The sequence below is a fragment of the Blautia schinkii genome, from assembly GCF_013304825.1.
GTDB lineage: Bacteria > Bacillota > Clostridia > Lachnospirales > Lachnospiraceae > Blautia_A > Blautia_A schinkii_B.
In genome coordinates this window covers 57672-115342 of sequence record NZ_JAAWUO010000002.1, presented here as the reverse complement: position 1 = coordinate 115342, position 57671 = coordinate 57672, and the positions used below count along the sequence as shown (strand labels likewise).

Annotated in this window: 50 protein-coding genes, 1 tRNA gene and 1 pseudogene (2 of these 52 cut by a window edge); 49 read left to right on the top strand and 3 right to left on the bottom strand. The window is 44.5% G+C overall.

Annotated features, from left to right (window positions below):
- From HFM85_RS02005 to HFM85_RS01865, 29 genes are all read left to right on the top strand, one after another.
- On the top strand, nucleotides 1-707 hold the 3' portion of the coding sequence (locus tag HFM85_RS02005) for a bifunctional 3,4-dihydroxy-2-butanone-4-phosphate synthase/GTP cyclohydrolase II (protein ID WP_173737213.1). The gene continues 511 nt to the left of window position 1, outside the view; the window shows 707 of its 1218 coding nt (coding positions 512-1218); the start codon falls outside the window, past its left edge; the stop codon is at nucleotides 705-707.
- Nucleotides 708-736: 29 nt separating this feature from the next.
- Nucleotides 737-1210, top strand: coding sequence for a 6,7-dimethyl-8-ribityllumazine synthase (gene ribH / locus HFM85_RS02000; RefSeq protein ID WP_173737214.1), 474 nt, complete (start codon nucleotides 737-739; stop codon nucleotides 1208-1210).
- Between the two features lie 15 nt (nucleotides 1211-1225).
- The gene (locus tag HFM85_RS01995) at nucleotides 1226-1876 is read left to right on the top strand and encodes an HAD family hydrolase (RefSeq protein ID WP_243873783.1); all 651 of its coding nucleotides are present in this window, start codon (nucleotides 1226-1228) and stop codon (nucleotides 1874-1876) included.
- 155 nt (nucleotides 1877-2031) lie between these two features.
- A complete protein-coding gene (locus tag HFM85_RS01990; RefSeq protein ID WP_173737215.1) occupies nucleotides 2032-3336 on the top strand; it encodes a putative ABC transporter permease in 1305 nt (434 codons plus the stop codon).
- A gap of 140 nt (nucleotides 3337-3476) precedes the next feature.
- The gene (locus tag HFM85_RS01985) at nucleotides 3477-4556 is read left to right on the top strand and encodes a tetratricopeptide repeat-containing glycosyltransferase family 2 protein (RefSeq protein WP_173737216.1); all 1080 of its coding nucleotides are present in this window, start codon (nucleotides 3477-3479) and stop codon (nucleotides 4554-4556) included.
- Between the two features lie 117 nt (nucleotides 4557-4673).
- Entirely contained in the window at nucleotides 4674-5252 is a 579-nt protein-coding gene (locus tag HFM85_RS01980) for a collagen-like domain-containing protein (protein ID WP_173737217.1), read from the top strand.
- Between the two features lie 127 nt (nucleotides 5253-5379).
- Nucleotides 5380-6759, top strand: a complete 1380-nt coding sequence (locus tag HFM85_RS01975; RefSeq protein WP_334297439.1) for an MATE family efflux transporter — start codon at nucleotides 5380-5382, stop codon at nucleotides 6757-6759.
- 51 nt (nucleotides 6760-6810) lie between these two features.
- The gene (gene fliB, locus HFM85_RS01970; RefSeq protein WP_173737219.1) at nucleotides 6811-7959 is read left to right on the top strand and encodes a flagellin lysine-N-methylase; all 1149 of its coding nucleotides are present in this window, start codon (nucleotides 6811-6813) and stop codon (nucleotides 7957-7959) included.
- A gap of 152 nt (nucleotides 7960-8111) precedes the next feature.
- Complete coding sequence (locus HFM85_RS01965; RefSeq protein ID WP_021978214.1) at nucleotides 8112-8594, top strand: LeuD/DmdB family oxidoreductase small subunit; 483 nt, start codon at nucleotides 8112-8114, stop codon at nucleotides 8592-8594.
- A gap of 3 nt (nucleotides 8595-8597) precedes the next feature.
- Entirely contained in the window at nucleotides 8598-9848 is a 1251-nt protein-coding gene (locus HFM85_RS01960) for a 3-isopropylmalate dehydratase large subunit (protein WP_173737220.1), read from the top strand.
- 293 nt (nucleotides 9849-10141) lie between these two features.
- Nucleotides 10142-10633: a LeuD/DmdB family oxidoreductase small subunit gene (locus HFM85_RS01955; protein WP_119240947.1), complete on the top strand. Its 492-nt coding sequence runs from the start codon at nucleotides 10142-10144 to the stop codon at nucleotides 10631-10633.
- A gap of 21 nt (nucleotides 10634-10654) precedes the next feature.
- Nucleotides 10655-11899: a 3-isopropylmalate dehydratase large subunit gene (locus HFM85_RS01950; protein ID WP_173737221.1), complete on the top strand. Its 1245-nt coding sequence runs from the start codon at nucleotides 10655-10657 to the stop codon at nucleotides 11897-11899.
- Between the two features lie 216 nt (nucleotides 11900-12115).
- Nucleotides 12116-13555, top strand: coding sequence for a L,D-transpeptidase family protein (locus HFM85_RS01945; RefSeq protein ID WP_173737222.1), 1440 nt, complete (start codon nucleotides 12116-12118; stop codon nucleotides 13553-13555).
- Nucleotides 13556-13991: 436 nt separating this feature from the next.
- Entirely contained in the window at nucleotides 13992-14786 is a 795-nt protein-coding gene (locus tag HFM85_RS01940) for a CoB--CoM heterodisulfide reductase iron-sulfur subunit B family protein (protein WP_173737223.1), read from the top strand.
- Nucleotides 14783-15172, top strand: coding sequence for a 4Fe-4S dicluster domain-containing protein (locus HFM85_RS01935; RefSeq protein WP_015524685.1), 390 nt, complete (start codon nucleotides 14783-14785; stop codon nucleotides 15170-15172). Before HFM85_RS01940 ends, HFM85_RS01935 begins: the two co-directional genes overlap by 4 nt.
- Nucleotides 15173-15176: 4 nt before the next feature.
- Nucleotides 15177-17165, top strand: coding sequence for a 4Fe-4S binding protein (locus HFM85_RS01930; protein ID WP_173737224.1), 1989 nt, complete (start codon nucleotides 15177-15179; stop codon nucleotides 17163-17165).
- Nucleotides 17156-17599: a hydrogenase iron-sulfur subunit gene (locus HFM85_RS01925; RefSeq protein WP_015524686.1), complete on the top strand. Its 444-nt coding sequence runs from the start codon at nucleotides 17156-17158 to the stop codon at nucleotides 17597-17599. Before HFM85_RS01930 ends, HFM85_RS01925 begins: the two co-directional genes overlap by 10 nt.
- Nucleotides 17587-18561, top strand: a complete 975-nt coding sequence (locus HFM85_RS01920; RefSeq protein ID WP_173737225.1) for a 4Fe-4S dicluster domain-containing protein — start codon at nucleotides 17587-17589, stop codon at nucleotides 18559-18561. Before HFM85_RS01925 ends, HFM85_RS01920 begins: the two co-directional genes overlap by 13 nt.
- 3 nt (nucleotides 18562-18564) lie before the next feature.
- Complete coding sequence (locus tag HFM85_RS01915) at nucleotides 18565-19602, top strand: 4Fe-4S dicluster domain-containing protein (protein WP_173737226.1); 1038 nt, start codon at nucleotides 18565-18567, stop codon at nucleotides 19600-19602.
- Nucleotides 19595-20449, top strand: a complete 855-nt coding sequence (locus tag HFM85_RS01910; protein WP_015524689.1) for an FAD/NAD(P)-binding protein — start codon at nucleotides 19595-19597, stop codon at nucleotides 20447-20449. Before HFM85_RS01915 ends, HFM85_RS01910 begins: the two co-directional genes overlap by 8 nt.
- 241 nt (nucleotides 20450-20690) lie before the next feature.
- Entirely contained in the window at nucleotides 20691-21404 is a 714-nt protein-coding gene (locus tag HFM85_RS01905) for a 2Fe-2S iron-sulfur cluster-binding protein (protein WP_330383239.1), read from the top strand.
- Between the two features lie 13 nt (nucleotides 21405-21417).
- On the top strand, nucleotides 21418-23028 hold the full coding sequence (locus tag HFM85_RS01900) for an FAD-dependent oxidoreductase (protein ID WP_173737227.1): 1611 nt from the start codon (nucleotides 21418-21420) through the stop codon (nucleotides 23026-23028).
- A 55-nt stretch (nucleotides 23029-23083) separates the two neighbouring features.
- Nucleotides 23084-23926 (top strand): fumarate hydratase, encoded by an 843-nt coding sequence (locus HFM85_RS01895; protein WP_173737228.1) that lies wholly within the window; start codon nucleotides 23084-23086, stop codon nucleotides 23924-23926.
- A gap of 1 nt (nucleotide 23927) precedes the next feature.
- Nucleotides 23928-24491 (top strand): Fe-S-containing hydro-lyase, encoded by a 564-nt coding sequence (locus HFM85_RS01890; RefSeq protein WP_173737229.1) that lies wholly within the window; start codon nucleotides 23928-23930, stop codon nucleotides 24489-24491.
- 713 nt (nucleotides 24492-25204) lie between these two features.
- Nucleotides 25205-26599 (top strand): magnesium transporter, encoded by a 1395-nt coding sequence (gene mgtE / locus HFM85_RS01885; protein ID WP_173737230.1) that lies wholly within the window; start codon nucleotides 25205-25207, stop codon nucleotides 26597-26599.
- Between the two features lie 230 nt (nucleotides 26600-26829).
- Nucleotides 26830-28227 carry an alanine/glycine:cation symporter family protein gene (locus HFM85_RS01880; RefSeq protein WP_173737231.1) on the top strand — a complete coding sequence of 466 codons (1398 nt, stop codon included), beginning with the start codon at nucleotides 26830-26832 and terminating at the stop codon, nucleotides 28225-28227.
- Between the two features lie 174 nt (nucleotides 28228-28401).
- Nucleotides 28402-29004 (top strand): bifunctional phosphoserine phosphatase/homoserine phosphotransferase ThrH, encoded by a 603-nt coding sequence (thrH, locus tag HFM85_RS01875; protein WP_173737232.1) that lies wholly within the window; start codon nucleotides 28402-28404, stop codon nucleotides 29002-29004.
- 356 nt (nucleotides 29005-29360) lie between these two features.
- Nucleotides 29361-30203, top strand: a complete 843-nt coding sequence (locus HFM85_RS01870; RefSeq protein ID WP_173737233.1) for an alpha/beta hydrolase — start codon at nucleotides 29361-29363, stop codon at nucleotides 30201-30203.
- A gap of 36 nt (nucleotides 30204-30239) precedes the next feature.
- Nucleotides 30240-31340 carry a DUF362 domain-containing protein gene (locus tag HFM85_RS01865; protein ID WP_173737234.1) on the top strand — a complete coding sequence of 367 codons (1101 nt, stop codon included), beginning with the start codon at nucleotides 30240-30242 and terminating at the stop codon, nucleotides 31338-31340.
- A gap of 158 nt (nucleotides 31341-31498) precedes the next feature.
- On the opposite strand, the gene HFM85_RS01860 is transcribed toward HFM85_RS01865, so the two are convergent.
- Nucleotides 31499-32086: a cytidylate kinase-like family protein gene (locus HFM85_RS01860; protein ID WP_173737235.1), complete on the bottom strand. Its 588-nt coding sequence runs from the start codon at nucleotides 32084-32086 to the stop codon at nucleotides 31499-31501.
- A 523-nt stretch (nucleotides 32087-32609) separates the two neighbouring features.
- On the opposite strand from HFM85_RS01860, the gene HFM85_RS01855 reads away from it, so the two are divergent.
- The 10 genes from HFM85_RS01855 (at nucleotide 32610) to HFM85_RS01810 (ending at nucleotide 43792) form a co-directional block, all read left to right on the top strand.
- Complete coding sequence (locus HFM85_RS01855; RefSeq protein ID WP_173737300.1) at nucleotides 32610-34628, top strand: M28 family peptidase; 2019 nt, start codon at nucleotides 32610-32612, stop codon at nucleotides 34626-34628.
- Nucleotides 34601-35236: a GNAT family N-acetyltransferase gene (locus HFM85_RS01850; protein WP_173737236.1), complete on the top strand. Its 636-nt coding sequence runs from the start codon at nucleotides 34601-34603 to the stop codon at nucleotides 35234-35236. Before HFM85_RS01855 ends, HFM85_RS01850 begins: the two co-directional genes overlap by 28 nt.
- Nucleotides 35237-35247: 11 nt before the next feature.
- Nucleotides 35248-36915 carry a glycoside hydrolase family 13 protein gene (locus tag HFM85_RS01845; RefSeq protein WP_173737237.1) on the top strand — a complete coding sequence of 556 codons (1668 nt, stop codon included), beginning with the start codon at nucleotides 35248-35250 and terminating at the stop codon, nucleotides 36913-36915.
- 112 nt (nucleotides 36916-37027) lie between these two features.
- The gene (locus HFM85_RS01840; protein ID WP_173737238.1) at nucleotides 37028-37840 is read left to right on the top strand and encodes an FAD binding domain-containing protein; all 813 of its coding nucleotides are present in this window, start codon (nucleotides 37028-37030) and stop codon (nucleotides 37838-37840) included.
- Nucleotides 37837-38307 carry a (2Fe-2S)-binding protein gene (locus HFM85_RS01835; protein WP_119238917.1) on the top strand — a complete coding sequence of 157 codons (471 nt, stop codon included), beginning with the start codon at nucleotides 37837-37839 and terminating at the stop codon, nucleotides 38305-38307. The genes HFM85_RS01840 and HFM85_RS01835 overlap by 4 nt, the downstream gene beginning before the upstream one ends.
- Nucleotides 38304-40598: a xanthine dehydrogenase family protein molybdopterin-binding subunit gene (locus HFM85_RS01830; protein ID WP_173737239.1), complete on the top strand. Its 2295-nt coding sequence runs from the start codon at nucleotides 38304-38306 to the stop codon at nucleotides 40596-40598. The genes HFM85_RS01835 and HFM85_RS01830 overlap by 4 nt, the downstream gene beginning before the upstream one ends.
- Before the next feature lies 1 nt (nucleotide 40599).
- Entirely contained in the window at nucleotides 40600-41658 is a 1059-nt protein-coding gene (locus HFM85_RS01825) for a DUF6077 domain-containing protein (protein WP_173737240.1), read from the top strand.
- A 53-nt stretch (nucleotides 41659-41711) separates the two neighbouring features.
- Complete coding sequence (locus tag HFM85_RS01820) at nucleotides 41712-42545, top strand: hypothetical protein (protein ID WP_173737241.1); 834 nt, start codon at nucleotides 41712-41714, stop codon at nucleotides 42543-42545.
- 198 nt (nucleotides 42546-42743) lie between these two features.
- Nucleotides 42744-42815 (top strand) — tRNA-Arg (locus HFM85_RS01815).
- A 56-nt stretch (nucleotides 42816-42871) separates the two neighbouring features.
- Nucleotides 42872-43792, top strand: a complete 921-nt coding sequence (locus HFM85_RS01810; protein ID WP_243873782.1) for an SH3 domain-containing protein — start codon at nucleotides 42872-42874, stop codon at nucleotides 43790-43792.
- A gap of 53 nt (nucleotides 43793-43845) precedes the next feature.
- On the opposite strand, the gene HFM85_RS01805 is transcribed toward HFM85_RS01810, so the two are convergent.
- Nucleotides 43846-44361 carry an N-acetylmuramoyl-L-alanine amidase family protein gene (locus tag HFM85_RS01805; RefSeq protein WP_173737242.1) on the bottom strand — a complete coding sequence of 172 codons (516 nt, stop codon included), beginning with the start codon at nucleotides 44359-44361 and terminating at the stop codon, nucleotides 43846-43848.
- A gap of 111 nt (nucleotides 44362-44472) precedes the next feature.
- Here HFM85_RS01805 and HFM85_RS01800 point away from each other — a divergent pair.
- The 8 genes and pseudogenes from HFM85_RS01800 to ybaK all read left to right on the top strand — a co-directional run.
- A pseudogene (locus tag HFM85_RS01800) lies at nucleotides 44473-45126 on the top strand (pseudouridine synthase); the annotation flags it as partial.
- An 82-nt stretch (nucleotides 45127-45208) separates the two neighbouring features.
- On the top strand, nucleotides 45209-47167 hold the full coding sequence (gene ligA / locus HFM85_RS01795) for an NAD-dependent DNA ligase LigA (protein ID WP_173737243.1): 1959 nt from the start codon (nucleotides 45209-45211) through the stop codon (nucleotides 47165-47167).
- Nucleotides 47168-47259: 92 nt separating this feature from the next.
- Entirely contained in the window at nucleotides 47260-48192 is a 933-nt protein-coding gene (metA, locus tag HFM85_RS01790; protein WP_173737244.1) for a homoserine O-acetyltransferase MetA, read from the top strand.
- A gap of 363 nt (nucleotides 48193-48555) precedes the next feature.
- Entirely contained in the window at nucleotides 48556-49149 is a 594-nt protein-coding gene (locus HFM85_RS01785) for a zinc dependent phospholipase C family protein (protein WP_173737245.1), read from the top strand.
- A 256-nt stretch (nucleotides 49150-49405) separates the two neighbouring features.
- A complete protein-coding gene (locus HFM85_RS01780) occupies nucleotides 49406-51316 on the top strand; it encodes an NlpC/P60 family protein (protein ID WP_173737246.1) in 1911 nt (636 codons plus the stop codon).
- 75 nt (nucleotides 51317-51391) lie between these two features.
- Nucleotides 51392-52600, top strand: a complete 1209-nt coding sequence (locus tag HFM85_RS01775) for a transglutaminase domain-containing protein (protein ID WP_243873781.1) — start codon at nucleotides 51392-51394, stop codon at nucleotides 52598-52600.
- Nucleotides 52601-52613: 13 nt separating this feature from the next.
- On the top strand, nucleotides 52614-53912 hold the full coding sequence (locus HFM85_RS01770) for a TMEM198/TM7SF3 family protein (RefSeq protein ID WP_173737247.1): 1299 nt from the start codon (nucleotides 52614-52616) through the stop codon (nucleotides 53910-53912).
- A gap of 23 nt (nucleotides 53913-53935) precedes the next feature.
- Nucleotides 53936-54415, top strand: a complete 480-nt coding sequence (gene ybaK / locus HFM85_RS01765; RefSeq protein ID WP_173737248.1) for a Cys-tRNA(Pro) deacylase — start codon at nucleotides 53936-53938, stop codon at nucleotides 54413-54415.
- Nucleotides 54416-54518: 103 nt separating this feature from the next.
- Here the strand turns inward: ybaK and HFM85_RS01760 are convergent, their stop codons facing one another.
- The gene (locus tag HFM85_RS01760; protein WP_021650411.1) at nucleotides 54519-56159 is read right to left on the bottom strand and encodes an ABC-F family ATP-binding cassette domain-containing protein; all 1641 of its coding nucleotides are present in this window, start codon (nucleotides 56157-56159) and stop codon (nucleotides 54519-54521) included.
- A gap of 317 nt (nucleotides 56160-56476) precedes the next feature.
- Here HFM85_RS01760 and HFM85_RS01755 point away from each other — a divergent pair, with 317 nt between their 5' ends.
- On the top strand, nucleotides 56477-56890 hold the full coding sequence (locus HFM85_RS01755; RefSeq protein ID WP_173737249.1) for an RrF2 family transcriptional regulator: 414 nt from the start codon (nucleotides 56477-56479) through the stop codon (nucleotides 56888-56890).
- A gap of 277 nt (nucleotides 56891-57167) precedes the next feature.
- Nucleotides 57168-57671, top strand: the beginning of a protein-coding gene (gene nifJ / locus HFM85_RS01750) for a pyruvate:ferredoxin (flavodoxin) oxidoreductase (RefSeq protein WP_173737250.1). Its footprint extends 3042 nt past the window's final position; only the first 504 of its 3546 coding nucleotides appear in the window; its start codon is at nucleotides 57168-57170; its stop codon lies beyond the right edge, outside the window.

Here is a 57671-nt window from a genome sequence, read left to right as displayed (position 1 = left end):
AAGATGGCACGATGATGCGTACATCACAGCTATGGGAAATGGCAAAAGAGCATAACCTTACATTTATTACCATCCGTGATCTGCAGGATTATATAAGAATACATGAAAAGCATGTAAAGGAGGAAGCAGCTGCAAACCTCCCAACACAGTATGGTGATTTTAAAATGTATGGATATATCAATGACATTACAGGAGAGCACCATCTGGCACTGGTAAAAGGTGATATAGGAGATGGTGAGGATGTGCTTTGCCGGGTACATTCGGAGTGCCTGACAGGAGATGCATTCGGATCACTCAGATGTGACTGCGGCCTGCAGCTGCAGACAGCAATGCGCCAGGTAGAGGCGGAAGGCAGAGGAATCATTCTGTATATGAGACAGGAAGGCAGAGGAATCGGACTGATCAATAAGATCAAAGCATATGCGCTTCAGGAACAGGGATACGATACTGTGGAGGCTAATGTGAAGTTAGGATTTGCACCGGATCTCAGAGAGTACTGGGTCGGGGCACAGATACTGTCAGACCTTGGTGTGAAATCATTAAGATTACTGACAAATAACCCGGATAAAGTTTATGGACTTGGTGAATTCGGGCTGAAGATCAATGAGAGAGTACCTCTGGAGATTCCGGTACAAAAGTATGACCGGAAGTATATGAAGACGAAGCAGGAAAAGATGGGTCATATTTTTAAAGAAATAAATTTATAAAAAACAGCAAATATCAGGAGGAAGAAAAAATGAGACAGATCAATTTAGTAGAAGGAAAAGTAGTAGCACCGGAGGGAATGAGGGTTGGTATCGTGGCAGCGAGATTCAATGAGATCATTGTGAATAAATTATTGGGAGGGGCAGTCGACGGACTGGTAAGACATGGAGTAGAAGAAGAGAATATTACTGCAGCATGGGTACCGGGAGCATTTGAGATTCCGATTACAGCACAGAAAATGGCGCAGTCAGGAAAATATGATGCAATTATCTGCGTGGGAGCTGTCATCCGTGGAGATACTTCACATTATGATCTGGTATGCAATGAATCTGCTAAGGGAATCGCACAGGTTGAACTTGCAACAGGAATCCCGGTCTTATTCGGAGTGATCACAACTGAAAATATCGAGCAGGCTATTGCGCGTGCAGGAAGCAAAGCGGGAAATAAAGGTTATGACTGCGCGTTATCTGCAATCGAGATGGTCAATCTGATGAAGCAGCTCTAAAAGACAGGAAAATAAATGATGACAAAAACGATCATATTCGATTATGATGGAACGATCCATAATACCCTTGGAATCTATGAACCGGCATTTCGTGAAACCTATCAGTGGCTGACAAAACAGAAGGCTGTAGAAGAACGGGAGATAGGCTCGGCGGAAATTGCCGGCTGGCTGGGACTTAACAGTAAGGAGATGTGGAATACATTTTTGCCGGAGCTGGATCAGAGCTATAAAGAGCAGGCAAGCAGGATGGTAGGAGACCTGATGGTAAGACAGATCAGGAAACATAAGGCAGTGTGGTATCCGGGAGCAGAGGAGATGTTAACAGCTTTGAAGAACCGGGGATATCACCTTGTGATCTTAAGTAACTGTAAAGCTTCATATCGTGAGGCACATTGGAAGGAATTTGGGATGGAACGATGGTTTGACCGTTTTTATGACTGTGAATCATACGGATTCCGTCCAAAGACAGAAATTGTGCAGGGAATTATCCGGGAATATAGTGGCCCTTATCTGGTGGTCGGAGACAGGAGGCAGGATCTGGAATGTGCCAGAGCCTGCAAAAGCCCATTTATAGGATGTCTGTATGGATATGGTGAGAAAGGGGAACTGAATGGGGCAGATCATCTTGCAGAACATATAGAGGATATACTGCAGCTGGTGATATGATTTTTGTAATATAAAAATCTGAAGGAAAAAAGTTAAAATTAAGTACTTCTGTAAAATAAAAGAAAACGCCAGGGTATTGTTGAGAAAGTATATTGCTTTATGATATACTCTGATAAAAATGTTACAACAGAGAATGACAACAGGAGAAAGTACAAATGAGAGTTTTTTCAGGGTATGAATTGCTGTGGCTGTTTTTTTTATATTCATTCTTGGGATGGATTCTGGAGACAGTAACAGCCACACTGCGGCAGCGAAAGTTTTCAAACAGAGGTCTGGTAAACGGTCCATTCTGTGTGATGTATGGTATTACAGCAGTGCTGATCTCGGTGGGCTTACAGGAGTTGACAGGATTTTGGCTGTTTTTGTTTTCGATGGTTTATGCGACGGTGATCGAATGGATTGGCGGGCATCTGATCGAGAAGGCTTTTAAGGAGAGATGGTGGGATTATTCTGATGTAAAATGGAACCTGGATGGATATATCTGTTTTCCGGCATCTTTTTTATGGGGTATTCTCGGATTTGTGAGCGTGACATGGGGGAATGCCCTGACATGGAAACTGCTTTCTTTTCTGCCGACACTTTTGATGCATATTCTGCTGCTGGTGTTGATGGCAGTAATGGCGATAGATATCACAGCGTCATTTTTGCTTCTGATAAAAAAAGGTCCCAATCTGGAACAGTGGGCAGCAGCCAATGAACAGCTGGATAAAGTCAGCGATCATTTGAACTTCCTGATCACGCAGTGGATCGAAAAAAGAATTCGGAAAGCTTATCCGAAAGTAAAGAAGGTCCGGAAAGCAGAGAAATCTGAAGAGGAAGGTGTTTTTGCAGAGGGGTGCGGCTTTTATAAACTCATGCTTCTGTTTATCATCGGAGCTTTTCTGGGAGATATTGTAGAGACCATTTTCTGCCGTGCCACCATGGGATACTGGATGAGCCGGAGCAGTCTTGTCTGGGGGCCGTTCAGCATTGTGTGGGGACTGGCACTGGCTCTTGTAACATTGCTTCTTTATAAATATAAAGACCACAGTGACAGTTTTCTTTTTATGATGGGAACACTGCTTGGCGGTGGTTATGAGTATCTTTGCAGTGTGTTTACAGAGATTTTTTTTGGAAAAGTATTTTGGGACTACAGTGAGCTTCCGTTTAATCTGGGTGGCAGGATCAATCTTCTGTACTGCTTTTTCTGGGGAATTGCGGCTGTGATCTGGTTTAAAAAAGTGTATCCTGTTTTATCTGCATGGATCGAGAAGATTCCTGTTCTTCCTGGAAAGATCATTACATGGATGCTGACAGTTTTCATGTTTGTTAATATTATTGTTTCTTCCATGGCTCTTGTGCGTTACGATCAGAGGGCTAAAGGAATTGTAACGGAGAATACAGTCCTGGAATGGGTAGATACACATTTTGATGATGACAGGATGAAGCAGATTTATCCGAAGGCTAAGGCAACGGATTGATTTAATGAAAAAACATCAGACAAAACAGGTAAGAGAGCCGACATAAGGCTCTCTTAATTTATGTGGGAAAAATGACAGAGGGCATACAACGAAAGAGAGGTACATAGATTTTATAAAGTTATGAAGGTCGATTATTAAATATGAGTTCTCTCAGTCTTTGTATGATCGTAAAAAATGAAGAAGCTGTGCTGGAGAGGATCCTGAAACCCATTTCTGAAATCATGGATGAGATTCTGATTGCGGATACAGGTTCTTCGGACAGAACGAAAGAAATTGCAGAACAGTATACGTCGCAGATATTTGATTTTGTCTGGTGTGATGATTTTTCTGCTGCAAGGAATTTTCTCGTGGAAAAAGTATGCACGGATTACTGGATGTGGCTGGATGCGGATGATGTCATGAATGAGGAAAATCTGGAAAAAATGAAGAAGCTGAAGGCAGCTCTGGATGGAGAGACTGATGTAGTGATGATGGAATATGCGGTTGGCTTTGATACTGATGGGAAGACAACGTTTTCCTATTACCGGGAAAGGATTCTGAAGACTTCCGGGGGATTTCGGTGGAGTGGAAGAGTACATGAGGCGGTAATGCCAAGGGGAAATATTTTTTATTCAGATATCGAAGTTCAGCACCGGAAATGTGTGCAGGGAGATCCGGACAGGAATTTGCAGATCTATGAAAAAATGCTGGCAGAAGGAGAAAAACTGGAACCAAGACATCAGCTTTATTACGGGAGAGAACTGTATTATCATCAGCGGTATTCGGAGGCAGAGGCTGTGCTGGTGGAGTTGCTGAAAAATCCGTCTGGATGGTTGGAAAATAAGATAGATGCCTGTTATGTACTTGGACAGTGCTGCCGGAAAATGGGAGAACAAAAAAACGCACTGGAAGCTTTTCTTTATAGTCTGACTATGGATGTGCCGAGGGCAGAAATCTGCTGTGAGGTCGGTGGGATTTTTCTGGAAAGAGAGCTGCACAGACAGGCTGCCTACTGGTACGGGCAGGCGCTTACTGTGCCGACAGATAAGAAAAAAGGTGGTTTTTTTATGGCTGAGTGCCATGGATTTGTGCCGTATATGCAGCTTTGCGTTTGTTATGATAGGATGGGATGCCCGGAGCAGGCATTCTTTTTTCATAAGAAGGCGAGAGAACAGAAACCGGAAGATCCTGGAGTATTGTATAACCAGAAATATTTTCGGGAAAAATATGGTCTGGTATAAAAAGAAAGATATCTTTATTGTCCTGGCAGGGTGCAGGCTTGTGGGAGTCGTATGCACAGGTAAATGCTGCTGTCATATACTGTAGGGAAAGTTATTTTCTTATGAGGTGATCGCAGAATGCTGTTCATGCATCGAAAACGTAAGGAAATGGAAATGCAGCAGGACAGTCATGAGGATTTGTCCTGTATGTCCTGTTATGGAAATCATAGTTCCTGTGGATGTGACAGATGTGGAACAAGAGGTTGTCCGGGTCCTGTGGGACCTACAGGACCAACCGGTCCCAGAGGCTGTCCGGGAGTTCCGGGGCCTATGGGTCCTCAGGGACCGCAGGGGGAGCCGGGAATACAGGGATATACGGGAGCAACCGGTCCGGCAGGAGTTACCGGCCCAACAGGAGCAACGGGAGCTACTGGTCCGGCAGGAGTTACCGGCCCAACGGGGGCAATGGGAGCCACTGGTCCAGCGGGAGCAACTGGGGCAACCGGTCCGGCAGGAGTTACCGGTCCAACGGGAGCAACGGGAGCCACCGGTCCAACAGGAGCTACCGGCCCTGCAGGAGAAGCTGGAGCAACAGGTCCGGCCGGAACAGTAACCCCGGCAGCTGCTGTGGGAAATGCAACAACAGTAGATGATATTGTGGAGGATTTTAATGAACTTCTTGCAAACCTTCGGGATGCAGGACTTCTGGAACGATAGTAAAATGATAAATACACGTTACTGTGCGGCTGCGTATTTTATGCAGCGGCTGCATATTCTTCATAGAAATAATTTCATTGTAGCTTTTCAGCGAAAGGTGCTATAATGTTTTCATCTAAGTATGATTATGGGAGATGAAATCGTGAAAAAAAACAAGTATGAGATCGATATGTGCAATGGATCGATCATGGACAAGCTGATCTCGTTTTCATTGCCACTGATGCTGTCCGGTATTTTACAGCTGATGTTCAATGCAGTGGATATCGTGGTAGTCGGACGTTTTAGTGGAAGTGAGGCACTGGCGGCAGTAGGTTCCACCACAGCGCTGATCAATGTGTTTACCAATCTTTTTATCGGGATTTCTCTTGGCGCCAATGTGCTGGCAGCCAGATTTTATGCTGCCGGTAAAGATGAAGAAATGTCAGAAACAGTACATACATCGATTCTGCTGGCTCTGATCAGCGGGATCATCATGGCATTTCTGGGAGTGGTTTTTGCCAGAATCTGCCTGGAGCTGATGGATACGCCGGAGGATGTGATCGATCTTTCCACTCTTTATATGCGTATTTATTTTCTGGGAATGCCGTTTTTTATGCTGTATAACTATGGTGCTGCAATTTTGCGTGCAGTGGGAGATACCAAGCGACCACTGGCCTTTCTGATCATTTCAGGCTGTGCCAATGCGCTTCTGAATCTGTTTTTTGTGATCGTTTGTCATTTAAGTGTGGCAGGTGTTGGAATCGGAACTGTGATTTCTCAGCTGATCTCCTGTATCCTTGTCCTCCGATGTCTGTGTCAGACAGAGGGAAGCTATCAGCTGCGTTTTTCGAAGCTGTCCATAAAGCCGGAATATCTGAAACAGATATTCCAGGTAGGACTTCCGGCAGGAATCCAGAGCACAGTGATTAATTTTTCCAATGTGCTGCTTCAGTCCTCTGTAAACTCTTTCGGTTCCATTGCAATGGCAGGATATACTGCAGCAAACAACATTTTCGGATTCCTGTATGTGTCTGTAAACTCAGTTACTCAGGCCTGCATGAGCTTTACCAGCCAGAATTATGGTGTCCGAAAACCGAAACGGATGGACCGGGTACTTGTTGACTGTATGATACTGTCTTTTGTCATATCCTTTGCCATGGGCTGTGGTGCATACTTTTTCGGTCCGCAGCTTCTGAAAATCTATACAGAAGACGCTAAGGTTATTCAATGCGGAATGGAGATCCTTGCCTATACCACAGTTACTTATTTTCTCTGCGGGCAGATGGACCTGTTTCCGGGGGCACTGCGTGGAATGGGACGTTCCGGTGTACCCATGATCCTGTCGATCATCGGAACAGTCGGTCTCCGAATCGTATGGATATTCGGAATTTTCCCGGCACACAGATCATTGAAGGTACTTTTTATTTCTTACCCGGCATCCTGGATTTTTACGATCATTATGCAGGTGAGCTGTTTCTGGTTTGTAAGACGGAAGGTACACAGCCAGCTTTTGGGAGAGACTGTATAACAAAACTGTTTCTGAACAGAGATCATAGAACAGCAAGAATACGGAGGAAATATGGATTTATTAAAGCCAGATTACTATGATGACTTTTCCTGTATTGCAGATAAATGTACCATCAGCTGCTGCAGGGAATGGAAGATTAATGTAGATGATGTGACCTACAGAAAATGGAAAGCTGTCCAGCCGCCGGAAGATGTGCCGGGTCACAGAAGCAGCCTGCAGGCTTACACAATAAAAAAAGAAGGAAGCAGGATCATGAAAATGACAGAAGATCATGACTGTCCTTTTCTTGCGGAGAGCCGTCTTTGCAGACTGGTAAGTGCATATGGAGACCAGGTACTTTCTGAAACCTGTCAGATCTTTCCAAGGGAGATCCATACTTTTAAGGGGCACGAAGAAGCAACTATGATGCCGTGCTGTCCGGCTGTTCTGGATATCTGGAATAAAAAGAAAAATATTGTATTTCCGGAAATTCCAACAGAAAAACTAAAATCGCTTTTTCTGATCAGGAGAAAGTTAACAGAGCTTCTGATGGATACAAAGAAATCACCGGAGGAAGCACTTCTGGAGAGCTTTTACATTCTGAAAGAGCTTCATCGGAATGCAGCTTGCCAGGATGCTGTATTTATTAAAATCATAGAAGATTATTTTTCCCGGAAAACAGTCTGTCAGCTTGGGAGTGCTATTCGTGAGGTGGAGCTTCCCTCACTGGATACCATGGATGAATGTAACGAGATTCTTCAGGATCTGGCTGTAAATTACCGGAAAGAAGAGCTTTATCAGAAATATCTGGATCCTGTGATCGAGCTGGCGGAGGAATTATCCGAAGAATATGACGGAGACGAGATGGAGGAAGCCTGGGAAAAATTCCGCAGGGAATTTGCAGGATATCAGGATTTGATCCGATGCTTTCTGGCAAATGAGATCTATTCAGATCTTCTTACACCGGAGGGAACTCTGGAGGATGCCATTATTCATATGCAGTGGATCGGTATGGAATATGCGGCTATTCGTCAGGCGGTTTTTCTGAGCTGGCAGAAAAATAACTGTAAAGAACTGGATTATGAAACTGTCCGGGACTATATTGTGGTGATCACAAGAATGACAGGTTATGAGGAGGCCGATATCCGGGAATATCTGGAGAACAGTTTTGAGGAACTGCTCTGGGACTGGGGATATTTTGCACTTATTACGGGAAAATAGAAAAAATCATAATTATATAACCTGAAGTTATAATAAGTATTAAAAATATACATTTTAATTATATGATATTTTGTGTTAGAATAAAAAACGAAATGGGGCACAGATGAATAGTGACCCAAAAAATGGATAACGATCAGAAAGGAACTTGTTTTATGGATAAGGGAACTATTTTTAAATTTCATAATGACCTTGACACAGATCAGATCATTGCATCCCAGTATCTGCTTCTGCCGAATCTGGATGAGATGAAGAGCCATACTTTTGAATCACTGGATCCGGATTTTTCCAAGAAGGTAAAACCGGGAGATTTCGTAGTCGGAGGAGAGAACTTTGGATGCGGATCTTCCAGAGAGCAGGCACCAGGTGTACTTAAAGCACTTGGAGTAAAAGCTGTTATTGCGAAATCTTTTGCACGTATTTTTTTCCGTAATGCGATCAATATCGGACTTCCAGCTATTGTCTGTAAGGATCTTCCGGATGATGTGAAGACAGGAGATACTATGGAGCTTCATATGTCCGAGGGAACAGCAGTTGCCAACGGAAAAACTTATTCCTGCACAAAACTGCCGGAATACATGCAGAATATACTGAATCAGGGCGGCCTTATCGCTTCTTTGAACAGAGAGGAGGAATAAGAGATGGGAATGACGATCGCAGAAAAAATCATTGCAGCGGCAGCAGGTGTGGACAGTGTAAAACCTGGAGATATCTATACGGTACAGCTGGATCATCTGATGAGTAATGACGGAACCACACATCTGACTGTTGATATGTACAATAATAAATTAAAAAATCCGCACATTGCAGATACCAGGAAGCTTGTGTTTATCGTAGACCACAATGTACCGTCTGACAGCCCGAAAACAGCAGCATCCCAGAAAAAAATGAGAGATTTTGCAAGAGAAAACAATATTGATTTCTGGGAAGGTAAGGGTGTATGCCACCAGATCATGATTGAGAATTATGTCCGTCCGGGACAGCTGATCTTCGGTGCTGACAGCCATACATGTTCTTATGGTGCACTTGGTGCATTCGGTACCGGTGTGGGATGTACAGATTTTCTTTACGGAATGGTAACAGGAACTTCCTGGGTTATGGTTCCGGAAACTGTAAAATTTAATCTGACAGGGAAACTGCCGGAAGGTGTTTACGCAAGAGATCTGATCCTTACCATTATCGGCGAGATCGGAGCAAACGGATGTAATTATCAGGCTATGGAGTTTACAGGTGAGGGTGCAAGGACATTAAGCATCAGTGACCGTATGGCCCTTTGCAATATGGCTGTTGAGGCCGGTGCGAAGACTGGTATTTTTGAAGCAGATGACAAGGCTCTGGAATATCTGAAAGAGCATGGCCGTGAGCCAAAAGCTGTATACCACAGTGATCCGGATGCAGTTTATGCAAGAGAGTACACCTTTGATCTTTCCAAAGTTCGTCCTGTTGTAGCGAAACCGGATTTTGTTGATAACGTAGTTTCGGCGGAAGAGACATGCGGAATTAAGATCAACGAAGCATTCCTTGGTTCCTGCAACAATGGACGTATTGAAGATCTCCGTGTAGGGGCAGAGGTGATCAAGGGCAAAAAAGTTGCAGAGGGCGTTCGTTTTCTGGTTGTTCCTGCAAGCCAGACGATTTATCGCCAGGCATTAAAAGAAGGCCTGATTGACATCTTTATGGAAGCAGGAGCTATTGTTATGAATCCGAACTGCAGTGTATGCTGGGGAAGCTGCCAGGGGGTTATCGGTGAAAATGAAGTTCTGATCAGCACAGGAACACGTAACTTCAAGGGACGTGCCGGACATCCAAGTTCCAAGGTCTACCTGGGATCTGCTGCAACCGTTACAGCATCTGCCATTGCAGGCGAGATCGCAACTGCTGACAGAGTATAAGAGTTTCAGAAAAGATTTAACCGAATCAAGTAAGTCCCCTGCTTCAATTGCGAGGAGCAATAAGCAGTGGGTGGGACTTACTTGTATCAGGAGGGGTACAAGCCCCTCCTGATAAACTGCGGAGCAGTTATTCGGTTATGAGCAAGTAGCGAAAGCGGATTGCGAATATCCGATTGACACAATATATTCAGAAATTATCAGAGGATGATCCGTTTCGGCGTGGGTTCTTATAACAGGGCAGACAGAAAACTTTTGCATGAGGATACGGAACGGAATAAACAGGAGATATACATATGAAAGCATTTACAGGAAAAGTGTGGGTACTTGGAGATGATATCGACACCGATATCATTATCCCGACTGAGTACCTTGCACTGAAAACCATTGACGATATGAAGCAGTATGGATTTAGTCCTCTTCGCCCGGAGTTGGCAGGACAGATCCAGAAAGGTGACATTATTGTGGCAGGAAAGAACTTCGGCTGCGGTTCATCCAGAGAGCAGGCACCGGAGATCATCAAAGCACTGGGAATCCAGTGTGTCATTGCGAAATCTTTTGCCCGTATTTTTTTCCGCAACTCCATCAACAACGGCCTTCTCCTTATTGAGCAGCCGGATCTTCACGACGATGTGAAAGAGGGAGACGAAGTTACAGTTGTGATGAACGAGCATGTAGACCACAATGGAAAACAGTACCCGATAGCTTCTCTTCCGGAGAATCTGATGGATATTATTCAGGCTGGCGGACTTGTAAAAGCCATGCGAAAACTGAACGGTCTGGATTAACAAACGGAGAGGAGAGAAGAAATGGGCGAGACGATCATTGAAAAAATTATCAGACATAATACAGGCAAGGCAGTAAAGCCTGGCGATATCGTGACTGTCAATGTTGACAGAGTAATGATCCATGATATCTTTATTCCGTTTGTAGCGGAGAAATTTGAGGAGATGGGATTTCAGAAACTGTGGGATCCGGACAAAGTTGTTCTAATCTACGACCATCTTGTACCTGCAAGCCAGCAGGATGACACCAGACATTTCCATATTGGAGATGCTTTTGCAGCGAAATATGGAATGAAAAATGTACATAGAAGTGACGGTATCTGCCATCAGCTGATGACAGAGGCAGGATATGTAAAACCTGGCAACGTCGTATTCGGCACAGATAGCCATACCACAACTTATGGATGTGTCGGCGCATTTTCTTCCGGTATCGGATATACAGAGATGGCCAGCATCCTGGGAACAGGAACCATGTGGATCAAAGTTCCGGAGACAATTAAGATCGTGATCAACGGAGAACTTCCGGAGAATGTCATGTCCAAGGATATTATTCTCCGCATCATCGGTGATCTGCGTGCAGATGGTGCGACATACCGTGCACTGGAATTTTCCGGAAGCACTATTGAGAACATGTCTGTTGCAAGCCGTATGACGATGTCAAATATGGCAATTGAAGCCGGCGCAAAATGTGCTCTTTTCACACCAGATGAAAAGACAGCTGCTTACTGTGATGTTGAGCTTGACGACTATCAGAAAAATCTTATCGGTGATGAAGATGCTGTTTATATGAAAACTATGACTTACAAGGCTGAGGATTTTGTGCCGGTTATGGCTTGCCCGTCACAGGTGGACAAGATTCGTGATGTCAGCGAGCTTCAGGGCGAGACCATTGATCAGGTATTTATCGGTTCCTGTACAAACGGACGGCTTGAGGATCTGATGGCAGCAGCTGAAGTTCTTAAGGGAAAAAAAGTATCAGATTTTGTGAAACTGATCGTAACTCCTGCAAGCCGCAAAATCTACCGTCAGGCCATTGAACTTGGTATTCTGGATACTCTTGCTGAGGCAGGCGCGATCATCACACATCCAGGCTGCGGGCTTTGCTGCGGAAGAACCGGCGGAATCCTGACAGATGGTGAAAAGGTTGTGGCAACTAACAACCGTAACTTCCTGGGGCGTATGGGTACTTCCAAGGTTCAGATTTATCTGGCATCTCCGAAAACAGCAGCAGCCTGCGCAGTTGCAGGTAAAATCGTGCTGCCTGAATAAGGAATGCAGGATCAGACCTAAAAACAGATAGTTAGTTCTGTTTGATAATGGAAATATAGAAGAAGGTATGAAAGAGACAGATTTCGTAAGGTGGAGTCTGTCTCTTTTTGTCCGGAAGGACAAATGCTCTTTACAGAAGACAGGAATAGCATATATTATAATAACAATCAGTATGGAAACATAACATATAATACATAAGACTCGAGGGATAAGAGTATGGATAAAAAATCTATCATGAGCAGAAAGACACTTAAGATCGTACTTGGAATCTGTATTGTGGCAGTGATCGCAGCTGTGGCCGGGCTTTTGGGCTATACTTATATGGCAGATCACAATACACTGGGCAGGAAAATTTCCGTGAACGGGCTGGATGTTTCCAGATTAAATGCTCAGGAGGCAGAAGACAAGATTGTTGCTTCCTTTGAGAACAGAGAGGTAACTTTTCAGGAAGATGACCAGGAAGTTTACAGAACCACACTGAAAGATCTGGGATATAGCCTGAACAAAGAAGATCTTCTTTCAAAGCTGACAGATATTCAGAAACAGAGGGAAGAGAACAGGAAGATTTTTACAAAAGAAGAGAATGTGGATCTGGAATATCAGATCGAGGAAAATGAAGAACAGGAAAAACAGGCACTGGATCTTTCGAATTTCGGAGATAAAAAGCGAAAGGCTTCCACAGATGCAGAAATCCGGTATGATCAGGACAAAAAAGAATTTATCCTTGTAAAGCAGAAACAGGGAACTGAGATTGATGAAGATAAACTCCAGACAATGGTGGAAACCACACTGAATGCGGCTTTCGACACAGCAATTCTGGGAGATGCAGTTACAGTACCTGTGAATAAACATGTGTATATAAGCCCGTCTGCGATAGCTACAGATGACATGGAAGTAAAGGTTACAAACCTGAACGACCAGCTGAGCAAGTATCGAAGTACTACAGTTACATATACATTTGGAAGTGAGACAGTTTTGCTGGATTCCGATACCATCAGTTCCTGGGTTAAAGCTGAGGGAGAGACACTCAGTGTTGATGAGGATGCTGTTAAGACATATATCAGTGATCTTGCAAACAAGTATAATACGATTTATGTGCCGCGTACTTTTCACACATCAACAGGAACAGATGTGACCATTGAAGGCAACGAATACGGATATCGTATTGATCAGGATGCAGAAGTGACACAGCTTCTTGAAGACTTAAAAAGCGGAACAGCAGTAACACGTGATCCGATCTACAGCAGTTCCGGCTATCAGAGAAACGGTACTGATGATCTGGCAGGCAGTTACATAGAAGTCAGCCTGGATGCGCAGCATCTGTGGCTGTATAAAGATGGGAATCTTGTGACAGAAACGGATATTGTCAGCGGTAAGCCTGTGAAGGGCAGGGAGACATACAGAGGTGCATGGCCGATCGCTTACAAGGCAAGTCCGTACAATTTGACAAGTGCTGAGTATGGATATAATGTAAAAGTTAATTACTGGATGCCTTTTGTTTACGGACAGGGACTTCACGATGCTTCCTGGCAGTCTTCCTTTGGCGGAAACCGGTATAAGACAAACGGAAGTCATGGATGTATTAACCTGCCAAAAGATCAGGCGAAACTGATCTATGAAACGATCGATGCTGGGTATCCGATCATTATTTACTAATTGTATAAGATTGATAGATGTCTGGTGTAAAGTCAATGATCTGCAGAATATGGAATGTAGAGTGAGATGATTTTATGGAAAAAGCTTCGGAGAAATCCGGAGCTTTTTATGCTGAAGGAAATTATACAGTATCATCAGAAATGAGAAGATTTTTCAAAAGTGTGTTAAAAAAAACACAAAAAAATACGGAAAATCTATTGTGAAAATAAGAATATCATGTTATGATGTACAAGAAATCGAGCTAATACACTTCTTATTTGCGGAGGAAGGGTGTTTTACCTCTTTTATTTGAGCGCTTTTAAGAAATATTCTCAAGTAAGTGTTAGTGGGATTTCCTTTTTTTACGTTTGCATTGTTAAAAAATAAACAATACAAAACAAGAATTAGATCCATTTTAACCGTCAGATTTTTAGATTAAGAAAGGATAATGAAAGGTATGAAGTACAGTTATTATCCGGGTTGCACCCTGAGAACAAAGGCCAGGGATCTGGATGAGTATGCCAGAGCCAGTGCCACAGCCCTTGGGTTTGAGCTTGAGGAGATCGAAAACTGGCAGTGCTGCGGTGGTGTTTATCCACTTGGCACAGATGAGATCGCCACAAAGCTTTCCTCTGTCCGTGCGCTGAACCAGGCAAAAGAAAAGGGCCAGGATCTGGTAACGATCTGTTCTGCCTGTCATCATGTGATCAAGCGTGTCAATGATGATATGAAAAATGTGGAAGATATCCGGACCAGAGCCAACAATTACATGCAGCTGGAAGCTCCCTATGAAGGAGAGACAACCGTTCTCCATTATCTGGAGGTTCTCCGGGACAGAGTCGGTTTTGATAAACTGAAAGAAAAAGTAGTAAATCCTTTTACCGGAAAGAAGATCGGAGCCTATTACGGATGTCTGCTTCTGAGACCTGGAAAGATCATGGCATTTGATGATCCGGAAAATCCAAGGATCATGGAGGATTTTATCCGTGCCCTTGGCGCTGAGCCTGTGATCTATCCTTACAGAAATGAATGTTGTGGAGGATATATATCCCTGAAAGAAAAAGAAATGTCACAGAATATGTGTGAAAAGATCGAAGAAAGTGCAGCCGGATTTGGCGCAGATATGCTGATCACTGCCTGTCCACTGTGCAAATATAATCTGAATAAAAATGCCGGAAACAGACTGCCGGTTTACTATTTTACAGAGCTTCTGGCAGAAGCCCTTGGCGTCAAAGAGGAGGTGGCAAAATGAGAGATAACCATTCTGCTGCGGAAAAAATAAAGGAGATCAGCGGGACTAATCCTCTGAAATGTATGAAGTGTGGCAAATGTTCTGCTACCTGCCCATCCTTTGACGAGATGGATATCAAGCCTCATCAGTTTGTGTCCTACGTGATCAATGAAAATATCGAAGCACTTGTAAATTCAGCATCTCTGTGGAAATGTCTTTCCTGTTTTGCCTGTGTGGAGCGCTGTCCGAGAGACGTAAAACCCGGAAAGATCATTGACGGGGCAAGACAGCTGGTTGTCCGGGAAAAAGGCGGCGACTATCTTTCACCAAATGAAATTCCGGAGCTTCTTGATCCGGAGCTTCCTCAGCAGCTGCTTGTAAGTGCATTCAGAAGATACAGGAGGTGAGAAAGTGCAGAGAATCGGTGTATTTGTCTGTCATTGCGGAAGTAATATTGCCGCTACGGTAGACGTGAAAAAGGTTGTGGAGATCATTGCAAAAGAGCCTGGAGTTGTCCATGCAGAAGATTATCAGTATATGTGTTCCGAGGCAGGACAGTCCAGGATCCAGGAAGCCATCCGTGAAAAAAATCTCACAGGAGTGGTTGTCTGTTCCTGTTCTCCACGTATGCATGAGGCAACTTTCCGTAAAGCAGCGGAAAAGGCCGGCCTGAATCCATATATGGTGGAGATCGCAAACATCCGTGAGCACTGTTCCTGGATCCACAAGGATATGCAGGAGGCTACGGAGAAGGCAGTGATCCTTGCAAGAGCAGCAGTAGCAAAGGTAAATTTAAACGCTCCTCTTCAGCCGGGAGAAAGCCGGGTTACAAAGAGAGCCCTGATCATCGGAGGCGGTATCGCCGGAATCCAGACAGCTCTTGATATTGCCGATGCAGGCTATGAAGTTGATATTGTGGAAAAAACACCAAGTATCGGCGGAAGAATGTCACAGCTTGACAAAACCTTCCCTACTCTGGACTGCTCCGCATGTATCCTTACTCCCAAAATGGTAGAGGCTGCAGCTCATGAAAAGATCAATATCTATACATACAGTGAAGTAGAAAAGGTTTCTGGTTTCGTAGGAGATTTCAACGTTGATATCCGCAAAAAAGCGCGAAGTGTCAACATGGACAAATGTACAGGCTGTGGAGTCTGCCAGGAAAAATGTCCTTCCAAAAAGATTCCCAATGAGTTCAACAGAGGGCTGAACAACCGGTCAGCTATCTATACTCCGTTTGCACAGGCCATTCCAAATGTTCCCGTGATCGACAGAGAGCATTGCCTGAAATTTAAAACAGGTAAATGTGGTGTCTGCTCCAAAGTATGTCAGGCAGGAGCCATTGATTACGATCAGCAGGATGAGATCGTAACACAGAAATACGGAGCGATCGTTGTGGCAACCGGATTTGATACCATCAAGCTTGACAAATATGATGAATACGCATACAGCCAGAACAAGGATGTGATCACATCTCTGGAGCTGGAGCGTATCATGAATGCTGCAGGACCTACAAAAGGACATCTTGAGCGCCTCTCCGATGGAAAAGCACCGAAGGAGATCGTATTTATCCAGTGTGTTGGAAGCCGTTGCTCCGATGACCGTGGAAAGCCATACTGTTCCAAGATCTGCTGTATGTACACAGCTAAGCATGCCATGCTGATCCGTGATAAATATCCGGATACCAATGTGACGGTATTTTATATTGATGTCCGTACACCTGGTAAAAACTTCGATGAGTTTTACAGAAGAGCAGTTGAGCAGTATAACGTAAACTACATCAAAGGTCAGGTAGGAAAAGTAATCCCGCAGCCGGATGGAACACTTCTTGTTCAGGGCTCGGATCTTCTTGATAATAAACAGATTTTCAAGAAAGCAGATATGGTAGTTCTTGCAACAGCCATTGAACCGAATCCGGATGTACGTAAGATCGCTACCATGCTTACTGCAAGTATTGACACCAACAATTTCCTTACAGAAGCCCATGCAAAGCTTCGTCCTGTAGAATCACCGACAGCAGGAATTTTCCTTTCCGGTGTATGCCAGGGGCCAAAGGATATCCCGGAGACAGTTGCCCAGGCAGGAGCTGCGGCTGTTAAGGCCATAGGACTTCTTGCAAAGGACAAGCTGACAACCAATCCATGTACGGCAAAATCCGACGAGCTTCTCTGTAACGGATGCTCTACCTGTGCAAATGTATGTCCTTACGGAGCGATTTCCTATGAGGAGAAACAGGTCAACGATCACGGTATCCGTGAGACAAGAAGAGTTGCGGTTGTCAATACAGCACTTTGCCAGGGCTGCGGTGCCTGTACAGTAGCCTGCCCGTCAGGAGCCATGGACCTTCAGGGCTTCTCCAACAGACAGATTATCGCGGAGGTGGATGCAATATGTCGATAGAAACAAAGGAAGAATTCAGACCAAAGATCGTGGCATTCTGCTGTAACTGGTGCAGCTACGCCGGAGCAGACCTTGCAGGAAGCAGCCGTTTAAGCTATCCGGCGGATGTAAAGATCATCCGTGTTCCATGTTCCTGCCGTGTCAATCCCATGTTCATCCTCCGTGCCTTTGAAAAAGGAGCCGACGGTGTGATCATGTGCGGATGCCATCCGGGAGACTGCCATTACAGTACCGGAAATTATTATGCAAGAAGACGTATGACACTTCTGTTTTCAATGCTGGATTACATTGGTGTGGAAAACGGAAGAACACGTGTGGAATGGGTATCTGCCGCAGAGGGCGTGAAATTTTCACAGACTATGAATGAGTTTGTTGAGAAGATTCATTCACTTGGTAAAAACGTGAGATTGGAGGATATAAGATGCAGGAGCTGATAAAACGTGCAAAGGAACTGCTTGCAGATGGCACGGTAGCCCGGGTTCTAGGGTGGAAAGCCGGAGATCTTGCCTTTAATCCGGAACCGGCCTATTTTGAGACACCGGAATCTCTGGAGGATTTTGTCTATGATGGATTCTGCGGTGCCAATTTAAGCAAATATATGATCGAAGCTTCCAGGCTGGAAGGAAAAACCATGGTTTGTCTGAAGCCCTGCGATACATACAGCTTTAACCAGCTTTTGAAAGAGCATCGTGTGGACAGAGAAAAAGCCTATATCGTAGGTGTTGGCTGCAAAGGAAAGCTGGATATTGAAAAGATCCGCAAAATGGGGATCAAGGGTATCCGGGGAATTTCCGGAGCAGAGCTTGCCGGAGATGCCGAGACATTGACTGTGGATACTGTATACGGAGAAAAAACCTGTGCATACAAAGATGCAATGCTGGAACGCTGCCATGTATGTAAAGGAAAAGAGCATAAAATTTACGATGAGCTGATCGGTGAGTCAAAGGACACAAAGGATGCTGACCGTTTCGCAGAAGTTGAGCGGATCGAGGCGATGAGTCCGGAAGAAAAATTCGCATTCTGGCAGAGCGAGCTGAGTAAATGTATCCGCTGTAATGCCTGCCGTAATGTATGCCCGGCCTGCAGCTGCCGCAAATGCGTTTTTGACAGCAACAAGTTCGACAGCGCCCAGAAGGCAAATGTGGATTCCTTTGAGGAAAAAATGTTCCATGTGATCCGTGCCTTCCATGTAGCCGGAAGATGTACGGACTGTGGCGAGTGCAGCAGAGTCTGCCCGCAGGGAATTCCCCTTCATCTGTTTAACCGTAAGTTTATCAAGGATATTGATGAGTTTTACGGTGAGTACCAGGCAGGTGAGGATGCGGAGTCAAAGGGTCCGCTTACCAGCTTTACCTTTGATGATGTAGAGCCAGGAATCGTGGCAGAAAGGGGATAATGTATGTATAAGATCGCAGTAGAAAATCTGCCGGCATTATTCCGGAAAATTGCCGCAGACCAGGAATTATATTTACCGGTAAAGGTAAGTGAGCAGGTGAACTTCAAGGCATGGAGCGAGGATGCTGAAGTTTCTCTTGAAACACTGAAAACCGTGAAATCACCGAAGGATGCTTTCTTTCCGCAGAGTGAAAATCTCTATACCTGTAAAAAAGATGGAAAGAATATCAACATTGAGCCTCAGGCACTGAAAGAACAGAATTTTGTTGTATTCGGAATGAGAGCCTGTGATGTACAGGGCGTGAAAGTTCTTGACAATGTGTTCCTTGGAGATCCGGTGGATACTTTTTACCAGGCAAGAAGAGAACACGGAACTATCGTAGCTCTTGCCTGTCATGAACCGGAGGAAAGCTGTTTCTGTAAAGTATTTGGCATTGACGCTGCAGATCCGGAAGCAGATGTTGCAGCCTGGATCATCGAGGGAGAGCTTTTCTGGAAACCACTTACAGAAAAGGGAAATGCTCTGACAGAAGCTGTGAAGGAGCTTTTGGCAGATTCTGATGAGACAAGGGTAGAAGAGGAAAAGAAGGCGATCCGTGATATTATCGAGCTTCTTCCATATACACATCTTTCACTGGAAGGATGGGCACAGGAAGAATACATGGATCGTTTCAATTCTCCTGTATGGGAGAAGCTGTACAAGCCTTGTCTTGCCTGCGGAACCTGTACCTTCGTATGTCCGACCTGTCAGTGCTATGATATCAAGGATTACGACACAGGACACGGTGTTCACCGTTACCGCTGCTGGGATTCCTGCATGTATTCTGATTTTACCATGATGGCTCACGGAAACAACCGTACCAGCCAGATGCAGAGATTCCGTCAGAGATTTATGCATAAGCTTGTTTATTATCCGTTAAATAATGACGGCATGTTCTCCTGTGTTGGCTGTGGCCGCTGCGTGGAGAAATGTCCGGAATCTTTAAATATCGTAAAAGTCATCAAGGCCTTTGAAAAACAGGGAGGTGAAAAGAATGAGTGAATGTACCTGTCATAAAAATTATACACTGGATACGCTGATCCCCAAGGTTGGCGTGATCACAGATATCCGTCAGGAGACACCGGATGTAAAAACCTTCCGCGTGGAAGCTCCGGAGGGTGGAAAGCTTTTCGAGCATATGCCAGGACAGTGTGCCATGGTCTGTGCACCAGGCGTCAGTGAAGGTATGTTTTCCATTACTTCTTCTCCGACTGTAAAGGATTATCAGGAATTCAGTATCAAAAAATGCGGATCCCTTACCGACTATCTCCATAGCCTTCAGGTTGGAGATGAGATCGCGGTTAGGGGTCCATACGGAAATCATTTTCCGGTGGAAGATAAGTTAAAGGGAAAAAATCTCCTGTTTATCGCAGGTGGAATCGGTCTGGCACCTCTTCGCTCCGTGATTAATTATGTGCTGGATAACCGTGAGGATTACGGAACAGTCGATATTCTCTATGGTTCCCGTTCAGCAGATGATCTGGTGCAGCTTAAGGAAATCCAGGAAGTGTGGATGAAAACAGAAGGTGTAAATGTATATCTTACCATTGACCGCGAGCAGGAAGGCTGGGACGGTCATGTGGGATTTGTTCCGAATTATCTGAAGGAGATTGGTTTTGATACCAATAAGACCGCTCTGGTCTGCGGCCCGCCGATCATGATTAAATTCGTTCTGGCAGGACTGGAAGAGCTGGGCTTCTCCAGAGATCAGGTATATACCACACTGGAGCTTCGTATGAAATGCGGTGTCGGAAAATGCGGCCGCTGCAACATCGGAGACAAATACGTCTGCAAAGACGGCCCGGTATTTAGGTGTGATGAGGTTGATGAATTACCTAATGAGTATTGATAAGCAATGAGCAGTGCACAGACGTTGATAAAAACAGATGCGTCATGCTTGCATGTAAGCAGCTGTTTTTATCGGCGGCTGTATAGGGCGAATGCCCTCAAGCGAGATGAAGCGAAGCGGAATCGAGCCTGGCACTGCGGGGTACAGTACACAGCCATGGGAACCATCTCGCTAAGCTGCCCATTTTAGGAGCGGTTTCAGCAGAGCGTTGCGACGGGCACGTGTGAGATGGCTGTTCCACATGGCGTACGATTTGGATAAAAGAAAGGACACCAACATGGAAAATAATATGGTAAACGTATATTTTTTCGGTAAGAAATACAGCGTTCCCGGTGATCTGACCATTATGACAGCTATGGAATATGCCGGTTATACATTAAAAAGAGGATGCGGCTGCAGACACGGATTCTGCGGTGCCTGCGCGACCATCTACAGGATCAAGGGACAGAATGAGCTGAAAACCTGTCTCGCCTGTCAGACACAGGTGCAGGAGGGAATGTATGTGGCAAGCATCCCGTTCTTCCCTACAGACAAGAGACTTTATAATATAGAAGATCTTAAGCCGAACCAGCAGGTAATGATGGAGCTTTATCCTGAGATCTACAGCTGTATCGGATGCAACGCCTGCACAAAGGCCTGTACACAGGACTTAAATGTCATGCAGTATATTGCATATGCTCAGAGAGGCGAGCTTGAAAAATGTGCAGAGGAATCCTTTGACTGTGTAAGCTGCGGCTGCTGCTCCGTAAGATGTCCGGCAGGAATTTCCCATCCGATGGTAGGTCTTCTGGCAAGACGTCTCACCGGTAAATATATCGCACCAAAAAGTGAGCACCTGGAGAAACGTGTGGAAGAGATCCACGAGGGCAAATTTGATGATATGATCGAGAAGATCATGCAGAAGCCGATCACAGAGATGCAGGAACTTTACAACAGCAGAGAAATCGAGAAGTAGGAGGGCGTAAAACATGTATGCACCATATCCAGAAAATATGATGGAATCCATCAAAAAGGTAGAGGCTACAAGAGCGGAGCGTATGGCAACAGAGCCAAGACGTCTGAGTGCAGATGAGAAAGATGCTCTTCTCAAAAAATTCCATCCGGATTATAACCCGGATGCATTTGCAGAGATCAAGGTAGGACCGAACAAGGGACAGAAAGCACCACTGGAGCTGACAAAAATGCTCCATTCAGAAAGCCGTCTGCTCAACGAAAAAATCGATCTTACAAAAATCGATTATGATGTAGATGTACTGATCATCGGCGGTGGCGGAGCAGGCTCTTCCTGTGCCATCGAGGCTCACAACGCAGGTGCCAACGTAATGATCGTTACAAAGCTCCGTATCGGTGATGCCAACACCATGATGGCAGAAGGTGGGATCCAGGCAGCAGATAAAGAAAATGATTCCCCGGTACAGCATTATCTGGACTGCTTTGGAGGCGGACATTTTGCCGCAAAACCGGAGCTTGTAAAAAGACTGGTAATGGAAGCGCCGGATGCGATCAAATGGCTCAACGACCTTGGTGTTGAGTTTGATAAAGCAGAAGACGGAACCATGGTCACTACACATGGCGGCGGTACCTCCAGAAAGAGAATGCATGCTGCAAAGGATTATTCCGGATCAGAGATCATGCGTACTATCCGTGATGAGGTCTTAAATCTTAAGATCCCGGTAGTGGAATTTACCTCCGCTGTAGAACTTCTGAAGGATGAAAAAGGTCAGACTGCCGGTGCAGTCCTTCTCAACATGGAAACCGGAGACTATTCCGTTGCAAGAGCAAAAACAGTTGTAATTGCAACCGGTGGTGCAGGAAGAATGCATTATCAGGGATTCCCGACCTCCAATCACTACGGAGCAACTGCTGACGGACTCGTACTTGGATACAGAGCAGGTGCTTCCCTTCTTTACCAGGATTCTATCCAGTATCATCCAACAGGTGCGATCTATCCGTCACAGATCCTTGGTGCACTGGTAACAGAGAAGGTTCGTTCCGTTGGTGCACAGCTTGTTAATGCAAACGGAGAAGCTTATATTCATCCGCTGGAAACCCGTGACGTAAATGCTTCCGGCGTTATCCGCGAGTGTGAGGAAGGCCGTGGCGTTGAAGTTCCGGGTGGACGAAAGGGTGTATGGCTGGATACTCCGATGATCGAGATCCTGGGAGGTGAGGGAACTATCGAAAAGAGGATCCCTGCCATGTTCCGTATGTACATGAACTACGGCATTGATATGAGAAAAGTTCCGATCGTGATCTATCCGACCCTTCATTATCAGAACGGTGGTCTTGAGATTAACGGGGACGGCTTTACAAAAGAAATCCCGAACCTTCTGGTTGCAGGAGAGGCAGCAGGCGGAATCCACGGAAGAAACCGACTGATGGGCAACTCTCTTCTTGATGTAATTGTATTCGGAAGAAATGCAGGTAAAAAAGCAGCTGCCAAATGCAAAGAGGTAGAGCTTGGCACCATGAACCTGGATCATATCAAAAAATATGAAGAGGAACTGAAAAATGCAGGAATCGACACAGGAGAAGTATCTCCTATGCTTCTGCCGAAATATGCCCGCCACGAACGTTAAGTTAAAAATATGTTATGATAATAAAAACATATGAGATAAGCGAAAGGAGTCTATTATGAGAGAAATCGAAGTAAACAGACTTACAGAGGTTATCGAAAAACTCTGTATCGAAGCCAATGAACATCTCCCGGAAGATGTGAAGGACGCTATCAAAACCTGCCGTGCTTGCGAGGACGGCGAGATCGCAAAAGGTGTCCTTGATAACATTATCGAGAATTTTGATATTGCGGACAGTGAGAATGTTCCGATCTGTCAGGATACCGGAATGGCATGTGTATTCCTTGAAATTGGTCAGGATGTCCACTTTACAGGCGGAGATTTAAATGATGCTATTAATGAAGGTGTACGCCGCGGATACGACAAGGGTTACCTCAGAAAATCCGTTGTCAAGGATCCGGTACGCCGTGGAAACACAGGTGACAATACACCGGCTATGATCTATACAGAGATCGTTCCTGGAGATCAGGTGAAAATAACTGTGGGACCAAAAGGCTTCGGAAGTGAAAACATGAGCCAGATTCGTATGTTCAAGCCATCTGCTGGCCTTCAGGGAATCAAGGATTTCATTCTTGAGGCTGTAGAAACCGCAGGTCCGAATCCATGTCCGCCTATGGTAGTTGGTGTTGGTATCGGAGGAACTTTTGACAAATGTGCACTTCTTGCAAAGAAAGCGCTGATGCGTCCTCTGAATACAGAGAACCCGGATCCTTACTATGCAGATCTTGAAAAAGAGATGCTGGAGAAGATCAACAAGCTTGGTATCGGACCTCAGGGCTTTGGCGGAAAGACCACAGCCATCGGACTTAACATCGAGACTATGCCTACTCATATTGCAGGTATGCCATGTGCAGTTAATATCAACTGCCATGTAACACGTCATAAAACGGAGGTGCTTTAATATGGAACGAAGAAAGATCACACTGCCTCTGACAAGAGAGCTGGCAAGAACTCTCCATGCAGGCGACCAGGTTTTACTGACAGGAACCATCTATACATCCCGTGACGCAGGTCATAAGAGAATGTGCGAGGCTCTTGCAAAAGGAGAAAAGATTCCTTTTGACCCTACAGACGCTACGATCTATTATGTAGGCCCGACTCCTGCAAAACCAGGTGAAGTCATCGGCTCCGCAGGCCCTACGACCAGCGGCCGTATGGATGCCTACGCACCGACCATGATGTCCGTAGGCGCCAGAGGAATGATTGGAAAAGGCGCCCGCCTTCCGGAAGTCGTAGAAGCCATGAAGAAATATGACGGCGTATATTTCGGAGCCATCGGCGGTGCAGGAGCACTTCTTGCAAAATGCATCAAAAAAGCAGAGCTTATCGCTTACGAAGACCTGGGCGCAGAAGCACTCCGCAAGCTTTATGTGGAAGACATGCCGCTTGTAGTCATCATTGACAGCGAGGGAAATAACCTCTACGAAGAGGGACGTGCAGAGTACCTGAAAGACCACGCAGAATAATCTTTTGCTCTACAATATGATATTGTGATATATTTCAAAAAGGAATAAAAGGATAAAAGTCCGACAGTAAATGCTGAAGATACGTGCAGAAGTATTTATTGTTGGACTTTTTAATTTGATCCTTTTTGAAAAAACATCATTGATACGATCAACGGAAATGCAGCAGCATAAACTCCACCTCTGTAAAGTGGAAAATCTTACTCAGATTTACGATAAATTTAACCATAAATCCAGTTGACAAAACCCGGCCGGGAACGTTATAATGGCCGGGTTGATAAGAGATTTTAAGAAAAAAAGGCAGGTGAACAGAATGGACAGTTGTGATTCTCATGGGCGAAGTTATAGCTCTCAGAGTGAAAGATGGAAAGAACAGAGAGGGATGAGACTGTTCCATTCTGTTTTAAGTGTGCAGAATATCTGTGAGAATACTATGTCTGTATATCAGAAGGATATATTTGGCAGGATGTAACGGTGTTACCAGAATCTGTACGATATTAATCCATTATAATTGCGGCAGGATTATAATATATATCTTTTTCATTCTTCTCATTCTGAGAATCTTACAAGTAAAGCGGACACGTGCGATTTAATTCCGTTTTACACGCAAATCCCAAGGAAACACAATCGAAAATCAAACAGCACATAGACATGCTTTTACATGTCTGTTTTTGGTGTGCGTGTTTTGTGCGAAACTATGTGAGGAGGATGAGAAAATGACAAAAAGAAATCAGGACTTTTCAAAAGATATTCTGAGTCTGATCCGAAGCAGTGTTTCTCCGGCAGTTTTAAGTGAGAGACTGCAGGATTTCCACGAAAACGATCTGGCGGAAGTATTAAGAGAATTAAGCACTGCGGAGCGCAGCAGACTGTACCGTATCCTGGAAAGCAGCATGCTGGCAGATGTTTTTGAATATCTGGAGGAAGAAGAAACCGTAAAATATCTGGAAGAGATGGATGTGAAAAAAGCGGCAGCCATTCTTTCCAAAATGGAAACCGATGCCCTGGCAGATGTTTTAAAGCAGATCGATAAAGAAAAACGCAAGCTTCTGATCCAGCTTCTGGATGAACAGGTGCGGAAGGATATCGAAATGATCCGTTCCTTTGATGAGGATGAGATCGGAAGCAGAATGACAACGAACTGCATTGTGATCCGTGAAAACCTGACCGTAAAGCAGGCCATGAGTGAGCTGATTTCCCAGGCGGCAGATAATGATAATATTTCTACGATTTTTGCAGTGACGGACAGAGGAGAGTTTTATGGAGCCCTGGATCTGAAGGATCTGATCACAGCAAGACAGGAGCACCCTATGGAAGAGCTGATCGTAACTTCCTACCCCTATGTATATGGTACCGAGCAGATCGACGACTGTATGGAACGGCTGAAGGATTATTCTGAAGATTCCATTCCTGTACTGGATGATGATAACCGTTTTCTGGGAGTGATCACATCCGCAGGAATCATCGATCTGGTAGATGATGAGATGGGAGAGGATTATGCGAAGCTGGCTGGTCTGACTGCAGAGGAAGATCTGAAAGAACCGCTTTTTGAAAGCATGAAAAAAAGAATGCCATGGCTGATCGTTCTTCTGGGCCTTGGTATGGTGGTATCTTCTGTTGTGGGAATGTTTGAAAAAGTAGTTACCTGTCTGCCGATCATCATGTGCTTTCAGTCTCTGATCCTGGATATGGCAGGAAATGTTGGAACCCAGTCCTTGGCTGTAACCATCCGTGTACTGATGGATGAGACACTGACAGGCAGACAGAAAGCAGAGCTTGTGCTGAAGGAAATGCGGATCGGTCTTTGCAACGGTGGTTTACTCGGTATTCTGTCTTTTGTACTGATCGGATTGTATATCTTCTTATTTAAAGGAAAAACACTCGTTTTTGCCTATGCAGTATCCGGATGTATCGGATTATCCCTGCTGGTGGCTATGCTGGTATCCAGTGCAGTAGGAACCTGTATTCCGCTGTTTTTCAAAAAGATCGGTGTAGACCCTGCGGTAGCATCCGGTCCGCTGATCACAACAGTAAACGATCTTGTAGCAGTTGTAACATACTATGGAATGAGTTGGATTTTCCTGATCGAAATGTTCCATCTTGCAGGATGAAGCAGAATTGTGAAGTGTCTGCAGGAAATATAAAAAGAAAATTCCGGGTCGAAAGATTCGGAATTTTTCTTTACATAAAGTGAAAAAACAACTATAATAGAACACATGCTTTGCCTGTTTAAACTGTTGCAGAAATGCCTGTTTAACGGGTAAAATAATAAGACGGAATAAAACGTCAAAAAACAAATTAACAATCACAATGGGGTGATTGGGGAAAGGAAAAATAAAACATGATAGTAACACTGATCGAAAAGATGTATTCTTTTCTGTGGGGAGACCTGGTTAAGATCCCTCTTCCTGGAGGAAGCAGTCTGGGGATATCTCTGATTATCATACTGCTGGTTCCGGCCGGAATTTATTTTACCATCCGGACAAGATTTCTGCCTGTCCGGATGTTCCCGGATATGGTACATGCACTTGTGGAGAAAAAAAGTGACAAGAACAATCTTTCCGCATTTCAGACACTGATCGTATCAACGGCAACCCGTGTGGGAATGGGCAACCTGGTGGGTGTAGTGGCAGCTATTTCAGCGGGCGGCGCAGGAGCCATATTCTGGATGTGGGTTCTGGCATTGATCGGATCATCCACAGCATTTATTGAGGCAACCCTTGCACAGATCTATAAGGAAAAAGATCCTCTTTACGGTGGCTACAGAGGCGGTCCTGCCTACTATATCCACCATTACTGGGAAGAAAAACAGGGCAGAAAACGAAAAAAAGTACTGCTTTCCGTATTGTTTGCAATTTCAGGCCTGATCTGCTGGTGCGGAATCAGCCAGGTGATCAGTAATTCCGTCACTGCATCCTTTGAGAATGCCTTTAATATTTCACCATTGTATACAACTATCGTATTGGTAGCAGTGGCAGCAGTGATCGTTCTTCGGAAGAATGCAACAGTTAAAGTGCTGGATTTTCTTGTCCCGGTAATGGCTGTTTGTTATTTTGTAATCACTTTGTTTATCATTGCAACGAACCTTGGAAGCATGCCGGGAGTATTTAAAAGGATTTTTGAGGAAGCATTCGGAATCCGCCAGGTGGCAGCCGGAGGCTTTGGAGCAGTACTGATGAACGGAGTAAAAAGAGGTCTGTTTTCCAATGAGGCAGGAAGTGGATCTGCGCCATGCGCAGCAGCGGCAGCAGAGTGTGATCAGCCGGTAAAAGCGGGATTTGTCCAGGCACTTGGAGTTTTTGTGGATACCATCGTAATCTGCAGCTGCACAGCCATGATCATGCTTCTGGCACCGGAAGATCTGGTAAGCGGACTTTCCGGAATGGAACTTCTCCAGACAGCCATGCGCTATCATCTTGGCGAATTTGGTGTGATTTTTATTGCAGCTACGCTCTTTATGTTCAGTTTTTCCACCTTTCTGGGAATCCTGTTCTATGCCAGAAGCAATGTGGCCTATCTGTTTGGTGACAACTGGGCATCCCAGACCGGATATAAGATCATTGCCCTTGTGATGTTATTTATCGGGGGAATCGCAGCCTATACGTTTGTATGGGATCTTGGAGATGTGGGAATCGGCCTTATGACCATCTTTAATATCTTCATGTTATACCCTCTTGGGGGAAAAGCCATCAGGGAACTGAAGAACTACGAAGAAGAGAAAAAAATTAAAAAAGTCTGAGATTTTCTGGTGGACTATGACAGTAAAAAAGGTCGCAGTTCGCCGGAAAACTGTTTACAGACCATGAAAATATATGGTAATATATCAAAGTAATGCAATAAAAGAATAAAGTGCCACTGGGGTGTACGGAAATTTACAAATGCAGGCGGCGCGTTTTTACGAGGAGGATAAAAAATGTATATTACATGTCTGGATGTAGAAGGTGTACTGGTACCGGAGATTTGGATTGCTTTTGCTGAGGCAAGCGGAATTCCGGAGCTGAAGAAAACGACCCGTGATGAGCCGGATTATGATAAACTGATGAACTGGAGACTTAGTGTTCTCAAAGAGCACGGACTTGGATTGAAAGAGATCCAGGAGACTATTGCAAAGATCGATCCTCTTCCGGGAGCAAAGAAATTTCTGGATGAGCTGAGAACTTTTTCCCAGGTGATCCTCATCAGTGATACATTTACACAGTTTGCCACTCCTCTGATGGAGAAACTGGGCTGGCCAACACTTTTCTGCAACACCCTTGAAGTAGCAGAGGATGGTGAGATCACAGGATTCAGGATGAGATGTGAGCAGTCCAAACTTACTACTGTGAAAGCACTGCAGTCCATGGGATTTGAGACTATCGCAAGCGGAGATTCCTATAATGATCTGGGAATGATCAAAGCAAGCAAGGCAGGATTCCTTTTCCGAAGTACAGAACAGATCAAGGCAGATAATCCGGATATCCCGGCATACGAAGAGTATGATGAATTGCTTGCTGCGATTAAAAAAGCCATGAAATAACAACTTCAGAATATTAAAACAGTACCAAAACGGGCAGATGATCAACAAACAATATAAATATGTTGGTTTTCTGTCTGTTTTTTTTGCTTTTTATTATAGAGAAGAGTATAATTAGACAAAATGAGTTTGCTTTGAGAAAGCTGAATAGATTATCTGATGCAGGGAAAAACTTCCTACCGTGTTAACGATACACGTAATAATGGAGGCACGGACACAACTGGTCAGGGACAGCAGGTGGAGCGGAGTAAAAGGTGAATTAACAGACCCGAAAGCTCTCTGGAGGGAAGTGGAAAATGCTTTCCGGGAAAACTGAAGCTCCGATATTTATATGAGATCTGACAGAAAGGATGGAAAAAATGATAAATGAAAGAATCATCATTGAGGAGAAAACAAAAGATTACGATGAGGCATGGATCGAGACTTACTTTTGGCAGGAATCTGTGGAATTGTATCCAGGGCAGAAACGTCCGGCTATAGTAATCTGTCCGGGAGGGGCTTATGCAATGACTTCTGACAGGGAGGCGGAGGCCGTTGCCCTTCGTTTTATGAGCATGGGCTATCATGCAGTGGTGCTCCGTTATAGTGTGGCACCTGCCAGATATCCAGCTGCTCTTCGTCAGCTTGCAAAAACCGTGGCCCTTCTTAGGGAAAACAGTGAAAAATGGCATATTGAGACAGATAAGATCATTGTGTCAGGATTTTCAGCAGGCGGACACCTGGCAGCATCTCTTGGGGTGTTCTGGAATACTCCTGAGTTAAAAGAAATCACAGGTTTTGATAATGAAATGATCCGTCCTGATGGAATGATTCTCAATTATCCTGTAATTACTTCCGGAGAGTTCGGCCATCAGGAAAGCTTTCATAATCTTCTTGGAGAAAAATATGAAGAGCTGAAAGATAAAATGTCTTTAGAATATCAGGTTACAGAGGATACACCGAAGACTTTTATCTGGCATACGTTTGAAGATGAGACAGTGCTTCTTGACAATACTTTACGGTTTGTACAGGCACTTTATAAGAGAGGGATTCCTGTGGAGTATCATATTTTTCCGCAAGGACCTCATGGTCTCGGACTTGCAAGTGAGCTGACAGCCAATGAAAACGGACGCGGTATTGTGAGAGCCTGTGAGCCGTGGAGCGAGCTGGCAGGAAAATGGCTGAACCGCGAATTTCCGTGGTGGGGTGGAGCGACTGTATAATTATCCGGATTATGAGAAGAAAGGAATTCTGACATTATGGAAAAAAATCAGATTTTAATTACATCTGGAACAGATTATAAACGAATGACAAAGGAACTTCTGGAGAGAACGGATCTTAAGTCCCATATAAAGGACAGAGATAAAAAAATTGGAATCAAGCCGAATCTGGTTTCGCCGTCTGAGGCTTCCTGGGGTGCAACGACACATCCGGAGGTGGTTGCAGGTATTATTGAATATCTGAAAGAGCATGGTTTCCGGAATCTTGTGATGATGGAGGGTTCCTGGGTCGGTGATAAGACAAGGGAAGCTTTTGAAGTGTGTGGATATGACCGGCTTGAAGAGGAGTATCAGGTTCCGTTCTGGGATATGCAGAAGGATAAGGGTATTCCTTTGGACTGCGGCGGTATGGAACTGAATATCTGCGAACGGGTGAAGGAGATAGATTTTCTGATCAATGTACCGGTGCTGAAAGGGCATTGCCAGACTAAGATTACCTGTGCTTTAAAGAATATGAAGGGGTTGATCCCAAATAAAGAGAAAAGGCGATTTCATTCTCTTGGTCTTCATAATCCTATCGCTCACCTGAATATGGGAATCCGGCAGGATTTTATTGTTGTGGATAATATCTGCGGGGATCTGGATTTTGAGGATGGCGGCAATCCGGTTGTGATGAACCGTGTTCTTGCTGCCTGTGATCCTGTTCTTGTGGATGCCTATGTGTGCCAGATGATGCATTATCAGGTGGAGGATGTCCCTTATGTAAAGCTGGCTGGTGAACTGGGGGCTGGCTGTTCGGATATCAGCAAAGCAGAGATCCTTTTTTGCCAGGAAGAAGCAGAAAAGATTCTGCCCAAATCCCGCAAGGTTGTAGAACTGGCCGATGCCGTAGAAGAAGTAGAATCTTGTAGTGCCTGCTACGGCTATCTGATTCCTGCACTGGAAATGCTGAAAGAAGAAGGACTTTTTGAAAAACTACATGAGAAAATATGTATAGGCCAGGGATATCGTGGACAGAGCGGTGAACTTGGTGTTGGGCACTGTACCTGCAAGTTTAAACATCATGTAGAGGGGTGCCCGCCACTTGAAGGAGATATATATGAGTTTTTGAAAGCGTATATTCTGGGGAAGCAGGAATAGAAACCATCGTTCTGTTAATAAAATTAACACAGGCAAAACGCAGAACAGCGGCGTGGCCAGAAAGGAGGGGGTGGGGAGGGAAAACGGCCTTCGCAACTATGAGTGCCTTCCCTCCCCACGGTTTCCCTGGCTTTTCAAAGCCAGTTTTTTTCAAAAAATCAAAGACAATCTTTTACGATTTCTACAATCTGCTCCATAGAAAACCGGCTGCTGTCCAGACACAGATCATACTGTGTCATATCCAGCCACTTGGAATCAGTAAAATATTCATAATAGGCTCGTCTTTCTTTATCCATCTTTTTTACAAGTTTCCGAGCACTGGCTTCTTCGCGTCCGGTGCGGCGTATCACATTCTGAACTCTATCCTCAAAAGGAGCATGAATAAAAATCTTTAGTGACTTATCCTTCAGAATATTCGTAGCACACCGTCCCACAATAACACAATCTTCCTTCTGAGGAAGCGAAAGTATGATCTTTCTCTGCAGATCATAAAGTACATCATTCATAGGAACAAAAGAAAAATTGTCTGTAAACTGGAGTTCACTGTCAACCGGGAAAACCCACTGGCTGGCTTTCTTCTCATCTACTTTTGCGAGAGTGTCAAAAGGAATATTATTTTTTTTCGCAGCCAGGTCGATCAGTTCCTTATCATAAAAACCAATCTCCAGGTTTTCTGCCAGAGTCTTGCCGACCAGGCGTCCGTTGCTTCCAAACATACGGTTAATAGTAATAATACGTTTAGCCATAGTAAAACCCCCTTTTATTTTAAATCAGAAGTGAAAAAATGTATCCTGATTTCTGTTTTCTTATACTTCTTTTATAACATATTTAAGATAAAAATACCAGAAAATAATGAAAATTATTTCGAATAATAGTAAAAATATATAAATACACACTGATACTTACAGAAAATATTTGGATTAAAGTCCTCTGAGAGAAGATTTTTCCGAAGGAGAAGATAATGGTACAGGTGATAAAGCTCAGGTGGATCGATCACCTGGAATCCGGGAGATGGCATTTTTAACGAAAAAACAGTATACCAGACAAGTGTAGCTCTTACATCAGGTCGTACAAATTGCATTGCTTTTTTGTATACAAGGAACAGGTGACATCGGCTTCCATGGAATTTTGTCTGGAAATCCCCAGAATGATAATGTATAATTTATAATAAATGAAACAAGCAGAGAAAGGGTGACAGAAAACTTGAACATCGTGGAGAAATGTGTTTCGTGCCTGGACATCAGAGAGTCCTATGATCTGGCCAAGCGCATGGAACAGGAGAAGACTAACCCCGCCTTAGGATATCGTACAGCAGGTTCCCTGGCAGAGAGAAACACCGGAGATATGCTTTGTGAAGAAATGAAGAAAGCAGGTCTTGCCCAGGTAGAGAAAGACCGCATCACAGTAGATGCCTGGGAATTTAAAAAGGCAGTTATGCACTATCAGGATAAGGACGGACAGCTCAGGAAGATCCAGCTTGGCGCGTACCAGACGGATTTTAAGACAGATGGTTTTGAGAAATTTGAGCTGGTTTATCTTGGGAAGGGAACAGCAGCAGAATATCAGGATATTGATGTGAAAGGAAAACTGGTTCTTGTTGAGATCAACCAGAGAGAAGAATGGTGGATCAATTATCCCGTATATCAGGCATATCTGAAAGGAGCAGCAGCACTGATCGCTGTTCAGAGCAGGGGATATGCCCAGGTAGATGACACGGCACTGAATGCCCAGGATATTGCCGGCCCGTCCTTTGCACCTGCTTTTTCCATGTCAAGAGCAGATTTTCTTGAGATCAGGGAGCTGATGCAGGAGAAAATGGAAGGTGAAAGAAAACTTCCGGAGATTACGGTGGAATTCGATGCGGATACCCAGGTGATAAAAGATCAGCATACCTATAATATTATAGGAAGAATCCCAGGTACCTGCTCCGATTCCATGATCCTGTTAAGTGCACATTATGATTCTTATTTTGAGGGATTCCAGGATGACAATGCAGCAGTCGCCATGATAATCGGGATTGCCCGGGCACTGATCCGCGGCGGATATGAGCCTTACCATACCATTGTTGTATGTGCTCTTGCAGCAGAAGAATGGGGAATCTCCGATACAAAGTATGACTGGTCAACAGGGGCTTACAGACAGGTGTTTGAAGCAAGACCGGACTGGCCGGGGCATGTGATAGCTGATTTTAACTTCGAGCTTCCGGCCCATGCACACAGCACCAGAGATGCTGTGCGATGTACATACGAATATGCGGATTTTATGCGGAAATTTGTAGATGCAATTCAGATGCCGGAGGGAATCTATCCGGATGGAATGACAACACTTTATCCTATCGAGACGTGGTCGGATGATTTTACCATGTCGATTTCGGGAATCCCGTCTTTTGTCAATGATTTCAGCGGCGGCCCTTTTATGGAGAATTACTATCATTCTCAGTACGATAATCAGGATGTATATGAAGAAGAGGTTTACAAATTTCACCATGAGTTTTATCTGCGTCTGATCATGGCAGTGGACAGCCTTGCACTGCCGCCACTTGATTTTGGCCGTGCGCTTGCAGGAAGTATTGAGAGTCTTGATATGGATCTCTGCATGCAAACAGGAGCCAACGGAGCCCTGCTTCTGGAAAAAACAGAGAAAGCCAAGAAAGCAGCGGCTGTACTTGCCGAACAGGTCCGCCGATTCAACAGCCTTCCGACGGAAAGTTACGACTGGAAAAAAGCAGATATTGTTACAGAGAAGCTTCTTGCAGTGTTCAAAAAATCCCAGGACTATCTGGTGCGCCTGGACTGGGATGATAATGTGATATTTCCGCAGCAGGCAGCACAGAACAATCTCCATGCTCTGAATGAAGCAATGGGATTTCTGGAAAAAGGTGAGATCGCGCCTGCACTGGAATCTTTTTACAGTATTGATAATAACTGCTATGCGTTCCAGTTTGAGAGAGATGTTTTTTACCATTTTACAGAATATATCATGAAACAGTCCCCGGACCGTCTGATGTGGGGAAAGGGACGAATCATTCATCATGAAAATCTTTATGATCTGGTGAAAAGCCTGAAAGAGAAGAAATCCGGGGACAGCCTGGAGAGAGAACGCCGGAGCCTTAAAGAGGCCTGGGAACGGCAGAAGAATTATTATATAGAGGACATCGAATATCTGATCCGTGCCGTTGAGAAGCTTACGGATATGATCCGCGAAGTGTCACGGATGTTCGAAGAAGATTCAAGCGAAATGCTGCATACCTGGAGGGAAAAATGGAAAGCCAGAAATTATACCGAGTGAAAGAAGGAGACCTGGATAAACTGATCCGGATTTTGACTGTATGTTTTGCGGAAGATCCGCTGTACCAGGCACTGATCCCGGACAAAGATACAAGGGAACGGCTGATGCCGGAACTGTTTACCTGTGATCTTACAGAATTTTTTGAGACCTGTGAGATTTATGCGGACAGCAGTGAATTGAACAGTATCCTGGTAGTATCTGACGGAACGGAGCACGAAGCTGCATTACATAATCTGATGGTGGATTTCTTTGCACTTCTGAAAACAGATGGTTATCTGATCAAGGAAGATCCAAGCCTTGCAACCTTAAGGAAATTTATTCAGGGAAAAGATTATCTTAATTCCAGCTGGACTTCCCAGCTTCATACAGCAGAGAGACTTCATGTGATCTACTTGGCTGTAACTCCCAAGATGCAGCATCATGGGCTGGCAGAGAAGCTGATGGACGACGTGATCGATTATGCAGACAGGCATAAACTGATGATCTCCCTGGAGACACATAATCCGGCAAATGTAGCCATGTACGAAAAGTTTGGATTTAAATTATATGGTATCGTGCAGAAGAAAGGCTTTGACCTGAAGCAGTACTGCATGATCAAACAGGCATAAGGAGGAAGAGCATGAAAAAATGGTGGCATGACAAAGTGGTATATCAGATATACCCTAAGAGTTTTTATGATTCCAATGGTGACGGGATCGGAGATATTCCGGGAATAATCAGTAAACTGGATTATCTGAAAGAGCTGGGTGCAGATATTCTGTGGCTGTCTCCTGTTTATAAATCCCCTCTTGCTGACCAGGGGTATGATATTGCAGATTATTATGCCATTGATCCGCGGTTTGGAACCATGAAAGATATGGATTGTCTGATTGCAGAGGCAAAAAAACGTGATATGTATATCCTGATGGATCTTGTTGTGAACCATTGTTCCGATGAACACGAATGGTTTCAGAAAGCTGTTCAGGATCCGGAAGGAAAATACGGAAATTTCTTTTATATAGAAGACAAAAAAGACGACAGGACGCCATGCAACTGGAGAAGCTATTTCGGAGGTTCTGTGTGGGAAGAACTTCCCGGACATTCCGATAAACAGTATCTTCATCTTTTTCATAAAAAGCAGCCGGATCTCAACTGGGAGAATCCGGAGGTACGGGAAGAAGTATTTAAGAATATCCGATGGTGGATGGAGAAAGGTCTTGGCGGCTTCCGCATTGATGCCATCATCAATATCAAGAAGAAGCTTCCGTTTCAGGATTATCCGGCAGATCGAAGTGATGGAATGTGCAGCGTGGAGAGAATGCTGGAAGATGCAGATGGCATCGGAGAATTCCTGAGTGAGATGGCAGAGAAATGTTTTCATCCGTATGATGCGTTTACAGTAGGCGAAGTCTTCAATGAGAAAGAGGATGAGATCTGTGATTTTATCGGAGAAAAAGGATATTTTTCCTCCATGTTTGATTTTGAGGAGACCTGTTATGGAAAAAGCGAGGATGGCTGGTACGCTTCCAAATATGTGCTGACGCCAGAGGATTACAAGAAATGTATTTTCCATACTCAGCAGAAGATCGGAGAGACAGGGCTGATTTCCAATATTATTGAGAATCACGATGAGCCAAGAGGCGTCTGTCACTACATTCTTCCGGAAGACAGGTGTCCGGATTCCAAGAAACTTCTGGCTGGTGTGTACTTTTTCCTGAGAGGAATTCCTTTTATCTATCAGGGGCAGGAGATTGGGATGGAGAACATGGATTTCACTTCTATGGAGCAAATTGACGATATCAGTACCATTGACGAATATAAGGTTGCCCTGAATGCGGGCTGCACAGAGAAAGAAGCACTTCAGGCAGCATCTGCTTTTTCCAGAGATAATGCAAGAACTCCGGTGCAGTGGAATAAGGAGAAAAATGCCGGCTTTACAACAGGAACACCCTGGCTTGAAGTAAATCCCGATTACAAAGAGATTAATGTAGAGTCCCAGTTAACGGATAGTAACTCCCTGCTTTCTTTTTACAAAAAAATGACAGCACTTCGAAAAACACAGGAGTACAAAGATACATTCGTATACGGAAGCTTTAAACCGTATAAAGAAGATCAGGAAAATCTGATCGCCTACACAAGAACAGAGGAGAAAAATATTCTGGTAATGGGAAACCTTCAGAGCCAGTCCCGGAATGTGGAGCTTCCGGGAGAAGTGAAGAATGTACTTCTGAACAATCAGGAAGAGGTGCAGATCAAAAATGGAACCATCAGTTTGAATCCGTATCAGTTTGTGATCCTGGAATATTAACAGTAGATATTTCTGTCAGGGTCTGTTAAAATTAATGTTTAGCTGTGATCGTAATTGACAGCTGTGTATATCGATATGTATTGAAAGATAATAATTTCAGAAGGGAAAAAATATGCTCAAGATAAAGAATTATGTAAAGGCAGAAAGTCTTGCCCAGGCATATGAGCTGAACCAGAAAAAAAATGCCATTGTGCTGGGTGGTATGGTCTGGCTGAAAATGGGTAACCGGAATATTGTTACGGCGATCGATCTTTCCGGTCTGGGGTTGGATAGTATTACAGAAACAGACGAAGAGTTTGTGATCGGCTGCATGACATCGCTTCATGCCATTGAGACTCACAAGGCTCTTAATGAATATACAGGAGGAGCCGTGAGAGAGAGCGTACGCCATATTGTTGGCGTGCAGTTCCGTAACTGTGCTACAGTAGGCGGAAGTATTTTTGGCAGATTTGGGTTTTCCGATGTGTTGACGATGTTTCTGGCTATGGATACCTGGGTGGAGCTTTACGACAGAGGGCGGATCCCGCTTACAGAGTTTGTACTTATGGAGAAGGATAACGATATCCTGGTCAATGTTATTGTGAAGAAAACCCCTCTGAACACAGTGTACTTAAGCCAGAGAAACAATTCCACAGATTTTCCGGTGCTGACATGTGCCGTTTCTCTTATTGACGGAGAGGCAAGAACTGTGATTGGTGCCAGACCTGGCAAGGCCATAGTAGTGGAAGATAAAGAAGGAATACTTAAAGGTTTTTCAGAGAAAGATCCTCGGGAGAAAAAAGAGGCAGCAGCATCTTTTGCCGCATATGCAGCAGAACAAGTTGTTACAGATAAGAATATGCGTGCCTCAAAAGAATACAGAACGCTCCTTGTAAAAATTCTTACGAGAAGAGCCTGGGAGGAGATTGGGGGTAGAGAGTCATGAACATTACTTTCTGGCTGAACGGAAAAAAGAAACAGGCGGAAGTGGAACCGTCAGAGCTGCTTCTGGATTTCCTCCGCAAGAACAGCTGCTACAGTGTGAAACGTGGCTGTGAAACTGCAAACTGCGGTCTCTGTACAGTTCTTATGGACGGCCGCCCGGTACTTTCCTGTTCCATGCTGGCTGCCCGTGCAGACGGCAAAAAGATCGTAACACTGGAAGGTATGCAGGATGAGGCGAAAGAATTCGGAGCTTTCATGGCTAATGAGGGTTCTGAACAGTGCGGATTTTGCAATCCGGGTTTTATCATGAATGTGTTTGCCATGCTCCAGGAGCTTGAAGATCCCACAGAAGATGAGATCCGGGAATACCTTTCCGGAAACCTGTGCCGCTGTTCCGGTTTTGTGGGACAGACAAGAAGTATCCTGAAATTTCTCGACTATAAAAAAAGACAGGAGGAAGGAAAATGAAATATGTAAACATGCCGGTACCGAAAACGGATGCCATGTCTCTGGTAACAGGCAAGCCGGTTTATACCGATGATCTTGCACCTTCAGACTGTCTGATCGTAAAGCTTCTCAGAAGCCCGCATGCCAATGCCTGGGTAGAGGAGATCAAAACCGATGCAGCGAAAAAAATCGAAGGTATTGAATGCGTTCTTACTTATGAGGATGTTTCACATAAACGTTTCACTCTGGCAGGTCAGACTGCACCGGAGATCAGTCCGTGGGATCGATATATCATTGATAAACATGTACGCTTTGTGGGCGATACTGTTGCCATTGTAGCAGGTGAGACAGAAGAAGCAGTTGACAAGGCTCTGAAAAGGATCAAGGTGAAATACCGTGTGGAAGATGCAGTTCTTGATATCCACACAGCCAAAGATAATCCGATCCTGGTCCATCCAGAGGAGGACTGGTACATGCCGATCCCGGCAGGGGGAGATAACAGGCGAAATCTGTGTTCTTCTAATGTGGAAGAAGTGGGAGATGTAGATGCCATGCTGGAAAAATGTGCCTACACAGTAGATCAGGTGTATCATACTAAGGCGAACCAGCAGACTATGATGGAGACTTTCCGTACTTACTGCTATATGGATCATTTTCAGAGACTGACAGTGGTTTCCTCCACACAGATTCCGTTTCATGTCAGACGAATCGTAGGTAATGCCCTGAATATCCCGTCATCGAAGGTGCGTGTGATCAAACCTCGTATTGGCGGAGGTTTCGGCGCAAAGCAGACTTCAGTCAGTGAGGTGTATCCGGCACTTGTAACCTGGGTCACAGGCAAGCCGTCCAAGATCGTTTTTTCCAGAAAGGAATCTATGATCGCTTCCTCCCCGCGTCATGAGATGGAAGTTCATATCCGCATGGGGGCTGACGAAAACGGTATCGTAAAGGCTATTGATCTTTATACTCTTTCCAATACAGGAGCTTACGGCGAACATGGACCGACAACGGTGGGACTTTCCGGCCATAAATCCATTGCTCTTTACAGGCATACGGAAGCGTATCGTTTTGCCTATGATGTTGTGTATACAAACATGCAGGCAGCAGGAGCGTATCGAGGCTATGGCGCAACCCAGGGCATTTTTGCAGTGGAATCTGCTGCAGATGAGCTTGCTCACAAGATGGGAATGGACCCTGTAAAATTCCGTGAACTGAATATGCCGATGGAGGGGGAAGCACTTCCCGGATATCCGGATGTCCCAATCAACGGAAGCTGTACCATGGATAAATGTCTGGCCCGTGCAAAAGAGATGATCGGATGGGATGAGAAATATCCGTTTCGCGACATGGGCAACGGCAAAGTCCGCGGAGTTGGTATAGCTATGGCTATGCAGGGATCTTCTATTGCAGGTCTTGATGTCGGCGGTGCTGATATCAAGCTTAATGAGGATGGTTCTTATACACTGGCTCTTGGGTGCTCAGATATGGGAACAGGATGTGATACCATCCTTGCACAGATGGCAGCAGACTGTCTGGATACAGATATGAAGAATATAGTTGTATTCAGTGTGGATACAGATATATCACCGTATGATTCCGGTTCCTACGCTTCCTCCACGACCTATGCAACAGGAAATGCAGTTATGCAGGCCTGTGCGGAGCTCAGAAAAAGGATACATTCTTTTGGTGCACAGATGCTTGAGGTATCTGTGGAGGAGTCTGATTTTGACGGAACAGCTGTCCGCACAGAAGATGGAAAAGAAGTAACCCTGCGTCAGATCGCACTGAAGGCAACTGCCGGTATCTGCAGCGAGCTTCAGGTTGTGAAAGAATATTCATCCCCGATCTCACCGCCTCCGTTTATGGTCGGGGCAGCAGAAGTGGAGATCGATAAGGAAACCGGACAGATCGATGTGATTGATTATGTTGGTGTGATTGACTGTGGAACACCGATCAATCCGAATCTTGCAAGAGTTCAGGCTGAGGGAGGAATCGGTCAGGGTATTGGAATGGTTCTTTATGAGGATGTGCAGTACACAGAGAAGGGTAAGATCCGAAATAATTCCTTTATGCAATACAAGATTCCGAATCGTATGGATATTCCAAGCGTACGCATTGAATTCGAGAGCAGCTATGAGAAGACAGGTCCTTTTGGTGCGAAATCGATCGGTGAGCTTGTAATCGACACACCATGCCCGGCTATTGCAAATGCTGTATACAATGCAACAGGAGTACGGGTGCGAGAGCTTCCGATCACACCGGAGAAAGTTGCCATGGGAATCCTGGCTAAGGAAGCTGGAGAGAAGGTGTGAGATGCGGGAACTGATGCTGGTTCCGATAGATATTATTCTGGAGCTTCTTGTGTTTTTCTGCACGGGAAGTCTTCTGATGCGGGTGCTTCGGATGCAAGCAGAAACGACCATGGCAGTTTTTATGGGATATCTTCTGTATTTTGTTGTGTTTGAAGCGGTAGCTGTACCAATGACCTTGAAATGGGTTAGCCTGACGCATTTTGCCTGGTTCTGGGCAGCAGTTATGGCAGCAGCAGTTTTTGCCGGGGGTATTTTTCTTCACAGACAATGGTTTCGTCAGATCGGAAAGATAGGTGAGGTGTTCTGCAATCATTCCTGGCTGTTGTTACTGACAGCAGGAGTGATCCTGCTCCAGTGTATGATGGTGGCTATGTATCAGGATAATACTGCAGATGCAGCTCATTATATCGGCTCTGTGAGCACTTCTGTATATACAGACACACTGGCGAGATATAATCCGCTTACAGGGGCGTTGCAGAAGAAGTTTAATATCCGTTATGATCTGTCTGCCTATCCTATGCACAATGCTGTATGGTGCCGGCTTCTTGGAATACATCCTATTGTGCAGGCCAAGATCGCAATGGCGGTGATCAACGTCCTGATGATCAATTTCCTTGTTTATCAGATCGGAAAGAAGCTTTTTGACCAGAATGTGAAGAAAGCAGATCTTTTTGTGATTTTTGTGTGTCTGCTTCAGCTGTTTTCCTATTCACTGTATACATCCGGAACCTTTCAGCTTACACGCTGTTATGAGGGAAAAGCTCTTCTTGCAAATGTGGCCATACCGGCTGCTTTTCTGGCCAGCCTCGGACTCTGGCTGGATAAAAATACAAAAAACGCCTGGGTGCTTTTGTTTCTGGCTTCTGTGAGTGCACTGACTTTTTCCGGATCTTCTATTATATATCCAGCTGTTGTCAGCACAGCAGTTTTGCCGGTAATGCTTCTTAAGAGAAAACTTTCCTGGGCAATTCCCTATGCTCTTTGCATGGTGCCGGGATTTTTATATGCAGCTGTTTTTTTTACATCGAAGCTTGGATGGCTGGTATTTCCGGCTTCGTGAATACTGTGCCGGTACATCGAAAAACAAACATATAGACAAAGAGAGGGTGGAAAATGGCAGGAGTAACAATCAGGGAACTTGGCCTGACTTTTGTGAGAGTATGCATGGAGAATTACTGGAGCGGATGTATACTGCCCGTGTTTTTTCTGTTGGGTATCCTGTGGGATATTTTTTATCATAAGAGAAAAGAAGCCGTGGTATTTTTGTATTATGTGATCTTTTTGGCTCTTACTGTATACAATCCGTTTCTTGTGAGATATATCGTACCAAAAGTGGATTTTGAGAATGAATATTACCGGTTCATCTGGATCCTTCCGGTGATCCCGGGAGTGGCTTATTACGCAGTTCGTCTGGTAAGTCTTATAGAATTCAAAACAGGAAAAGTTCTTCTTGCAGTGCTGCTGGGCGGCGTGATCATAATTACAGGAACACCGATACCTGGCATTGCACAGAATTTTGCAATGGCGGAAAATATCTATAAAGTGCCAAATGAGCTGCGTTCCATTTGCGATGTGATCCATGAAGACAGCAAAAAAGAAGAACCGCGAGTTGTTTTTGGTGATGATATGAATATGGTTGCAAGACAGTACGACCCGTCACTACGCCTGGTTCTGGAACGGAATTACAGACTGTACCGTGCAGGAAGCACAGTAGTTGGAAATTACGAAAAAAAGAAAGATTATCAGATTCAGAAAGTGATTATGGATGTGGTAAGCTATCAGATGACGGATACAGATATGGCGAAGTTTAAAGCATCTCTGGATAAGACCAAAACGGATTATCTGGTAGTCCAGCTGGAACAGAACTGCCATGACTATCTTCGTCAGGCCGGCTGCGTACCTGTCGCACAGACTGAGAAATATGTTGTATACAGATACGGGGAGTGATATGAGTCACTTCCCGTAAAATGGTACTGTTCACTCCGTTCGGGATATTACCAGTGAACAGTAACCGTAAAATGTCTGATGAATATACACTGTTTAAAAAAATCTTTACAATTTCAGTGTTATGTGTTAGAATTTAAAACAGTGTAAGCCGACTTTGACAATTTCATACCTGATTTTAGAAGTTATGTTTTTCATTATGCACCTGTAGCTCAGTGGATAGAGCAGTGGTTTCCGGTACCATGTGCGGGGGTTCGATTCCCTTCAGGTGTGTTACCCGGAGCAGTGGAACTGTTCCGGCGTGTTGTTATGATAAGGAGGACAAGAACTTGGATGATTTCAGAGAATGGTTATCAGATAACCTTCGCTATTTTATGTTAGGCGGAGCAATTCTGTTAATCGTGCTTGTTCTGATCTTTGGCGTTCGCGCCTGTGTTGGAGGTAAGAAGGGGAATTCCAATGAAGATCAGACAACAGCCAAAAGTAACCAGGAAAATGATCCTTCTTCTCCGGCAAATGATGGGGAGACAGACGAGAAGAAAGACGCCAGTTCCGCAGACAGTACAAAAGCGGAAACAACCATGGAAAAAGCCAGCACGGAAGTAACCGAGCTGATTCAAAGCTATTATAAGGCTTTTGGGGAAAAAGACATTGCAACACTTAAGACGATAGAGGACGGATTTACACCGGCCGATGAGTCACAGATTAATTCAAGGGATTATATTGACGGGTATGAAGTACAGGATGTTTACGCGAAGAAAGGATTAACGGACGATTCATATGTCGTCTATGTGGTCTTTAACTATATCTGTACGGGAATTGAGACTCCGGTTCCGGCACTGAGTCAGTTTTATGTAGAAACAGACGGTGACGGTAATCTGAAGATCAAGGGAGGTGCTGACGAAGATACAGATATCAGCACTTATGTAAAAAAACTGGAATCTGAGAGCGATGTGAAGGCACTGATCGCACAGGTCAAGGCGAATTATGACGCAGCACAGGAGAATGATTCCGCTCTGGCAGAGTTCCTTCAGGGACTTGGAGATGATGCAAGCGCATCGGCAGAGACTGGAACTATGCTTACGGTTACAGAAGACTGTAATGTTCGTGCATCAGCAGATTCAGAGGGTGAGGTTATCGGTGGTTTTTCTGCAGGAACGGAAGTTGAGAAGAAGGGGCAGGAAGGCGACTGGATACAGGTTGACTATGATGGACAGACTGGATACATATATAGTGGTTTATTAGAATAATAAGGGTGAAAAATGCAGGTTCCATTGTTTGTGGAGCCTGCATTTTTTTACCATCATTTTTTCAGAGAACCATCGGAAGCCAGCTTATATTTCTGGCCATCTACAGTGACGGTACCTGTCTGCATGATTCCGTCTTCGTCCAGATAATATTTTTTGCCTTTCAGTTTCAGCCACCCTCTCTGCATAATTCCTTTCTTATCGAAATAGTAACGTTTTCCATCGGTGTCAGTGAGCCAGCCGGTGTAAGTGGTTCCATCTACCATAAAAAGCCAGTTGGAACCGTCTGCTGTCCAGACACCATTTTCGGCTTCCGGAGAAACTTTCTGTTCTTCGGGAACAGAAGTTGCTGTTGGTGCTGCTGTTACAGATGCTGAAATATCTGTATGATCGGTCTGATCCGGAATATCTGTGATTTCCGGGATGATCTGAGTGTCTTTTACGGCAATGGATACTGGATTGTTTCCGGAAGGACCTGCTGATGACTGAGTAAAAAGAAGACCGCAGATCAGGCATAAGAAGACAGAAATAAAAATCAAAAACCGATTGATATGTGAATTACGGCCTGCCATATTTTTTCCTCCTGACATTTGGTTTATTCCTGTTAATCATACAATACCTGCCTGTAAAATACAAGGAAAATAAGCGTTGCGAACACCAGGGAAAAAATATATAATAAAATAATGGACGAAAAAATCAGAATCAATAAATTTTTAAGCGATGCAGGTGTCTGCTCAAGAAGAGAAGCGGACAGACTGGCAGAAGATGAGCGGATCACGGTTAATGGAGAGACTGCTTCCCCGGGAATGAAAGTATCACAGGAAGACAATATCTGTATTGACGGAAAGCCCATAACGATACAGGAAAAAAAGATCCTTATTCTTTTTAACAAGCCAAGAGGGATCGTCTGCAGTACCAGACAGCAGAGGGATGAAATGACAGTAACGGAATATCTGGATTACCCTGTGCGGATATATCCTATCGGCCGTCTTGACAAGGAATCTCAGGGACTGCTTCTTCTTACGAATGAGGGAAGCTTGGTGAACCGCATCATGAAAGCAGGGAATTATCATGAGAAAGAGTATCTGGTAACAGTGAACAGGCCTGTGACACCGGAATTTATCAGAGAGATGAGCCACGGTGTTCCGATCCTTGATACTGTGACGCGTCCCTGCACAGTGACTAAAACTGGGAAAAACAGTTTCGGGATCATCCTCACTCAGGGCCTGAATCGCCAGATCAGGAGAATGTGTGAATATTTTGGCTATCGTGTTGTCACACTGAAAAGAGTAAGGATCATGAATCTGAACATAGATGGTATTGAAGAAGGAGAATACCGGGAAATTACGCCGACAGAGCGTAAGAAGCTGGAGGAGATGCTTTCCTCCGGAAGATCACAACAAGAAACGGGAGGAAGGCATGAACGAAGTAGCTATCAAAAAAATGAAAGAACTGGGGGCAAAACTCCGGGAAGCGTCAAAGGCGTATTATCAGGAAGACAGGGAGATCATGCCAAATGTGGAGTACGACGCGCTGTACGACCAGCTGGCGACTCTGGAAGAAGAAACAGGGGTGATTCTGGCAGACAGTCCTACCGTTAATGTAGGATATGAGGCGGTAGATCAGCTTCCAAAGGAGGAACATGAACGCCCGATGCTCTCCCTTGACAAGACAAAGGAGAGAGAAACTTTACGGGAGTTTATCGGGGAGCATCCGACACTTCTTTCCTGGAAACTGGATGGTCTTACCATTGTCCTTACTTATGAGAATGGAGAACTTGTCAAAGCTGTTACAAGAGGCAATGGAATTGTTGGGGAGGTTATTACCAATAATGCCAGAGTGTTTAAAAATATTCCTCTGAAGATTTCTTTTAAAGGAAGACTTGTTCTAAGAGGAGAGGCTATTATCACTTATTCTGATTTTGAGCGGATCAATGAGATGATCGGTGATGCGGACGCGAAATATAAAAATCCGCGAAACCTCTGCAGTGGATCGGTCCGTCAGCTGAATAATGAGATTACAGCGAAGCGAAATGTTCGTTTTTATGCTTTTTCTCTGGTCAGCGCAGATGACGTGGATTTTCTGAATTCAAGGGAAGAACAGTTTAAATGGCTTTCCAGTCAGGGATTTGAGGTGGTCGAGTACCGGAAAGTAACAGGTGATACCCTGGATGAAGCGATGGACTATTTTGCGGAAGCAGTTACAAAGAATGATTTTCCATCAGATGGCCTTGTGGCATTATATGATAATATTGCCTATGGGGAATCCTTGGGAACCACTGCGAAATTTCCACGTAATGCCATGGCATTTAAATGGGCGGACGAGATGCGTGATACGAAGCTTCTGGAGATTGAGTGGAGCCCGTCAAGAACAGGGCTTATCAATCCTGTGGCCATCTTCGATCCTGTGGAGCTTGAAGGTACCACAGTCAGCAGAGCCAGTGTCCACAACATCAGTATCATGAGAGAGCTGAAACTGGGAATCGGAGATACGATCCGTGTTTACAAAGCCAACATGATCATTCCTCAGATCGCGGAGAATCTTACAGGAAGCGGCAATGCACCGATTCCCCACAGCTGTCCTGCATGTGGAAGGAATACTATGATCCGAAAAGACAATGAAGTCGAGAGCCTTTTTTGCGTAAATCCGGACTGTCCGGCTAAGAAGATCAAATCTTTTGCACTTTTTACAAGCAGGGATGCCATGAATATTGACGGACTTTCTGAGGCTACTCTGGAGAAATTTATTGCAAGAGGTTTCATCCATGATTTTGGCGATATTTTTGAGATCAGCAGGTATAAAGAAGAGATCGTAGAGATGGAAGGTTTTGGACAGAAATCCTATGACAATCTGATCGATAGCCTGGAGCGGGCGAAGGATACCACGCTTCCAAGAGTGATCTACAGTCTGGGGATCGCCAATATTGGCCTTGCTAATGCCAAGGTGATCTGCCGCCATTTTGATAATGATCTTGAGAAGATCCGTCATGCTGAACTTGAGGAGGTCAGTGACATTGATACGATCGGACCTGTGATCGCGGGAAACCTTGTGGAGTATTTCAAGGATGAGGATAACAACCGGCGTCTGGATCATCTGATGAGTTTTCTCCATATTCAGGAAGAAGGACCAAAAGAAGAGCAGATTTTTGCAGGGATGAATTTTGTGATCACAGGTAGTCTGGTTCATTTTGGAAATCGCAGTGAGGCCAAAGAGCTGATAGAGTCTCTGGGTGGAAAGGTTACGGGTTCTGTAACAAAAAAGACGAATTATCTTATTAATAATGATGTGCAGTCCAATTCATCCAAAAACAAGAAAGCCAGAGAGCTTGAAATCCCGATCCTGTCTGAGGGAGATTTTCTGAAGCTGGCAGGAAGGTAAGCGGAAGCTGTAAGACTAATCATTCTGCATGAAAAATATCAAAAGCGGATTCTGCGAGAGTTCGCTTTGCATGGATAAAAGGAGGGCTTACAATGCCAATTAAAACACAGGGGGATCTGCCTGTAAAGGAGATCCTTGAAAGAGAAAATATATTCGTAATGGACGAGAAACGTGCCATGCATCAGGATATCCGTCCTATTCAGATCCTGATTCTGAATCTGATGCCGCTGAAAGAGGAAACAGAACTGCAGCTTTTACGTTCTCTTTCCAACACACCGCTGCAGGTGGATGTGACTTTTATGGCAGTGGAGAGCCATGAGGCGAAGAATACTTCCCTCAGCCATCTGAATAAATTTTATGAGACTTTTTCAGATGTGAAAAAGCGTAAATTCGATGGAATGATCATTACCGGGGCACCGGTGGAGCAGATGCCTTTTGAGGAGGTGGATTACTGGGAAGAGCTGACAGAGATTATGGACTGGACGGAGAAGCATGTAACTTCTACAATTTTTCTGTGCTGGGCGGCGCAGGCCAGCCTCTACCATTTCTACAGCCTGGATAAGAAACCTCTGGACAAAAAAATGTTTGGTCTTTTCTGGCATAAAGTCCTGAATCGCAAAATCCCTCTTGTAAGAGGATTTGACGATGTATTTCTTGCTCCTCATTCCAGGCATACAGAGGTTCCGATCGCAGATATCCATGCCTGCAAAGATCTTACTGTTTTGGCAGAAAGCGAAGAAGCAGGTCTGTTTCTTGCTATGGCAGAAGGCGGCCGTAAGATCTTTGTCATGGGCCATCCGGAATATGACCGTGTAACTTTGGACGGTGAATATAAACGAGATCTGTCCAAGGGACTGCCTATTGAAATTCCAAAGAATTACTATAAAGACGATGATCCGAATAACAAACCACTGCTCACTTGGAGAGCACATGCGAACAATCTGTACACAAACTGGCTGAATTATTACGTATACCAGAGCACCCCATATGATCTGTACGGGACACCGGATTTCAGGGAACTGTAAGGTATCTTTACTGCAGCCGGGGATAGAATGCCGAAGTTACTGTTCACTGGTAATATCCCGCGAGGTGTTTTTTGTGAGCGAAGGTCACAGAAAACCCGAGACATACCGCGCGAATTTATGCAATCAGCATAAATTCTGTGCATCGCGAAGCGTGTTACTGAGAACGGAGTGAACAGTAACATGCCGAAAAAGCTTCCACAAATTTTACTTAAACTTTAATTGCACATTAAATAGAATAGTGATATAGTAAAGTTGGTTCCGACAAACGAAGAGCTTTAAGATTTCAGCAGATGACCGGGCGGAACCGCTTTTGCTGATGTATTCGGTCATAACCTGGAACAGAAAGAAGGAAGAGGGAAAACATTGCGTAAAAAATCACATGTACTGTTAGGCAGATACCTGGCTGATCAGATGTCCGAGGTCTACAGTCTTCAGCAGCACAGAAAAGCATTTTGCCTTGGTAATATCATGCCGGATCTGAGACCGTCATTTCTTACTACCAGACATGAGTTTTTTGGAACGTTCAATCAGCTTCAGAGCAAGATGAGAGAACTGGTAGAGAAAAATCCGGAAGAAGAAAATGCCAGAGTATACTGGCGGAGATTCGGTGAAGTCATGCATTATATGGCAGATTATTTTACTTTTCCTCATAACAGAACATATAAAGGAAGTCTTGCGGAACATAATTCCTACGAAGCTGAACTGAAAAACCGTCTGAAAGAGTGCATCTTAAGCGGCAGAGCAGACAGCCAGCTGGAAGAAGCGAAGCATTTCGACAGTTTTGAGGAACTTGTGGAGTATATCCGTGAACGACATGCATATTATCTGGAAAGCCCCAGATGTATCGCCGATGACATCCGCTTTATTCTGAGAGTATGTTATCAGGTGATACAGGGAATCTTTCAGTTATGCGTCAGAAGACAATTCCATATGGAAAACCGACTGGTAACAGTATAAGGCAGATACTGCAGTGTGTACACACTGCAGTTTTTGTGTTTTTGTATTCGGAAAATGCTTTTTGCGAAAATGTGAATAAAAAGTGAAAAATAAATAAACTGGAAAGGTTATGCAGTCAGAACGGTTGATTTCATAAAATTCCTATGATAAAATAAACGGAGTTGAACTTTAAGTTATCAAAAATGGTTTAAAGCAGACCTTTATTATAGGGGAAGTAAAGGGATGTTCAAGGAAAGAAGGGAGCATCTTAATAAATATGAAGAACAAGTACCTGAATAAGTTTTTATGCATCACGACGATATCAGCTATGGTACTGGCATCTCCGGCGGGAATTATGGCTGCTGAGGAGACCGAAGTAGTTTTCAGCGATGAGAGCAGTGAGGAAGTGACGTCTGAGCCAGTTGAAGAGACACCGGCACCGGAGCCTATTGAGACACCGGCGCCAGAACCAACGGAAGCACCGGCACCGGAGCCGACTGCGACACCAGAGCCGCAGCCAACAGAGACACCGAAACCGACTGCGACACCAGCACCGACAGAAACACCGGAGCCTACTGCAACACCGGCACCAACTGCGACACCGGCGCCGACATCTACTCCGGTTCCGGATAATTCAGAAGCAGTTCAGAATGTTATCGATAAGATCAGTGCTTTGCCGGATGATATCACTGCGAAGGCAAAATCACAGATTGAAGAAGCACGTGCAGCGTATGAGGCACTGTCGGATTCAGAGAAAGCCAGAGTTACCAATTATTCAACGCTGGTAGCTGCTGAGAAGAAGCTGGCATCTGTTGTGAAGGATGGAAAAACTGACAATAATAAGAAGGACAATAAAGGTACAGATAACAATACCGGTGATATTACAGATGGTAAAGGAAATAATGCTACTGCAACACAGATAGGAATACCTGTATATGCAACCAATATGGTTTCCAATCTTCATGCAGGTAAGGATTTTTATCTGGACAGTCTGAAGAATAATTATAATCTCACATTTTCAGATGATTTTGCATCTGTGATGGAACAGATAGAGGGAGAGTATAAAGAGAAGAACAAGCTTACGGACAGTACTATTCTGGTACGAAACTGGCAGGATGTTCTGGCTGTTTATGTTTATGAACAGAGCCAGAAAGGAGAGACATCCTTTACTATGGATTCCTCCTGTAAAGAAGCTCTTACGAAGATTTTTGCTGAGATGAACCCTGTTGTCAGAGATAAACAGGATATTACCAAAGTATCTTACGGAAATCGTAAGATCAATTACTATATTAAGAAGAATAATATTTCCAAGAAGGACAGAACTGTTCTGAAGAAATACGTGGAAACGGACTGTAAACTTCTCTGTGCAGTTGTCACAGCATCCAAGGGATTTGTCCGTGAAAGTGTAGGAGACAGTGTTTCCGAGGATCGTGTAGATGTAATTACTGCTGCATATTCCCTGGTAGGTAAAGTCGGATATTTCTGGGGCGGTAAATCTACTGCTATCGGTAATGATCCAAGCTGGGGAGCTGTTGAGAAGGTTTCGGCAGAAGGCAGCAAGAGTTCAGGTACATTACGGGCGTATGGTCTGGATTGCAGCGGCTTTGTAACATGGGCCGTGATCAATGGCTATCAGGATCAGGGAATGCAGGCAGCGGTTGGTGATGGAACATCCGATCAGTGGGAGAAAGCGAATGTTGTCAGCGAGGCAGATGCACAGCCGGGAGATCTTGTATTTCAGAGAGGTCCGGAGTCGGGCAGCAACAATCATGTTGGCATTCTCTGCGGAAAGACGGATTCAGGAGACTGGATTGCGGTACATTGTTCTTCCAGTAAGAATGGTGTAACGGTAGGTGAGGCTTACAGTGCAAGCTTTCGTTACATCAGACAGCCATCTTTCTATGATGATACAGCAGTTGAAGAAGTAAACAACGAGGGAACAGCGACTGAGACAGATGAGAATGCAGAGAAGGTTCTCACAGATATTGTGAAGTCCAGCGCTCTGAAAGATGCACTGGCATCTGGAGGATATATCTCTTCTGATAATCTTCTTGAGGATTTCAAGAATACATCTCTTCAGGAGGATGAGGATGAAGAAATTGTTGAGAATCTGATTCTGGAACAGGAAGATATTGATGATACAGTGGATACATATGATGACGTAGAAACACTGGAATTAGAAAATTAAGAGACAGCGACTGATGAGAGGGCAGTCTCCTGCGGGAGGCTGCCCTTTCTTACAACTGAAAGTAAAGGAATGTAGATGAAGAAAAGATTTTTTTGCCAGCTGGCGGCAGTGATAATGATATTGTCCCTGATATGTCAGCCCGTTTATGTTCGGGCTGGGACGCTGGAACAGATTTATTCTGCTGCTGAGAGTATTTTTTCCGGAGAGCCGAAAGAAATTCAGGCACTGCGACAGATGGATGTGGCTCAGACAGATGAAGGACATCAGGAATATTATTTCCGGCAGTTGACAGAGGAAGAGCAGCGCGTATACAGGGAGATTTTAACAGGGCTTCGAAGCAGAGATGAGCAGTTTTATCTGACACTTTCGGATGATGACAGCATTGACAGGACGTATCATGCGGTTCTGAAAGACCATCCGGAGATTTTTTGGGTGCACAATCGGGAAAAAATCTATAAAACCACATATTCCGGAAAAGATTACTGTATGTTTACTCCTGGCTACTCTTATTCTGAAAGTGAGACAGAAGAGATAAAGGCAGCGATGGAAACGAGCTTTCAGGAAGTCAGCAGCCTGATTCCGGATGAAACCAGTGATTATGAGAAAGTACGGATCGTCTATACTTATGTGATCGATAATACGCAGTACAAGACCGGAGCAGATGATCAGAGCATAGCAGGCGTCTTCTGGAAAAAATCAGCAGTCTGTGCAGGATATGCAGGTGCTGTTCAGTATCTTCTGGAACGGCTTGGGATTCCCTGCATTTATGTAGATGGCAGCACAGAGGAAAGTACAGAAGGACATGCCTGGGATATTGTAAAAATTGGCGAGTCGTATTATTATGTAGATGCCACTAATGGGGATCAGCCGGATTTTCTTAATGGCGATGCAGCTCAGCTGGAAGAACATAAAACTACAATTTATGATTATCTTTGTCCGTTTCCGGAAGAATATGAGAAGACATATAAAGCATCGAAAGAACTGACTGTTCCGAAATGTACGGCAAAAGATCTGAATTTTTATGTTCTGAACCAGGGATGTTTTGAAGAATATGACTGGCTGGCTATTTATGATTACTGTAAAATGCGGCTGGATAACGGAGCGGCAGTTGTGAGGTTCAAATTCAGCAATCAGGAGGCTTTTGATGCGGCACGCAAAGACTGGCTGGATGAAGGAGAAGTGCAGAATGTGGCGCAATATTATATGAAACTTAACGGCTACAGCCAGGTAGAATATCATTATGGCGTGCTGGATAATTTTTATACTATATATTTTATTTTCTGAGAGGAGTGAAGTTATGAATATGGATGTGTTATCAAGGGTATTTAACATCCTTCAGCGTGTAGGAGGGATGGAACAGATTGGACAATTTATGACTATTGTTTATGGCATAGTCTGTGTTTTTGGTATCCTGAACTGCCTTCTGGGATACCGTATCCTGCGGTTCTGGATGATGATCTTCGGATTTCTCATCGGCGCGGGAGCCGGTTTTGGAGTAACGTATCTTTCCGGCGTTGAAGATAAAATGGTGATCGCAGGTGCAATGGCGGGGCTTGGAATTGTCCTGGCTATCGTTTCATTTCTTGTATACAGAGCCGGAATTTTTGTACTGGGATTTGGCATCGGAATTTCTTTAAGCATTTATCTGGTGCATCCGACCAGTTCTTTTTCCTTCTTCCTGTGTATCCTTGTGGGAGTGGGACTTGGTATCCTGGCGATGCGCTATGCAAAAGGAGTTATCATTATCGGAACCAGTATCCTTGGCGGAGTGCTGGCAGGGGTTTCTATTGCGAAGATCGGTGGCCTTGAACAGTTTCCGTATGGCGTTGGTATGGCAGTTGGGATTGCCCTTCTTGGTATGCTGATCCAGTTTGCCATCAACAAGGATCACTATGATGATGACGATGAAGAAGATGAAGAAGACGATGAACCGGAAGAAGAGATGCGCAGATTCGGAAAAAAGAAAAAATTTGCACAGGATCGAGAAAATGTTTCTGAATATAATGGGGCAAACAGACGCAGAAATTCTTCTGACAGATATTCTGATGCCAGAAATGATACCGGAGAAATAAAAGGAAACCGTTCCCGCAGCAGAAATGGCGATTCAGACCGAAGAAATTCTTCCGGTAACCGTTCAGAAAGCCGCCGCAATGGAAGAAATACCGGAAGCTCAGATAGAAACAGCTCGTCAGATAACCGCCGCAGAACATCAGCAGCAGGTTCTTCAGGAAGAAGCAGAAATGGAAGAAACAGTCCTTCTGAAGGCAGCAGAAGAAGTCAGAGCCGCAGCGGTTCAGAGAACAGTTACAGTCAGAACAGAAGAAATACAAGCTCTGCAGGCAGGTCATATTATGACGATGGGGATGACTATGATGCAAGCAGGGAACGTTTTGATCCTGATTATCGGGAAACACCGGATACATATGAAGATTTTGAAAAAAGCCAGCAGAGGAAACGACAGCTGGATATTGAAAATATGGCTGACTTTGAAGACGATGAGTTTGAACAGCTTCGAAATCACGAAGACTCGAAGAATAACCGGGATCTTCTGAGAAATCTTGAACCTGATGATTATGATGAATGGGAAGATAACTGAAAAAAGCATGAGGAGTGACAGAAATGGGAAAAGAAGCGAAGACGAATGCAATGAGAATGCTTGACAGAAAAAAGGTGAAATATGAGGCAATCGCATATGACTGCGGTGAATTTATTGATGGGATCCACTGCGCAGATATTACAGGTGCACCATATGACCAGTCATTCAAAACTCTGGTTATGGAAGGAAAAAGCGGCGGATATTATGTGTTTGTGGTTCCGATTGAGAAGGAAGTGGACCGTAAGGCAGCAGCGAAATCCGTGGGAGAGAAGACTGTGGATATGATTCATGTAAAAGATCTCACAAGGATTACCGGATATATCCGGGGAGGCTGCAGCCCTCTTGGAATGAAGAAGAACTACCCGGTTGTTTTTGATCAGTCAGCTGGGAATTTTGATGAGATCTATGTGAGCGGAGGAAGAGTAGGTTTGACTCTTAAAGTTCCGCTTAAAGATATTCTGGATGTAACAAAGGGAAAGCTTGCACCGATCACAATGGAATAAAATAAAGGCAGAGAAGCCTGAAAGCAGGAATCTTTCCTGGTAAAAAATCCCCTGCCTGGCTAAAAAAAGCAAGGCAGGGGATGATATCTCAGATAAAGAAATCTTAGTTATCCTGAGCGTCTTCCTCGTTAACCTGGAATACATGACGTTTCTTGGCCATCTCATCGCTGGCAAGATATTCATCATAGGTTGTGATCTTGTCAACAAGCTTACCGTTTGGAAGAATCTCCATAATACGGTTGGCTGTAGTCTGTACAAACTGATGATCGTGGGAAGTGAAAAGGATCACGCCCGGGAATTTGATCAGTCCGTTGTTCAACGCAGTGATAGATTCCATATCCAGATGGTTGGTTGGCTCATCCAGGATCAGGATGTTGGCACCGGAGATCATCATCTTGGAAAGAAGGCAGCGGACCTTCTCACCACCGGAAAGTACGCGGACACGTTTTACACCGTCTTCACCAGGGAAGAGCATACGTCCCAGGAAACCACGCACATAAGTGGCATCCTTGATTTCGGAGTACTGTGTCAGCCAGTCTGTGATTGTAAGATCATTATCGAATTCCTGAGTATTATCTTTCGGGAAATATGCCTGGGAAGTAGTGACACCCCATTTATAATTTCCCTCGTCCGGCTCCATCTCACCTGTAAGGATCTTGAAAAATGTAGTAATAGCCTGCTCATTGGCACCTACGAATGCGACTTTATCTTCCCGGCCAAGTGTAAAGGAGATATTGTCAAGGACTTTCACGCCATCAATAGTCTTGGAAAGGTTTTCAACCATAAGAACTTCGTTTCCAATCTCGCGGTTCGGACGGAAGTCAATGTACGGATATTTACGGCTGGACGGACGCATATCGTCAAGCTGGATCTTTTCCAGGGCACGCTTTCTGGATGTAGCCTGTTTGGATTTGGAAGCGTTGGCACTGAATCTTGAGATAAATTCCTGGAGCTCTTTGATCTTCTCCTCCTTCTTCTTATTGGCTTCTTTCATCTGTTTGATGAGAAGCTGGCTGGACTCGAACCAGAAGTCATAGTTTCCGGCATAGAGCTGGATCTTGCCATAGTCGATATCTGCTGTATGTGTGCAGACCTTATTTAAGAAGTAACGGTCATGGGATACAACGATAACGGTGTTGTCAAAATTGATCAGGAATTCTTCAAGCCACTCGATAGCAGGAAGATCCAGATGGTTGGTCGGCTCGTCGAGAAGCAGGATGTCAGGATTTCCGAAAAGTGCCTGAGCAAGAAGAACCTTGACCTTCATACTTCCTGTGAGGTCAGCCATCTGTGTGTAATGGAACTCCGTGTCAACACCAAGACCATTGAGAAGAGTAGCAGCATCAGACTCTGCTTCCCATCCGTTCATCTCTGCGAACTCACCCTCAAGTTCACTGGCACGGATACCATCTTCGTCAGTGAAATCTTCCTTGGCATAGATGGCTTCTTTTTCTTTCATGATCTGGTAAAGTCTCTCATTACCCATGATAACAGTGTCAAGTACAGGATAAGCATCATACTTGAAGTGATCCTGCTGCAGGAAGGAAAGCCTCTGTCCCGGTGTGATCACGATATCGCCCTTTGTCGGCTCCAGTTGTCCGGAAAGAATCTTAAGAAATGTAGACTTTCCTGCACCGTTGGCACCGATTAATCCATAACAGTTTCCTTCTGTAAACTTGATGTTTACATCTTCAAACAGCGCTTTCTTACCGACACGCAGTGTGATGTTGTTTGCTGAAATCATATCATACCTCTTTTTTCAAAAATAATAAATATCGCTTCAATTACAATCGTCCTTTATTGTACCGTAAACTGGAAAATTTGCAAGGTGTATTTTAGTTTTTTACATTAAATAAAGTAAAAACAGGAAAAATAAAATGAAATACAGGAAAATAATAACCTTTTATTATTGAAAAAAATGCGTTATACTGACCAGTATGATAATAGGAACGCACGGAATGTGTTTACCGGTATATAGCAGAATGGGATGAAGAGATCTGCTGTACTGAGAAAATTATCAAATTCTATTAGCAGCTTAGTTGAACAGAAGAGAGGTCAAAGATGTTTATCACCAGAGAAAGCGATTATGCGATGCGGGTTGTCCGCGCATTAATGGGAGAGACGCGTTTGAGCGTCAGTGATATCTGCGAGAGGGAAGCGATCACAGCACCTTTTGCCTATAAGATACTGAAAAAGCTTCAGAACGCAGGGATCGTTCAGGGATACCGGGGAGTTCACGGCGGATATGCCCTGAAGAAAGATCCGGCGGAGCTGACATTATATGATATATATTCAGCAATCGATTCAGATATGTCTATTATTGAATGCCTGAACGGGCGGTGTGAATGTGCCAGAAACGGACAGAACGGCGTTCCGTGTTACGCCCATGATGAACTGAAAGATATTCAGGATGAACTGTGGACTATGCTCCGCCGTAAATCCATAAAGGAGCTTTTTGAGAAGGACAGTCAGTGATTTCAGTTCACAGGATGAGAGAGTGAAATCAGCTGAAAACCGGGCAGACGTATGAAATATGAGGAGAGAGTATCTGGATGGAGAGATAATTCCGGATGTCTCTCTTTTTTTGAATATTTTGTGGAAAAGATAACAACGTTTGTACCTGATAATATACAAAAATTGCTGAAAGAAAATGGACATAATTGGGAATCTATGATATAATAACCAATGGAATTTTAGGCTTTTCAGAGCCTAAATAATATATTTTTAACAAACCTTTAAGGAGGAATAAACAATGGCAAGAAAGATGAAAACCATGGATGGTAACCATGCAGCCGCTCATGCATCATACGCTTTTTCTGATGTAGCTGCTATTTACCCGATTACCCCTTCATCTGTAATGGCTGAGGCAACAGACGAGTGGGCAACTCAGGGAAGAAAGAACATCTTTGGACAGGAAGTACAGGTTACAGAGATGCAGTCTGAGGCTGGTGCAGCAGGTGCCGTTCACGGTTCTCTGGCAGCAGGTGCCCTGACTACAACCTATACAGCTTCCCAGGGTCTTCTGCTTATGATCCCGAACCTTTACAAGATCGCTGGTGAGCAGCTTCCGGGAGTTATCAACGTATCTGCCCGTGCACTTGCTTCTCACGCACTTTGTATCTTCGGAGATCATTCCGACGTTATGGCCTGTCGTCAGACCGGATGCGCAATGCTTTGCGAATCTTCTGTACAGGAGGTTATGGATCTTACACCGGTTGCTCATCTTGCAGCAATCAAAGGTAAGGTTCCGTTCATC

Excerpts from the sequence above, each read along its gene's own strand:
- ribH (WP_173737214.1), top strand. The coding sequence starts at position 737 with ATGAGACAGATCAATTTAGTAGAAGGAAAAGTAGTAGCACCGGAGGGA.
- HFM85_RS01995 (WP_243873783.1), top strand. The coding sequence starts at position 1,226 with ATGATGACAAAAACGATCATATTCGATTATGATGGAACGATCCATAAT.
- HFM85_RS01990 (WP_173737215.1), top strand. The coding sequence starts at position 2,032 with ATGAGAGTTTTTTCAGGGTATGAATTGCTGTGGCTGTTTTTTTTATAT.
- HFM85_RS01985 (WP_173737216.1), top strand. The coding sequence starts at position 3,477 with ATGAGTTCTCTCAGTCTTTGTATGATCGTAAAAAATGAAGAAGCTGTG.
- HFM85_RS01980 (WP_173737217.1), top strand. The coding sequence starts at position 4,674 with ATGCTGTTCATGCATCGAAAACGTAAGGAAATGGAAATGCAGCAGGAC.
- HFM85_RS01975 (WP_334297439.1), top strand. The coding sequence starts at position 5,380 with ATGGGAGATGAAATCGTGAAAAAAAACAAGTATGAGATCGATATGTGC.
- fliB (WP_173737219.1), top strand. The coding sequence starts at position 6,811 with ATGGATTTATTAAAGCCAGATTACTATGATGACTTTTCCTGTATTGCA.
- HFM85_RS01965 (WP_021978214.1), top strand. The coding sequence starts at position 8,112 with ATGGATAAGGGAACTATTTTTAAATTTCATAATGACCTTGACACAGAT.
- HFM85_RS01960 (WP_173737220.1), top strand. The coding sequence starts at position 8,598 with ATGGGAATGACGATCGCAGAAAAAATCATTGCAGCGGCAGCAGGTGTG.
- HFM85_RS01955 (WP_119240947.1), top strand. The coding sequence starts at position 10,142 with ATGAAAGCATTTACAGGAAAAGTGTGGGTACTTGGAGATGATATCGAC.
- HFM85_RS01950 (WP_173737221.1), top strand. The coding sequence starts at position 10,655 with ATGGGCGAGACGATCATTGAAAAAATTATCAGACATAATACAGGCAAG.
- HFM85_RS01945 (WP_173737222.1), top strand. The coding sequence starts at position 12,116 with ATGGATAAAAAATCTATCATGAGCAGAAAGACACTTAAGATCGTACTT.
- HFM85_RS01940 (WP_173737223.1), top strand. The coding sequence starts at position 13,992 with ATGAAGTACAGTTATTATCCGGGTTGCACCCTGAGAACAAAGGCCAGG.
- HFM85_RS01935 (WP_015524685.1), top strand. The coding sequence starts at position 14,783 with ATGAGAGATAACCATTCTGCTGCGGAAAAAATAAAGGAGATCAGCGGG.
- HFM85_RS01925 (WP_015524686.1), top strand. The coding sequence starts at position 17,156 with ATGTCGATAGAAACAAAGGAAGAATTCAGACCAAAGATCGTGGCATTC.
- HFM85_RS01920 (WP_173737225.1), top strand. The coding sequence starts at position 17,587 with ATGCAGGAGCTGATAAAACGTGCAAAGGAACTGCTTGCAGATGGCACG.
- HFM85_RS01915 (WP_173737226.1), top strand. The coding sequence starts at position 18,565 with ATGTATAAGATCGCAGTAGAAAATCTGCCGGCATTATTCCGGAAAATT.
- HFM85_RS01910 (WP_015524689.1), top strand. The coding sequence starts at position 19,595 with ATGAGTGAATGTACCTGTCATAAAAATTATACACTGGATACGCTGATC.
- HFM85_RS01905 (WP_330383239.1), top strand. The coding sequence starts at position 20,691 with ATGGCGTACGATTTGGATAAAAGAAAGGACACCAACATGGAAAATAAT.
- HFM85_RS01900 (WP_173737227.1), top strand. The coding sequence starts at position 21,418 with ATGTATGCACCATATCCAGAAAATATGATGGAATCCATCAAAAAGGTA.
- HFM85_RS01895 (WP_173737228.1), top strand. The coding sequence starts at position 23,084 with ATGAGAGAAATCGAAGTAAACAGACTTACAGAGGTTATCGAAAAACTC.
- HFM85_RS01890 (WP_173737229.1), top strand. The coding sequence starts at position 23,928 with ATGGAACGAAGAAAGATCACACTGCCTCTGACAAGAGAGCTGGCAAGA.
- mgtE (WP_173737230.1), top strand. The coding sequence starts at position 25,205 with ATGACAAAAAGAAATCAGGACTTTTCAAAAGATATTCTGAGTCTGATC.
- HFM85_RS01880 (WP_173737231.1), top strand. The coding sequence starts at position 26,830 with ATGATAGTAACACTGATCGAAAAGATGTATTCTTTTCTGTGGGGAGAC.
- thrH (WP_173737232.1), top strand. The coding sequence starts at position 28,402 with ATGTATATTACATGTCTGGATGTAGAAGGTGTACTGGTACCGGAGATT.
- HFM85_RS01870 (WP_173737233.1), top strand. The coding sequence starts at position 29,361 with ATGATAAATGAAAGAATCATCATTGAGGAGAAAACAAAAGATTACGAT.
- HFM85_RS01865 (WP_173737234.1), top strand. The coding sequence starts at position 30,240 with ATGGAAAAAAATCAGATTTTAATTACATCTGGAACAGATTATAAACGA.
- HFM85_RS01860 (WP_173737235.1), bottom strand. The coding sequence starts at position 32,086 with ATGGCTAAACGTATTATTACTATTAACCGTATGTTTGGAAGCAACGGA.
- HFM85_RS01855 (WP_173737300.1), top strand. The coding sequence starts at position 32,610 with ATGGAACAGGAGAAGACTAACCCCGCCTTAGGATATCGTACAGCAGGT.
- HFM85_RS01850 (WP_173737236.1), top strand. The coding sequence starts at position 34,601 with ATGGAAAGCCAGAAATTATACCGAGTGAAAGAAGGAGACCTGGATAAA.
- HFM85_RS01845 (WP_173737237.1), top strand. The coding sequence starts at position 35,248 with ATGAAAAAATGGTGGCATGACAAAGTGGTATATCAGATATACCCTAAG.
- HFM85_RS01840 (WP_173737238.1), top strand. The coding sequence starts at position 37,028 with ATGCTCAAGATAAAGAATTATGTAAAGGCAGAAAGTCTTGCCCAGGCA.
- HFM85_RS01835 (WP_119238917.1), top strand. The coding sequence starts at position 37,837 with ATGAACATTACTTTCTGGCTGAACGGAAAAAAGAAACAGGCGGAAGTG.
- HFM85_RS01830 (WP_173737239.1), top strand. The coding sequence starts at position 38,304 with ATGAAATATGTAAACATGCCGGTACCGAAAACGGATGCCATGTCTCTG.
- HFM85_RS01825 (WP_173737240.1), top strand. The coding sequence starts at position 40,600 with ATGCGGGAACTGATGCTGGTTCCGATAGATATTATTCTGGAGCTTCTT.
- HFM85_RS01820 (WP_173737241.1), top strand. The coding sequence starts at position 41,712 with ATGGCAGGAGTAACAATCAGGGAACTTGGCCTGACTTTTGTGAGAGTA.
- HFM85_RS01805 (WP_173737242.1), bottom strand. The coding sequence starts at position 44,361 with ATGGCAGGCCGTAATTCACATATCAATCGGTTTTTGATTTTTATTTCT.
- ligA (WP_173737243.1), top strand. The coding sequence starts at position 45,209 with ATGAACGAAGTAGCTATCAAAAAAATGAAAGAACTGGGGGCAAAACTC.
- metA (WP_173737244.1), top strand. The coding sequence starts at position 47,260 with ATGCCAATTAAAACACAGGGGGATCTGCCTGTAAAGGAGATCCTTGAA.
- HFM85_RS01780 (WP_173737246.1), top strand. The coding sequence starts at position 49,406 with ATGAAGAACAAGTACCTGAATAAGTTTTTATGCATCACGACGATATCA.
- HFM85_RS01775 (WP_243873781.1), top strand. The coding sequence starts at position 51,392 with ATGAAGAAAAGATTTTTTTGCCAGCTGGCGGCAGTGATAATGATATTG.
- HFM85_RS01770 (WP_173737247.1), top strand. The coding sequence starts at position 52,614 with ATGAATATGGATGTGTTATCAAGGGTATTTAACATCCTTCAGCGTGTA.
- ybaK (WP_173737248.1), top strand. The coding sequence starts at position 53,936 with ATGGGAAAAGAAGCGAAGACGAATGCAATGAGAATGCTTGACAGAAAA.
- HFM85_RS01760 (WP_021650411.1), bottom strand. The coding sequence starts at position 56,159 with ATGATTTCAGCAAACAACATCACACTGCGTGTCGGTAAGAAAGCGCTG.
- HFM85_RS01755 (WP_173737249.1), top strand. The coding sequence starts at position 56,477 with ATGTTTATCACCAGAGAAAGCGATTATGCGATGCGGGTTGTCCGCGCA.